Genomic DNA, 57,671 nt, shown 5'->3' on the forward strand with positions numbered 1-57,671 from the left:
CATGGAAATGGCTTTTTGTTTACCTTTAAAGCTTGTTTAATTACAAATATAATTTCAGATTTTTTGGTAGTATGTTCTTTCATGTTTGTCACTTCTTTCTAACAGAAAACAAGACCAGTTCTACTATTATATCAAAAGATTGATTTATGAGGAAACCTGTACCAGTGGAAGAGTAAGGGCTTACTTTCGGATTTTGCATTTATCGTATAGGTATGAAATTAGGTTGGATAAAGGAAATAATTTTCATTTATTTTGGAATCACCTTCTCTTCCCACTCTTCTCGTAAAACGCCCATTTTAATTGCGTCAAAGTATTTACCATCAACTGTTCTCGCTTTCCTTATACGTGCTTCCTCTTGCATTCCTACTTTTTCTGCTACTTTAATCATTCTTAAATTCCCTGACCATGTTGACATCCCTAAACGATGTAAATCTGTAGCGGAAAAGAGAAAATCAATCCAACGTTTGTAAGCTTCGAAGCCATAACCGCCATTCCAGAAGTTTTTATTATAGATAACAATTCCTGTTTCGAGCCAGTTTGTGTTTTGATCTACCCAGTATGAGCCTACATAGGCAATCGTTTTACCATTAGCTATTATAATAAGTGAACCAGGAATTTCTGAGAAAATATTATGGTTCCATTGTTTTCTATATTCTTCCCTACTTATTTTCTCTTCCGGGATATATGGCCCGTTCCAATTCTTGGCTGCTTGCTCCTTCTCTTCAAATTTCCAGTAATATAATTCATCAATATCCTCATCTGACGCTTCTCTTAATAAAAGCTTTTCTCCAACTAATTCCACCATATTTTAAATTCCTTCTCCTTTTCTATCGAATGCGGTTAAATTTGATAAGGCTCAGATGTCTGGGAAACATTTTTTCTTTCCCGATTACTCACATACCACCAGGAAATCCCAGCAAATCCGCCAATTACCCCAACAATCATACCGACAATAGGTGAACCAAGTAACGAGATGGCTGGACCTGAAATGAGCAGGGATAGCTGTTTTACCCCTGTATCGACTGTGTGATCAATGGCAAAAATTCTTCCACGCACTTCAGGTGATACTGTCATTTGTAAAATGGTCATCCCTAGGGTCAATAATATGCCTGCACCTAACTGAGATAAAAAGATAAAAATCATTCCGGCCCACACATTTGTGGAAAATGCAAATGCAACAAAAAAGGCAGCTTGAATAACAAATCCCCATCCATACCACCTATGAGCAGAAGTTACATTATTACCTACAACACGACCAACTAAAGATGCTGAAAGAATAAAAGCTAAACCATCTGCAACATATAATAAACCAATTCCTATACCTCCAAGGTTATAGATAAGATCACCTAATACAGGTATCATGACAAAATAAGGGCCTGACATGATGGCAAAAGCCACACTTGTGCAAATCAAAGCCATGATAATACGATTCTCCTTTAAAAGGGTAAACCCTTCACGTAGCTCTGCGAAGTATGACGATGATTCCTCCTTATCCTGTTCCCTCGTTACTTCCTTCCATTTTGTGATTAAGATCCATGCGGCGGACCATATATAGCTGAATGCATTAACAGCGAAGGCGATAGCTGGTTGAACAACTGTAGAGACCAGACCACCAAATGCCGCTCCCACTACAGAAAGTACGCCAGACGTAGCAACCGTCCAGGAATTTGCCTCTGTGATATCTTTTTCTGCGACAACACCCGGGATAGTGGCATTTCTCGCCGGGCCAAATACACTGCTTGCTATTCCCATGAGCACAGATCCTGTATAAAAAGCCCACATTTGCTGTTCTAATGCAGCCCAAATGAATACGATGGCAACAAGTGCTCGTACCAAATCAGATATGTACATCATCAAACGTTTTGAAAACCGATCTAATAATGGCCCTGCTAAAAAGGACAGTGTTACTTGTGGTAAATCACGGCATAAAAGCACAAGTCCCATAGCTGTTGGAGATTGGGTTAAACTCAATGTGGTTGCAGCTAGTGCGACATGGTTAAACCAATCTCCTAAACTACTTCCACTCTGAGCCATCCATAATCGGAAAAAGATTTTATTTCTAAAAATTAAACGAGATTGCTTAGTCACAAAACATCAACTCCGAGAATTATAGAGTAATCATGAAAGAGGGTAGCGAGATCCCTAATGCTCATTTATATGCCTGTCTATAATCATGTGTTTTACACACTCACAAATCATATAGACAAGCACTCCGCCTAAAGTATTAATGAGTAAATCATCAACATTAAATTCTCGCCCCATCATAATCATTCCAAAATAAGTTAATGTAAATTGGAGTGTTTCTAAAGTAAAAGAGACTAAAAATACAATGACTGATACTTTAAAAGTGCTTCTCACATTAAATAATAAAGACAGGTAAACACCTAAAGGCATTAATAAAAGAAAATTTAAAAAAGTTAACTTAAAAGAGTTCCAAAAGAACCAATCCAATCCATTTGAACGATATAGATTGAACAAATCCCCAACAAAATAAAAAGGGATCATCTGAAAAGTAGGGTTCATATTCTTCTGCGGTGGAAAAGTAATGCCGCCAGTAGTCATTTGTACTACATGTAATAGATAAAATATAAAGCTGTAAAAAATCACTCTCCGTAATAAATTCCTTGTTTTATTCCTTATGATATCAACGACGATATATATAAGTAAGATTGCTGTTCCAATCACAAATACATTGTAATTCAACCATTTTTCCGCCTTCCTTTACCTCAATTCTATCAGTACAAGACTATCTTAACATCTTTTTCCAAATAACTTAATGGATAACTCACAAATATGGAGAATAAACAACATTTCCTTTTTGACTGATTTATTAAAATAAGTGGTTGTATTTCAAATTTACTTAATGTATGATATTTAAAGAACATATGTTCCCCTTGTGAAGGAGAGGAAGATAAATGTGGAAAAGAATTGAATGTGTTGCCATTTATACAGAGGATACTCAAGAATCTGTACAATTTTACCAATCACTAGTTTTATCAAAAGCCTGGGAAACCTATCAGAATCAGGAAAAACAATGGAGACTAAGCAGGTACGAAATTTCCTGATGGGAATTCAGAATTAGTACTAAAGAATAACCCTCATTTGAGATTTGCTGAAACCGAGACTGTTGTGGAAGATGTTCAGGGAGACCTATGACAACATAAGGTCTAATCCTAAGATTCAGTGGATACGTAAATCCTTTTCGAATTCATTAGGTGTCCATGTAGCTGTGTTGCAGGCACCAGAAGGAAATATGAATTTTTATTAGTTGGAAACGAATAGATGATAGAGGAGGAACTATGGATTTTAAAGAGGCCAAGCGTTCATTTATATTAATCGATTTTCGTTCGGCAGGAAAATGGAATGGTAGTATGATTTGTCCTTTACCCAAGCTATGGCATAATGTATACCAATATGTTAGAGAAACCAACGAAGATAAAATCGTTAGAATATGCTTACACTTTAAAGTGACCATTATAACTATTTTTGTGATTTTAAAATAAAATCTGTTTTCTGGACAATTTTGAGTCAAGAAGTCATTTACCTACCTTTCCTGAACAAAAGAGATTTGTTGTTTTTATACCAATAGTCATGCTGAAAAACTTCCCAATGAATAGAGGGAGATATATGGGACTATCTAATTAAGGAACGCATTACAAACTATAGACTACATACTCAACTTTATCTTTCTTTAAAATAGAACGGTAGGAACTGTATTCTCCCTTTCCATTAGCCTTTTACCATGTTTAATTAATAAAACTACACCCTCTATTTATACACCACCTCTCCCGGTATTCCACATGTACTTAAGAGGATAAACAATGCTATTAGTTTAATTCCTATAGAGGTTATATCCGTCTCTTCTCATTTCGGTTTATTTTACAGCTTTCCAAATGGTCCACCGATCTTTTTCTATAATTTTGTCATTTACTGGCAACTCTTGATCAATAAAATTAAGTATCCTATTTAATTCCTGATCAGTCAGTTCATATAAAATACTTCTACCACTTCTTCCTTTAACATCTTGTAATAATTGCTGTTTATTTTTATATACTTTTCTCGTTTCCCATAATTTCACTTCTTCTATGTATCTAAAACCTGCCTTTTTAAGTTTTACAATTACTGATGAACTTTTGTGTCTACGCTTCATTTCAATTTCCTTTAGCCTTGGAAAGCATTCAAAAAAGTATCCCCGAATATGACTGATAGTACCTTCCAAGAAACAATCTTCAGGGGTACGGTCCTGAATAATCAAAAGCCCATTATCATCTAAAATCCGGTATGCTTCCTCAAAACATGCATCAAGGTCTTTAATATGATGAATTAATGCTCGTTCAAGAACTAAATCATGGTTATTTCCTTCTAATCCAGTTTCGTAAGCATTTCCAAATTTAAACGTCAGATTTTGATCCCCTTGAGCTTTTTCCTTTGCACCTTCAAGCATAGCTTGAGAAAAATCAATACCAATTACTGTATCCACTCCTGATTCCAATAGAGCTTTGGAATAAATTCCTCCACCGCATCCAATATCTACAGCACTAGTAATAGGTTCGATGGGTACTAGATTTGTTATCGTTTCCATCCAGGTAGAATCCGCATGACGATCTGCATACTTGAAACGATTTTTATTACTATGGAAATCAATCCCCACATTTTTCACTCCTCTCTAAAAGCTTTATACAATAAATTAGTTTATACAGGACGATGAACTATACTTGAAAACACTGATAAAATAATCTTCTTCAGGAAAATCCCCCATATACATGAACCCATTCCGAGAATAAAAGTTTCTTAGCTTTATATTTCCTGACCAGCAATCTAAATACAGACTTTTATTTAACTCTTTTGCGTACGAACAGGCATAATTGATAAGCTTAGCACCCAGTTTTTTGCCTTGGAATTCAGGTAAAAGGGCTATTTTAGACAGGTAAAAACTATTAGGACTCAATGTAAGATGACTAAGTCTATTTATTTCCTCTAAAAAAAAGGTTCCAATTATCCTATAATCTTTTATTAATACATAGACATTATGGTTCTGTACTTCCTTATCAATATAATCTTTATTCCAAGGATAAGACCATTGATCAATTTCTTTTTTCATCAAATCTACCGTGGCTTCATTTAAAACATGGAGAACCTCTTCAGATTCCATAGAAGTTGCCAAGTTAATTCTCATTTATTATTCTCCTTGTTTTAAAAGAATCTCTGCTTTTCCACTTCTAGATGCCACTATATATAACCTTTATTTCTGCCGAAGTCTATAAGTCGCTTGTATGGATCTCCTTCCAATCCTAATTTTTTGCAGAAGGCAGGTTCTGTTTTTATTCCTTGTTGTTTAAGTTTTATTACTCCTTCTTTTATACCGGGAATTTCTAACATGATAGCGTGTTCTATGATCATATGAAGGTAGGCATTTTGTTCTGTTACAGGCTCGGGCTGACCAAAAAGTTCAAATTCAAATTCCTTGTAATAAAAGTTTGCTTTTACTACCGGAACACCGCGAATCGTGTTCCTTTTAACTATGAAGTGGTCCTTTTCACCATAAAGGTGTCTTAGCTTTTTCTCAAATGCGTCTAAATGATAAGCTTCCATAATCACATCTAAATCAGAACGCTCAATATCAATTCCTATAGGTAATGTGCCACACAAAATCGGATGAAACTCAGATAAATCGTGTAATATACCCAAATCTTTAATAGCCTTATACGCAAGGTTTTGCTTCGTCGTCCCCCTATACAAATGATCAATGGTTTCAAACATAATGGTTTCCTCTCCTCCCCCACAGTTTCCTCGTCTTTTTACAAATCAAACCATTCTAAAGTAATCCATATGAGTAAGATAACCCAAGTCAGCAATATGAAAATAACAGCCGTCCAACTATTTGGCTGCTCCCTTTCATCTATTTCTTTTATTTTCCCCTCACTCTCTACTATTACTTCCTTAGGGATCATTCCTAATGCCAGCTTTATGCCTAATGGCACAAGAATAAGATCATCTAAGTATCCAAGTATCGGAATAAAATCAGGTACTAAATCAATCGGACTAAATGCATAAGCTACTACAAAGGCTGTAAAACACTTCGTATACCAGGAAACTCTTTCATCCTTGTAAGCCAAATACAGAACCATAACTTTTTGTTTTAATCGCTTCGCCCAGTCCTTGATATTTTTCAATCCTGACACCCTGTTCCTACTTTTATTATAATGGTATTATAAGTATTTACAGTGATATCAGTTCTTAATCCATAACCAGGCACATCTACTAAACGCAGGTATGCACCTGGTTAACGTACTTACTTAAGGTTTTAAATTCATTAGGGCTCCATAATATTGTGATGCTGGCGTAAAGGTAATGAATGCAAACAGTTCACTTTGTTCAAAGGTCCCGACTGAAGTGAAATTAAATGGAGATAAATGATAGTTGAACCCGTATTCATCACTAGAAAAAAGTTTTATAGACCTAAAAAAGGGAGAGAAAGTTAATGTCACAATCACTAATCTTTGATATGGACGGAACATTATTCCAAACAGACAAGATATTAGAATTGTCACTTGAAGATAGGTTTAACCATTTACGTTCCTTAGATAAATGGGATAGTGGAACTCCTATTGACAAATATCGCGAAATAATGGGTGTGCCTTTACCAAAAGTTTGGGAAACCCTGTTACCCAATCACTCTCAGGAAGAAAGGAAACAAACGGATGCTTATTTTCTGGAAAGGTTAGTTGACAATATAAAGAACGGGAAAGGTGCTTTATACCCCCATGTCAAAGAAGTTTTTAGTTATTTAAAAGAGCAGAATTATTCAATTTACATAGCAAGTAATGGACTTATAGAGTACTTAAAGGCCATAGTAGATTTCTATCAGTTAGATCGCTGGGTGACAGAAACATTTAGTATCCAGCAGATTCAATCGTTGAGTAAATCAGATTTAGTTCAGCATATTGCAAAAAAATATGGAATATCGCATGCAGCAGTTGTGGGTGACCGCCTATCCGATATAAAGGCAGCAAAAGATAATGGTTTTGTTTCGATAGGATGTCAATTTGATTTCTCAAGAGATGATGAACTTGCTGAGGCTGATATGGTTATAGATGATTTAACCCAGCTAAAAACCAAGTTGTAGAAATTACATATATAGATAGCAGCACATTCTATAATGAGAAGCCTTTCATCTTAAGTTCTCTCTAAATTATGATACGACTGCTAAAGCTAGAACAGTCGTATCAATGATTAAGTACTAATAATTTCGATGTTTACTCCATTTGTATCTGTAACTTATCGTAACTTTCTTCAAAGCGAGTTGGTCTCCAGATATAAAGTTAAGCACACTAACATTTTCACCTAGTAATGTTGATAAATTGATACATCATTTAAATCTTTTATATGCATTCTTCCTCCCTAAACAAGCCCAATATTTTACATGTAAAAGAGATAAACATTATTCATTCCTTTCACTACGCTTTTTCCACTCACTTAAGTACATTCGATTTGTAAGTTTTTTAGGATTATCAAGTTTAGAAATGAATTCCAAACTATTTCCATCAGGGTCATTGAAGTGAATTTTCGCATGAGCATAACCATCATGAGGCATAACAAACGGTTCAACCGGTTCAAACCCAAAGGCCTTTCTAGGTTGATATCCTTTACTTCTAAGCCATTCAACAGATTGTTCCAAATCTTCCAAGGTTACCTGAAATGCAATATGTCTAATAGAAGGATGATAGTCTAGTTCTACTTTGTCGGTCTTCCATAGGCCCAGCCAGCTTTTATCTTTTTCAATCCATAAAAAAGCTAGTCGATCTTCAACCTGATGATCAAACGCCAATCCCAACTCTTGATAAAAGGCAATTGAGCGTTTTAAATCACTTACTGGTAAATGGGCTTCATATAATCCTTTAATCACTTTAACCGTCTCCTATCTTTAATAAACATACAAGCAAACCGTATAGGTTGCTTCGGATAATGGATGCAAATTTACTACAACTTTTGATGAAGTTTACCCATACTCGGGCTTTTTCCTTAAAAACAAGCCAGGTTACAAAAGCAATAAAGATATAATGTTCCGAAATGATTTTTACATAGGCTCTTTTAAACGTGAATGATGAAAAATAGATGAAAATTGGGAAATCTTCAATAAAGCTTCCCAACTCTTGTTTAACTGCTTATTAAAAGATGCTCTAAATATACACTACCCATAAAAATAAGCCAGACTGCTAATGGAATTGCCAAACTCTTCATTGCTTGTAACAGCTTATAATCTCTATTTTTCTTTTGTAGAACTCTATCAGTAATAAAAAACAACATAGAAGCACCTAAACTATACAACAGTAATATAAGACCAAAAACAAGGTGCAAAATACCAGAGATAATTATTTCTGATTTTTCATTTTCTATTTTTGTTGATATCATTTGACTTACTTTATCACTAATAATAGACGTTAACACTCCGTAAATTAAAATAGCCGGGAAACTATACAACAAATAAACGGGGGTGGCTAATACAACCGCAAATAAATAATCTGACATTGATGGGATAGTTTCTCCAAATGGGTTTGGCTCAATAAGAGCTAGCAAAATGGCAAACATAGAACCTGTAACAGACGCCGAAATAATTTTTCTTGATATCATTTTGTTCACCTCCATATTCAGTACATACATAAGTTAATGAAAACTAATTATTAGATTTTTCCAATCCAATATATCAGATATATCGGTTATTTCAAATACAAATGATATAAACGAAAACGCTTTAATATTGTATTTTGTACTACCCTAAGGGGCAAACGGAAAATAGGTGAAGGCGACTACGAATAAGGCAATACTTCCTGCCCAAACATAAATGACAGTAAATAAGATGTCTGCAAAAATAAGACCCCATCTTTGCCACGATTGTCTTCTAACAGCTGCTTTAATCAAGCGATAATTAATCATGGCAAGCAGGTAAATTCCTAAAACGACACAACTAGAGACAACCCATTGTCCAACCGGAATAGAACTATCCCGAGAACGTTCTATAAAAAAACCGGATTGGACTTTAATAATCTGGCTTACAACGATAAATATAATGACTAATAAGCCACCTGCTCCACCTATCCACTTTTTCTCTTTTCCTGTCGTACCAATTAATACGCACCAGCCAATGGCAACAAACAAAATAAACAGAATAAAATCCATAACAGCCTTCCCTTTCTTCTGATTACTGTATTCCTATCTTCTTATTAATCTATCATGTTAGAGATGCAACATCCAAAAAGAAAATAAGCATTATCTCACTTATGTAATACATCCTGCAGCGTCTCCTGAAGCGTCCTAAACGTGAATGTGTAACCTGCTTTCTCTAATCTTTCTGGAAGAACCCAACGGCTTTTCAAGACCAGTACCGTTTCTGTCCTAATAAATACCGCTCCCATTTCGAGTAACCATTTTGGTGCCGGCAAACCAAATGGAACCTTCATTTCCTTTCGTATGAGTCTCATCTGTTCTTGATTGATTACAGGATTTGGAGCAGAACAATTAAAAGCCCCAATAAGGTCATCCCGGTCCTTTAAAAAGAGAACGATTTGAAATAAATCTTCAATATGAATCCAGCTAAATCTTTGGTTACCTGATCCCTGAGCACCACCAAGACCAAACCTTGCTAAATTTTTATAAGGAGTTATTACGCCTCCATCTTGACCTAATACAATAGCCGTTCGTAAAGCAACCTGTCTTGTGTCAGGTAAATCAAATTCAAAAAAGGCCTTCTCCCAATTCGTCGCCACATCAACAGAGAAGCCGGAGCCAATCTCGCCATTCTCTTCAGTCATCGGCCGGTCCTCAGCATGACGATAAATCGTTGCTGTACTGGAATTCATCCATACTTTAGGTGGATTTTGACATTGCAATATGGATTCCCCGAGTATTCTTGTTGTCTCAATCCTTGAATTCATGATTTCCTGCTTATTTTTTTCATTGTAACGACAGTTTACCGATTTTCCGGCCAGATTAATCAAAAGCTCTGCATTCTCTAATGCTTTGACGATTTTAGCTCGATCATCCCAAACTATATGTGGGGAGTTTCTAGAAATAACGAGGACCTGAAATCCTAGCTCATGAAACTTTTTCTCAAAATAATTCCCAATAAAGCCAGTTCCTCCAGCTAAAACGACCTTTTTCATAAGAATTCCTCCAGTTCAGAAATAAAAGCTGGTTGTACGTATAGTTGCTACTCCAGATGCCCCCTCTTTTTTCATAATATCAATCCTTAATAAGGAATTTTTTCAACTTGAATAATCAATACTTTCACATTAAGTTTAGCATAAATTCCCATATGGCAATTTGATAAATTATATATATCCCCCAAAAAAACAGCCCAATTTATAAAATTGGACTGCACCATATTTTCCGGTATTTCGTTCACATTTATTTTCCATCCACTACTTCTTTTAAAATTTCATAAGATCGCTTTTGCTTGGCTGTATCATAAATATAGGAGACAACCATAATCTCATCGACATCATATTTTTCCTGGAAGCTGGTTAGCTGCTCTCTGATTGTAGCTTTACTTCCCATAAATGTCACACTTGACATGGAGGTTGCAGCCGCTTTTTCTTGCGGACTCCAGAGTTCATCAATATTATCTACTGGAGGACTTAAGAAATTTTGTGAACCTCGGACTACATTTAAGAAAAATTGCTGCATGGTTGTCGATTCCATTTTAGCTTCTTCATCTGTTTCAGCAGCTATCACATTTAGACAGACCATCATATACGGCTTATCTAAGTATTCAGATGGCTCGAATTGATCCCGATAAATACTCATGGCCTCCTCCAAATATCTTGGAGCAAAGTGGGCAGCAAAAACATAAGGAAGTCCCAACCTAGCTGCTAAAACAGCTGAATCAGGTGATGAACCTAGAATATAAATCGGTATATGTGTGCCTATGGCTAAATGTGCTTTAACGAAACCCTGGCTTTCTTCTGATCCAAAATATGTGAGTAAGGATTTTACATCCTGTGGAAAGGAATTCACAGTATCACTTTGAGAACGTCGAAGTGCACTTGCGGTAAGCATATCCGTACCAGGTGCACGGCCAAGACCTAAATCTAAACGGTTTGGATAAAGAGTTTCCATTGTGCCAAATTGTTCCGCGACTACTAGTGGAGAATGGTTTGGCAGCATAATTCCGCCAGAGCCGACACGTATTTTGCTTGTATTTTCCAATGTATGTTTGATTAAGAGTGAGGTAGCTGAGCTTACCAGTGTTTTTGTATTATGATGCTCCGCTATCCAATAACGTTCGTAGCCCATTTCTTCCGTTGCTTGTGCTAAATCGACCATATCATCAATCGCATCTTTTTCTTCTTTTCCCTGACGGATTGGTGCTAGGTTTAACACGGATAATGGGATATTAATATTTGCCATGTTAAACTCTCCTTTGTTCTAAAACTTGAAGAAAATACAAATTCTTTTGTAGCATAACACAGCTTACCTTACTTTTCATATTTAATGCTTTTTTAGAGTGGTGCTTTCGTCTATTTTGCCCCATTAAAAAACTAACTGCATGAAATCAAAAATTGTTTTTTACCCTTATGTTTTAGTTTTTAAAGTTTATACTTAACTTTCATGAATAAATCATTTACCACATCAAAAAATAAGGATAGGATGAATAATTTGGAGGTTACTTATTTATGAGCTTTCAGGAATATTGGAGCTCCATCTATGATTTGAACGAGAAACTAAATTCTACAATGTTTGAATATTGGAAGCAATATTCCTACTTTGATACATGGCAGTTTTGGTATATTGTCTTCTTATTGGTAGCCCCTTTAATTATATTATACTTTTCAGTTGACCGTAGTAGAATCTTTGAAATACTCTTCTACGGCTTTTCTGTTAATTTACTTTGGACCTATGCGGATACAATTGTTGGAAGTACGTCCTTTTTTGTTCATCATTATTTCCTAATTCCTTTATTACCCTCTGCTTTAAGCTTGAATTCTGCGGTTCTTCCTGTAGGATATATGCTCGTATATCAGTACTGTACAAATCATAAGAAAAACTATTTCCTGTATATAGCTGTCCTAAGTGCAATATTTGCGTTTGGTTTTGCAACTTTGGAAGAATATATGGGACTTGTATCTTTTAACAAGGGGATGAATCAGTTTTATGTGTTTCTTGTTGATATAGGTATCGTATCTATTGCTTACTGGCTGACTCGATTTGTTTTAAGGCTTCGGACTTCAGACCAGGATTAAGGTGAAAAATCATTAACCAAGAATATAAAATTGTCGATAACAGGTTGAACATTACATGGGAAACAAAATCTGATGAAAGATAACACATACATTTATATACCAAATATGATTGGATATTCGATTGAGGAAATGAAACAAAAATTTAAAGAATATACTATTAACATTCAAATGGACACCATTTTATTGAAGAACAAGATGTTAGATCAGGTAGATACAAGAAAAATAAGTTGGTCCAAATATCGGGAAGTAAATAAATGCTCCTGAATTAAGGGAAAATAGTTCCGTTTTGGTGGAGAAACATACGAAATATCATACTTAAAAGCAGACCAAATCGCATATGATTTGGTCTCTTATTTTTTCCTTATATATTAACGATTATTTGATAGTAACACTTGAATGAGCATACAAAATCTCAATTCGAATAGCAGAATGACAACTTCCATTATATTTAGGGTAGAAGTGTTAATTACTATGTTGATGTTAAAGTTTGTGAATGATTATTCTTAAAACGAACGGAGCAATTTAGTGTAACAGCCCAGAATGTAACATTAGTTTAAAATACGACGATATTTTAAGACCTAAGCTTTATAATAATTTAGACCTGGGATATATAGAAAGAACTATCTGAAAATGATAAAATTTTCTTGCAATTGTAATGGAGAGTATATGAATACATAGGGGGTAAATAGTGAAAAGAGATATTCGTTTTTCAGAAAAACTATTGATGGCTGGACTTAGTTTTATTCTGTTATTTATGATCGTGCAAGATTGGGTTCCTTTAGGTTCATTAAATGACGTTCAAGCCATTAGAGAAGAACATTCATTTAATGAATTAATCACTGTTACATTGATTAATGTTACTCAAATTTTACTATTAATGGGACTGGTAATCATTTTTATGGGAAAAAGGTATCCAATCTGGACTAAACTTTGGTTAATTATTCATCCACTATGTATCTTTGTCGGGGTGCTAACATCCTGGTGGATTCCTTACTTTTTTGGGTATGGTGCAGAACAAAAAGTCGAAAGATATAATCAAATGTTTGGAGATACCCATTCTTTCCTTCCAATAATGAATGGAATTGTTCCAAATACGCTTCATATCCTTTATCATTTTACTCTATTATTCTGTATCATCGTATTGATTTATATTTCCATCACCTCTTCAAGAAAAAAGGAATATTATAATAACAGTTTTTCTGAAAACTTAAACTAAATTCTCCCTCACTTCACGTTATAAAAATTATTATTTCAGACTTCATGTAATCGATTTGTGAATTATTGTACTTAAACAAACACGGGTGCAATACTTCAATTGAGGTGTTCTATTGGGTAAAGTGTTTACGATTGATGTATCCAATAGTAAAACATCTCAAGAGTTACACTTATTATTCAATGAAGCCCTTAATTTGCCTGACATTTAAGGGGAGAACTGGAATGCCTTCTTGGATGCAATGACAGGACTTGTGGAATGACAAACGCCTTTATAATTTAGACCAAAATGGAAAAAACATTGGAAAAAGCAATATATTATTAATGGAGCCTACCAGTGAACGAATGACAGTAAATAACAGTACTTTTTCCTCTGTTAGTACCTAAAACAGAACTAAAATAAAATCATTCATAACTACTCATTTTCAGTTAAACCAAAGGTATAATCCATTTTCAAAAACTCGTACTCACCACCGTTCGTATTCTGCATAAACGTCTGAACTTCTTTAAACCCTAGTTTTTTATACAATTTAATAGCTCGTTGATTAAAGGTAGCAACGGATAAGGTAATTATTTTCGGATGATATATTTCTATGACAAATTCCAAACCCGTCTGGAGAAAATGATACCCATAACCCCTTCCTGTAAGGTCAGGTCTCATTCCGAAGCCAATATCAACATTGTCTTCACCCACTTGATTTGCACTAAAAAAACCAACTAAATCGTTTTCTTTCGTTACAGCAAACATAGAATATCCCCGCTTATTTGAATCGAGGAATTCTGCTAAATCTTCCTGATCAGCTTCCATATCATAAAAGGAATAAATTCCGTCATAATGCCATTTGTAGGCAATGTGTTCCGCTTGTTCCTGTGTCATAACATCGAATTGATAGGTCATCTGAATCCCCTCTAACTAAAATGTACTTTTTTCAAACTTTTGAACGAAGTCTTCTTCGATGATTTCATTGTCTTCTATTAGTAAAGATTGAAATTCATGAAATAGCTTATGAATGTCTTCCTCCTCATTTACAAGGTGAATGCTACGTTCATACTCCTCTTTACTTTTATACCTGGATACTTCAATCCATTTTGTTTTATCTTCCGTACTATTAAAATACAAAGTTTGAAAATCCAGATACTTCGCATAAATATTAGCAGCTTTTTCCTGGATTCTTATATACTCATCCAATTTATCCTGATGTACATGATACTGATATACTTTTACAAACACTGAAACATCCCTCATTTTTCCTTAATTTGAACATTTCTCTCTTAAACCTTTCGACAAAAACCCCGAAATCACCTGCATGATAATCCTTTATCCCTTTAAAAGGTATGGGGACAGTCCCAAGTTATGTTAACCTATACCATAGGAGAAACTAGATAAAAAATCAGCGTTGGGTCTTTTGTGATCCTGAGCTGGACCCGAAGCAAGTAATCATCATGAGAAAATATAAAGTGGTGAGGGGAAAGCAGATGTTCAATCCATCCTTTTTAAATCGGCTTGTTGAAATCTATCAAAATTATTTACTGGAAAATCCTGTAGGAGTCTATTTACACGGATCTTTGGCTATGGGCTGTTACCACCCTGAATATAGTGACATTGACATTCTAGTTGTGGTACGAGACAAAATTTCTAGAGCCACAAAAAAGAGGCTGATCCAGGAGATATTACGATTAGAACAAGAATACCCGGAACACAAACTGGAAATGAGTATTTTATTGAACAAATATCTCATAGACTTTCATTATCCAACACCTTTTGAGCTGCACTATTCGGATTTATATAAGCCTACCTATCAAAACCATCCAAACTTTCTGTGTGAAGGAGATGTGGATCCGGACTTAGCTGCGCACTGTGTCGTTACGAAGCACAGAGGGATTACACTCTTTGGTAAGGATAATCTTGAAGTCTTTCCAGATATTAATCCAGGGTATTATATTCAATCCATCTTAAATGATATTGAAGACGCTCCTAAGAATATCACCAAGAATCCCATCTATTTTTCACTCAATTTATGCCGGGTGCTTTATTACTTAAAAAAAGGTGTGATTGCCTCTAAAAAAGAAGGCGGAGAGTGGGCAGTTTCAAAGATTCCTGATACATATACCGAACTGATTAACATAGCTTTGGACCATTATGCAGGGAAAAATGAAAGAACCGATTGGGATCATTCCCAGTTAATAGAATTTGCTGAATTTATGTTGAAAGAAATTAATCAGGAACTGAATACAGAGCATATTAAGCAACCCGATTCCTGCCTGGGAGGGAAAAATATTGAAGAAATCTTACGCAGCTAAAAGATTTCAGGATTTTGCTGAACAGTGCCATGATACATCTCCATTATATGAAGAATTATCTAGTAACATAGCAAGGGATGAGGAGATCCTTACTTTATGCGCCTATACAAAGAAAGGACAGCCTGTACCAAATTTACTTTTTGCAGCAGTTCAGTATCTTTTAATGAAAGGAAAAAAACATCCATTAGCCGATTTTTATGCCAGTTACGTTGATAAGCCCAAAGATATAGCGCATAGTTATCCTCATTTTAAAGACTTTTGCTTGAAATTTAAGGATGATATCGTTCCGTTACTACAGACTAAAAACGTGCAAACAAATGAAGTAAGACGTTGCGCTTATTTGTATCCATGCTTTTGCTATATGTATGAAATAACCCAAAAACCAATAGCTCTTATTGAAATTGGTACGAGTGCAGGCCTTCAATTACTCTGGGATCAATACAGTTATTCTTATGGAACAAATCAAATTTATGGAAATCAGCAAGCGGAGGTACACTTACAATCAGAAATCATAGGTCCTGTACCGTCTTTACGTCCCATAAGTCCGCCTGTTCTAAAAAGAATTGGGGTCGATTTACATATCAATGATGTGACGAATGATGAGGATTTGCAATGGCTAAAATCACTTATTTGGCCTGAGCATTCGGACGAAGGAAATTATTTGAGAAAGCTTCGCAAGTTCTAAGAAAAAATAATCTGGAATTCATTGAGGGAGATGGGATAGCTTTATTACCGGAAATCGTAAAAAATATTCCAGGTGATATGCTTATTGGGGTTTTCCATACTCATGTTGCCAACCAGTTTTCTGATGAAGCCAAATCACAGCTTTTGTCTACTATTTCCAGGATTGGAAAAGAACGTGACATCTTTCACCTTTATAATAATATTCAGGATACTTATCTTCATTTAGACACTATTTTAAGCGGGAAAGAATATAAGAGGACTATTGGTGAAACAGATGGACATGGAAGATGGTTTTCGATAGATTTAAAGGGATAAGGGAAAAATCTCTATTAACTTGGGAGGTCATTAGGATACTTCTCCCCCTATCCCGTATCTAAGTGGGAAAATATTTATAAACTAAAAAAGTATGCTTCTCTCATTTAAGGTGTGTGAGGACAGCCCCTTATTGGAGTCTGTCCTAAGGTTTTATTATACCGTTTTCGGTACTAGATTAAAGCAGCGTTTGTAAATCCATACATAATCTTTTTCGGTTAGATCTCTTGGGTTTCCAACTGTTTGTGGGTCGTTCATAGCTTCTTTGGCCAGACGATTGATCATGTCAGGAGATACACCTTGCTCTTCAAGAGGAGGAATATCCAAGTCTTCTACTAATTGATACATTTCATTAACAGCTGCTTTTGCTGCCTCTTCAGTTGTCATATCAAATGTGTTAACACCAAGTGCTTGAGCAATATGTGCGAATTTATCCGGATGACCCTTCCAGTTATATTCCATTACAGGTCCCATCATGGCTGCAACACATTGACCATGTGCTACTGGGATGATTCCTCCTAATGTTTGAGACATTGCGTGTGCAGCACCTGCCGATTCACTACCATAAGATAACCCAGCTAGCATCGCAGCTTGTGCCATTCCGTAACGTGCTTCGAGGTCTCCTCCATCACTATAAGCACGACGAAGATATTTTGACACATATTCCATGGCAAGTAACGCAACAGAATCGGTTACTGGCTGTGCATAATGCATGGTGTAGCATTCAATGGCGTGTGCTAATGCGTCCACACCAGTCATCGCTGTTACATGTGGTGGCATGGAAACATGTAATTCTGGATCAAGGATTGTTAAGTAAGCTGCAATTAATGGTCCGCCTGTATTAAATTTAAATTCACGCTCTTCATCGGTAATAACGGCCCATTGCGTTACTTCAGAACCTGTTCCTGCTGTTGTTGGAATGGTTGTAAGAGGTGGAATACGGTTTTCTAAAGGTTTTTTGCCTTCTGCAGCTTCATAGTCAAGTACAGAACCTTCGTGTGTGACTTCTACACCAATACCTTTCGCTGTATCCATGGAGCTTCCTCCACCTACTGCTACCAGTCCATCACAGTTTTCCTGCTTAAATAATGAAGATCCTTCAGCAATTAGACGAACAGGTGGGTTTGGTTCTACTTTGTTAAATAGGACAACCTCTACCCCTGCTTCTTTAAGGTGCTTTTCGATAGGCTTTGTTACACCAGCATTATAAATCCCAGGATCAGTAACAAGAAGGGCTTTGGTTACACCAAGGTTTTTCACCTCTTCCCCTACATGCTTAATTGCGCCAATACCATGTTTGATAGCTGTTGGAATTTCAAAGGTATGGAAGTTATGCATATGTTCTACTTTCATATTTAAACTCATTTTATAGCCTCCTCTTATGTTCATAGATTATTTTTTTAAGGGAGATAGTAAGACAAGAAATCCGTCTTCTTATCCCCTTTCAAGTAAATGGGACGTAAACATTCCACACTTACTTCTAAAACCAGTTAATCGGTTCAGGTGCAAGATTATGGAAGATGTGTTTGGTTTCCTGATATTCTTCTAATCCAGGTTTCCCTAGCTCACGGCCAATTCCAGATTGTTTGAAGCCACCCCATGGTGCATGTGGGAAATATAGATTAAAGTCATTAATCCAAACGGTTCCCATACGCATTTTCGCTACACAACGCTCGGCTTTGGCAATATCTGATGTCCATACGCCTCCAGCTAAACCATAGATAGAATCGTTTGCTAGATTAATAGCTTCTTCTTCTGTTGAAAACTTCTCTACAGTAATAACTGGGCCAAAGCCTTCATTTTGAACAACACTCATGTCTGTTGTGCAGTTAGTAAGAACGGTCGGTAAATAGAAGAATCCGTCTTGCAGTGCTGGATCTTCTGGTTGTTTTCCACCAACAGCAATAGTAGCTCCTTCTTTCCTACCATCTTCCACATAGTTCATGACTTTATTTAAATGTTCAGCAGAAATCAATGGACCCATTTGGGTATTGTCATCAAATCCACTACCTAAACGAATGTTAGCTACTCGTTTAACAAGGGCGTCAACAAATTCATCATGAATTTTATCTTCAACAATTAACCGTGTACCTGCCGAGCAAATTTGTCCAGCATGGAAATAAACGCCATTTAATGCCTGGTCAACTGCTGTATCAAAATCAGCATCTGCAAAAATCACATTTGGGTTTTTTCCGCCAAGTTCAAGCGCCAGATTTTTCACATTTACACTTGCTGCCTGCATAATTTTCTTGCCCGTTTGAATGCCACCTGTAAAGGAGATAAGGTCAACATCAGTGTTAGAGGAAAGTTCTGCACCTGCAGTATTACCGGCTCCAAGAACCAGGTTTACAACTCCATTAGGAACTCCCGCTTCTTCCATTAATTCGAATACTTTTACCGTTGTAAGCGGAGTAATTTCACTTGGCTTCATCACAAGTGTGTTTCCTGCTGCAAGTGCAGGTGCCAGCTTCCATGATGCTTGTAGTAATGGATAGTTCCATGGAGTAATCTGTCCACAAACTCCTACTGGCACTTTTACGACTTTACTATTTGAATTTGGTAAAGGAGTATCAATAAGCTCCCCACCATCTTTATCTGCCAATTCTGCATAATAACGGAAAACCCCGGCAATATCGTCCATGTCGCCTCTACTTTCTTCTACGGTTTTTCCTGTATCCAGGGATTCTAATCGAGCTAATTCTTCCCGGTCCCTCTTAATGAAATCGGCAATTTTCATCACGATCGCACTACGCTCTGATGCCGGTGTGTTTGGCCAATCTCCCTGATTAAAGGCTTTTCTTGCTGCTTTAATGGCCTTTTTTGCATCATTTTCGTTACCTTCTGCAGCAGTGGCGATGACTTCTTGATTAAATGGGTTAATGATTTCTCTTACTTCTTTTGAGAGGGCCGGTACCCATTCACCATTAATGAATTGTAATTTTGTTTCCATCTGATTTCCCTCCTTACTGTGATGAGATGACTGTCTAGCTCACACTCTGTAAATAGGGTTAAATATTTAGTGGAGATCAGCTACAGTACACCCCAACCTTGTTCAAACATCACCCTTTAATAGATTCTTTATGTAATGAGCAAGATTCCATAAAGTTAATTTTGTTAAGAAAAAATTTAATGTTTGGAACAAAATTAATTTAACACGAATATTTAAAATCTGTCAAAGATCTTATTAAATTTTTTTAATCTTTTTAATAAGATTTCGATTTTTAACTCTGTTAACAATACAGTCATACTACAACGGCGAGAAATGTTTTTCAGTATCAAAGAAGATAAACAACGAAATGTAATAAGTCCCGTAATCCTTTTATCAATTAGACGAATATTCCATCCATTCAAATTGATTCTTCAGAACCACGGGACTTTTATGTTTCCTTATACGGTTTTATATTCCTGATTCAGGGAGTTTAGCAGTTCCAGCTACGAGGTCCTCATGCCTCTTAGAAACAGGATCTGCTTAATCTACTTGGTCCATTCATTTACTAACTGTTGATTTTCTTCTACCCATTTTTCTGCTCCGACAATCGGATCCTTGTCTTTTGCTTCTGCTTCAGCCACATAGGTCATTAATTCACCAATTGCCTGATCATCCATTTTCCAGTTTTTAAACCATTTGCTTACTTCAGGATAATCTTCCGCAAATCCGTGACGGGTAGCATGATGAATTTTTTCTACACCACCATAAACCTTTTTAGAATCTTTGAGATATTTTAAATCCAATTGTGAAAAGATACGGTGTGGACTCCATAATGGAGCAACAATAGGCTCCTCGTCTTCCATTGCTTCCTCTATTTCAGTTAACATAGCTGGTTCAGAACTTGGTACTAATTCATAATCCAAGTTATATTTTTTAATGACATCTTTGGTAACCATCATTGTCCCTGCCCCAGAGTCAAAGCCAGTAATTTCCCCGTTCAGGGCTTCTTTTTGATCATTTAAATCCTCAATACTATTGACATCTTCCATATAGCTTGGTACAACTAGTCCAACTTTTGCATTATCATACCATGTTTCTTCAGAGAAATTAACTTCTTCCTTATACTTCTCCAAATAATTAGCATCCTGAACTGGTAACCATATTTCAAGATTCACATCCAATTCACCTTTTGACAACGCTGACATTTGTACACCCATATCAAGAAGATTGAACTCAACCTGGTAACCTTTATTTTCAAGAATGACTTTCCACATATTTGTTACGGCAACATTTTCAGCCCAGCTAATCTGCCCCATCGTAATAACGGGCTTATCACTGGCACTTTCTTCTTGAGTATTTGTTTTTTCTTCTTTTGTATTACCTCCACAAGCGCTTAAAATCATTGTGAAAATGATTGCTGTGATTAGTGGAATTCGATTCTTATAAAACATAGGGATTAAAAAACGCCTCCTAATTGTAATGATTTATGATTTATTTTCTTCTGTTTCCTTTGGTAAAAACTCAAATATTTCTTCTGAACGAATACTTTCAACCAGCTTCTCAAGCCAGTGATAATAGACCTTAGATTGATCTAACAAGTGATAGTCTTCCCCTGCTTTATTACGAATGGATTCAGAAACCGAAGAATCCTCTATAATCTCAGATAACTCTTTTTCTGCTTTGTGGATGGCTTGAAGATTCATTTTTACTTCCCGTTCCCACATTTGACAGAAGTATGCCATAAAAGAATGAAAAAAATTCTTTTCTGCCGTGTACGTATGTTTTCTTGTACCACGCTGAAACTTCTTCTTGACCATTTCAATTTGCTGAAGCTTACGAACGTTTGTACTCATACTTGGTTTGCTCATACTAAGTTCTTCACGCATTTCATCCAAATTCATTTGGTCCTTAAAATACATCGTGGCGTAAATTTTACCGGCTGCTGGTGTCACTCCATATAAATCCATCGTTTCTGATATGGCCTCGATGACATATCCCTCGGCGTTATCAAGCTTTTCTCTTGCCCTCTCATCTTGTGATGGTTTATCCAATAAAAAAACCTCCGTTTAACCCTATTCATTAAATTAAATTTTTTCTTAACAAATCTAATGATAAAGGAATATGAGATATTGTCAAATACAGTATGGACTAAGAATGAGCCTCTGTAATCCTGTTAGTTACTTAAATCTAAGTATTTGTTACCATATTCCATCCTCCACAAAAAAAGAGACAGTAGTTCTGTCCCTAGGCAACGCTTTCTTTTATTTGATAAATAAAATGTTCAATTTCTCCTGGCGAAGATAAAATGATAACTTGCTGATTATGAGGCTTTTCTTTCAAATACTTTAAAATTACAGGCTTTTTGGTTTTGGGAAAGTGCCATACATATTTTAAAAATTCCCAATCTATTTTCTCTTTACACCCCTCCCCCATATCCGGACGGGTTTTATTATGATATTGCAGACGTCGCTTTAACACGCGATAGGTACATAAAATTCTGGATAAGTCTAGATAAATCACGGCGTCTGCCTGCCTCAGACGGAGATCCAATGTACTTGTATACGTTCCATCAAAAATCCATTTCTCTTTTGATGTCAACTTATCTTGGATACGTTTCTGCTCTTCCTTTGTGGCTAAGACCCATCCAGGTTTCCAGAATAATTGATCAAGATGAAATACTTCCATTTGCAATATTTCTCCTAATGTTCTCGCTAAGGTTGATTTACCTGAACCGCTCGACCCAATGATTGCTATACGTTTCATAAATCTCTCTCCTTCTGTATCAAGTTAAATATTTACTGCACCCCTTTTGACTAACAAAGGTCGACCATAATTCCAAATTACCTCCACAGTAATCTCAAAGAAATCAGAGAGTGTTTGATTGGCAATCATTTCAGTAGTTTTTCCTGACAAAAATACCTTTCCCTTTTTCAGCAGGAGGGTCTTATGAAAAATCGGCAAAATTTCATCAATACGATGTGTCACATAAATCATAACTGGAGAACGTGTTCCAGTTCCTATGGTTTCTATGATTTCTAATAATTGTTCCCGCGCAATAAAATCAAGTCCGCTTGTCGGCTCGTCTAGAATCAGTAATTCTGGGTCAGCCATAAGGGATCTGGCAATTAAAACACGCTGTTTTTCCCCTTGTGACAAAGTGCTATAAGTCTGGTTAGCATAATCCAGACACCCCATTTTTTCCAGAAGAGATATCGCTTTTTTTCGCAAGTCATTAGTAGGCGTTTCATAAAGACCGATGGAAGCAAACGCACCACTTAGTACAATTTCAAAAGCATTATCATCAGGATAAAATTTTTGCTGAAGTGAGGATGACACGAGACCAATTTTCGTTCTCAAATACTCAGCCAAAGGATCTTTACCAAATTCCTTTTCAAGAACCTTCACTTTTCCTTCTGTTGGGAAATAATAGGCATTTAATAGATTTAATAATGCCGTCTTTCCTGCTCCATTCAAACCATATAATACCCAGTGTTCCCCCTTTTGGATATGCCAATCAATGCTCTGAAGAATCCATTTACCATTACGTTTGAGAGAAACACCCTCTAATTCTACGACCATCCCCAGTAATTCCCCCTTCATTATGGATTTGTGTGTATTTATTACTTACTATAATATTTTTAAGAAAAGTCCTCAAATTAAAAAAACTTATGGTATAATATTTCTATCTGAAAATTCATATTTTTGGATAGAAATTTTGTTAAAGGAGGCGGTCATGATGTATAAAACTGCAATGATTATTTTTAATTTTAAGGGGATTACGTCTCTTTGACAAAAGCGTCTTCCCCATTCTGAAAGGGGAATCTTATGAAAAATACGAATGTAAAGCTTGTAGAATTGAATGAAAACAACTGGTATGAATGTTGTAAATTGGAAGTGTCAAAGGAACAAGATACCTTTATCGAACCAAATGCTGTTTCGATTGCCCAATCAAAGTTTGAACCTGCTCTAAGGCCATTTGCCATTTATGATCAAAACCAAGTGGTTGGGTTTTTAATGTACAGCACAGAAAAAGAAGAGCTTGACGGCTACTGGGTATATCGAATCATGGTCGACAAAAGATTTCAAGGTAAAGGGATTGGAAAAGCAGCAACCGAGCTTATGCTGGCTGAAATGGTCCATTTACCCAATATGAACAGAATTGTGGTTGGCTATCATTCAGAAAACAAAAATGCCCACGCTTTATATGAAAGCTTAGGTTTTATCGATTATGGGGACCGGTTCGGGAAAGAAAGGGCCGTCATTAAGTCCTTTTAGATAAACAGCAAAAAAATTAGGGACTGTCCCTCACCGCTTTACTGTATTTATACATTAGCGAAAAGAGGGACAGTCCCTAAATTATTTATGATTCTGATTGTGGTTTTCTGTGTTTAATAAAGAAGGTCAATATTAAACCAATAAAAGCAAATACTCCAGCGAAGATGAAGCTCATATTTACACCATGAACGGCACCCTCCAAGCCTTCTGATGGGATGACCGTATTTGACATAACGGTTACCATAAGTGCTGTACCTACTGCCCCAGCTACTTGACGCATCGTATTATTCATTGCTGTACCATGTGAAATGATGTCAAGTGGTAACTCATTTAAGCCTGCTGTCGTTACCGGCATCATAACCATAGCAATCCCCAGCATTCTTACCGCATTGAGCACAGCAATATAAGTAAATGTAGTTTCTACTGTTAATGTTGTGAACATAAACGTGGTCACTACTAAGACTGTTAAGCCAATAATGGATAGCCATTTGGCACCAAATTTATCAAATAATCTTCCTGTAACAGGGTTCATTAATCCCATAGTTGCAGCACCTGGTAAAAGTGCTAATCCAGATTCAAATGCCGTAAAACCAAGCATATCCTGCATATATAATGGTAAAATCACCATAGAACCAATCATGGCTAGAAAGACAACCATACCTAAAATTGTAGTAAGTGTGAAAATTTTATATTTAAAAACTCTAAATTCCAGAATTGGTTCTTCCAGTTTTAACTGTCTAACAATGAACCAAGTTAGTGCTATAGCACCGATAGCCATGGAGATGTAGACATTTGTATTTGCCCAGCCTTTATCTCCACCTGCTACACTAAATCCATATAACAATCCTCCAAAACCAAATGTGGATAAGAGAATCGATAATGAATCTAATTTTGGGAAGTATCTCTTCGTTACATTCCTTAATACAAAGTAAGCCACAAAAATATCAATCACGATTATAGGCAGAATTAAATAGAATAAACTTCTCCATGGAAAATGTTCCACCATCCATCCTGATAATGTTGGTCCAATAGCTGGCGCAAAAGCAATAACTAATCCGAACATCCCCATAGCAGTTCCCCTTTTATTACGAGGGAAGGTCAGGAATAGAATCGTTTGCATTAGAGGCATAATAATACCAGCCGCAGCAGCTTGGAAAATTCTTCCTACCATTAAAATGGAAAAATTCGGGGCAATCGAACAAATAATGGTACCAATTGCAAATGATCCAAGCGCTGACATAAATAATCGTCTGGTTGTAAAATGACCAATTAAAAATGCTGTAATCGGAATCATAATCCCGTTTATCAGCATAAAAATTGATTGTAACCATTGTGCAACACTATAATCTAACTTTAAATCTGCTGCAATCTTAGGTAGGGCTGTCGCCAGCAATGTTTGATTTAAAATAGCTACAAAAGCCCCAGACAGTAACACAATCATAATGACCCATTTATTATAGTCCGTATTCGCTTGTTCTGTTTGTTGATTTTCATTTTCACTCATAAGACATTACCCTTCTTTCTAACTACTATCTTTATTTACTTTGTACAAACGTGGGCCAAATTAACTGACCTTACTAACCCTAACCATAACTATCCTTCCTGAATAAGCCTCTTATATAATCGTTCAAGAACAAGAACTTCTTTATGGATAGACTCTTCTTGATCTAAGTAAGAAATCAACGCTTCCATTAAAAATGGCTTGGGCGTATTACTTTCCAGTTCCTCTCTCAACAAATGAACAGCTTCCATATACTTTTCTAAATTCTTCGCCTTTACTTTTTCTTCAATGATGTTTAAACAATCCTTTATACGTTCTTTTGGTTTTTCTGGTTGTAAATAATCCGTTAAAACCGGTTCTGTATTAGGAAGTGTTTCAACAATTGAATCCATAACAGTCGAAATAAAAGTAGACAGATGATATACATCAACTGTTTTTTCACTAAAAATGACCGTTACGATATACTCTTTCAAAATTCCCTCAAGTATAATTATGATGTCTGTTATATAGGGTTCGATTTTCTCCCCATAAGTATCCAAAAGAATTTCCCTATGAAGATTAATTAATGATGATTTCAACTTACTCATAATTTCAGATACTTGTTTATTTTCACTTGGAGGAAAATTTTTAAATAATACGGTGAAGAAGTCCCGGTTATTAATCCATTGTTCCAGTTCATGACACAGATTTCTTATTAAGACTTCTCTTTTGGTCAATCCTTTAACCTGCTTCATCGAAGAAACCTGTTTAATCATGTTTTCATAGTGCATTTTTAAAATATCAATTAATAAACTTTCTTTCGTGTCAAAATATTTATAAAATGCACCCTTTGAAATACCAGCGGCTTCTGCAATTTCCTGTACAGAAGTTTGATAAAATCCCTTCTCTGAAAAAAGCTGTATTGCACGGTTCATGAGCTCATTTTTCTTAGGCATTGAACCCCTCCAGACCAAACAGTCATACTGTCTGACTCAATAGTCACTTTATGTATACTAATGGTTTTTCATTAAATTGTCAACGGTGATGTACTAGATTTTTTTAGCTATTGGTAAGATTAGAATCATGATTAAGCAATGAGTTTTCTTACATTCATTAAACAAATATTTTGAATGCAAAATACGAATAACTTATAATAGTTGATGGATTTTTGCTATCAGGAGGTTAAAAAATGAGTACAAAAGAAATGAAACAACAGCGTCAGGCAGATTATGATATTGATTCCATTTACTTAGATCGCTGGTCTCCTCGTTCATTTTCAGAAAAAGAGGTACCGGAAGAGATTCTTATGAGTGTATTTGAAGCTGCTCGATGGGCTCCATCGGCAATGAATATGCAGCCATGGCGTTTTATTATCGCCCGTAACCAGGAAGACAGGGAAAAATTCCATTCTTTTATTATGGAAGGAAACTTAAAGTGGTGTAAAAAAGCTCCTGTACTTGCTGTTATTATTTCAAATAAAGAGGATGGTTCTCACGCATTTGATACAGGTACGGCATGGGGATATATGTCTTTAGAAGCCTGGAAAAAAGGACTTATCACCCATCCAATGGGAGGTTTTCATAAGGATAAAGCAAGAGAAGTCTTAAATATTCCCGAAGAGTATGACATCCAGGCCTTAATTGCGATTGGATATCAAGGAGAAAAAGAAGATCTTCCTGAAGACCTGCAAAAACGAGAACAACGATCTGAGCGACGTCCTGTGAAGGAATCAGTATTTGAAGGGAAATTTGAATAAAATAACAAAATCAGGTAAGACGCCAGTTTAGCCATATACAGATTGACTAAAGCTATAGGAGATAGAAGCAACACAACGAACTTAAGCTGGAGTCGTATCGTTCGAAGGTAAAGATGTTTTTGTTGGAGATGAACATGGCATTCCTGAATTTTATTGACTGAGCTCTCATTTATCATTTCCTATATCAAGAAAAAGAAGCAGAACATCAGCTATTCTGCTTCTTTTTTGATTTTACTATTACTATATATTCTTTTTGAAACGGTATTGTGGGCCACTGAAACCTCTTCCCCATACAATCCAAATCCTACCTGCTTCCTATGAAAAGCAACAATGAAATTCGTGTGGTTATGGAGATTACAGCTTCCTCTTAGCGGGACTGGGTATTACTTTGAACATGGTACGATTGATTTCTACTCTGCTGTAAACTACAACTCTATTATACCTTAACGACCTCTGGAAAATATATTCCTTTGAAGCCGTTTATGATTCAAATCCATGAGCAAAATAATGTACAATCCCTGAATGCTTCATTTAAGATAAACCACGTTACTTCATTAGTGATTTCTTTATCCGCAATGACTGCTAGTTAAACTATGAGAAATATTGCGGGCTGTTAATCCTCGTAACTTATAATCCATTACAAATTTTAAAAAGCAATGTTGCACGTAATAAGGAGGAACAACAAATATGAATTCAAAATATGAGAATCTTTTTTCTTCATTCACCTTACCCAACGGTACAGAATTAAAGAATCGACTAATCATGGCACCAATGACCAACTTTTCATCTAACTCAGATGGAACGGTAACAGATGCAGAAGTTCAATACTATGCACGACGTTCTAGTGGTGTCAGTATGGTCATTACTGCTTGTACATATGTCACGCCAAATGGAAAAGGATTTCCTGGGGAGTTTGGCGCAGACAGCGATGATATGATCCCAAGCCTAAAAAAACTGGCTAAAGGAATTAAAGATCAAGGTGCTAAAGCCGTACTTCAAATTTTCCATGGTGGAAGAATGTGCCCACCTCATTTAGTTCCCAATCAAGATGTGGTGAGTGCAAGTAATATTCCAGCTGAAGGGGATGACAATCCGACACCAAGGGCTTTAAGCGAGTCTGAAACAGAAGATATCATTAAGGCTTTTGGTGACACTACGCAGCGTGCCATTGAAGCTGGATTTGATGGTGTTGAAATCCATGGAGCAAATGGCTATATCCTTCAACAATTCTTCTCACCTCATTCTAATCGGAGAGAAGATCGATTTGGCGGAACATTAGAAAAGCGTATGACTTTTCCATTAGAGATTGTTCATGAAGTTAATCGTGTTGTAAAAGAGCACGCTGACTCTTCCTTTATTGTAGGCTATCGTTTTTCACCGGAAGAGCAGGAAACGCCCGGAATTACCATGGATGATACGCTTGCATTAGTAGATAATCTTGCAAATCAAGAGTTAGACTATTTACATGTTTCACTCATGGACTATCGATCCAAGCCTAGACGTGGAGTTAAAGATTTAAATAAATCACGTATCGCTTATTTATTGGAAACAATAAACAACCGTGTACCTCTTATTGGTGTTGGTTCAATCTATACAGCGGATGACGCGAAAAATGCTCTTGATACAGGAGTCCCATTATTAGCTTTAGGGCGGGAAATCATTATTGATCCTGACTGGGTACAAAAGCTTGCGGAAGGAAAAGAAGAGGAAATCATAACAGAACTTGATACGGATAAGCAGAAAGAATTGGTTGTGCCTGATCCGTTATGGAATATCATTACAAATACACCTGGCTGGTTCCCTGGAATTCATTAATGAATAAATAACACTTCATTTTTAAAAGAAAAGGTTGAACCTTTTTGTAAAAGGGAATTCATTTATTATTTTTATGGATATTGCATACACGAAACTAAAAGGCCTGTCTACAAAATTATTCTCGTAAGAAGATATGATCCATTTGTTTCCTTTTTCAAAATAAGTATATAATGTAGTAGGATAGAACAATATAAGCAGTCGATTCCAATTTAAACAAAGGGGATATTATAATGAACTTCAAAAACATTACAGTCGCTGGTAGCGGCGTACTAGGAAGTCAAATAGCCTATCAAACGGCATTTAAAGGCTTTACTGTATCTGTTTACGACATTAGTGAAGAAGCCATTAAAAAAGCTCAGGAAAGAGTCACTAAATTAAAGAGTGGCTACCAAAATAATCTAAACGCCACTGAAGAAGAAGTGAATGCAGCCTATAATCGCATGTTCTTCTCTTCCGACTTGTCAAAGGCTGTAGAAAATGCAGATTTAGTCATTGAAGCAGTTCCTGAAGTCGTGGAAATAAAAAAAGAATTCTATAGCAATTTAAGTAAAGTTACACCAGAGAAAACGATTTTTGCTACAAATTCATCAACGTTTCTACCTAGTCAATTTGCTGAGGAAACAGGACGTCCAGAGAAATTTTTAGCGTTGCATTTTGCTAATGAAATCTGGAAAAATAATACCGCTGAAATTATGAAGCATCCTGGTACAGATGAACAGGTATTTCATGATGTGATTGAATTTGCTAAGGCTATTGGTATGGTAGCGCTACCTCTACATAAGGAGCAGCCTGGATACATTTTGAATTCTCTACTTGTACCTTTATTAGATGCGGCAGAAAAACTGCTTGTAAATGATGTAGCAGATGTGGAAACCATCGATAAAACCTGGATGATTGCTACTGGGGCACCAAACGGACCATTTGCGATTTTAGATGTAGTTGGCATTAATACAGCTTTTAATATTGTACAGGACAAGGCAAAGAAAACAGGAGACCCTTTATATAAAAAATTAGCAAAGTTCCTTAAAGAGGAATATCTTGATAAAGGGAAGCTTGGTGTGGAAAGTGGTGAAGGCTTCTACAAATATCCAAACCCATCATTCCTGGATTCTGATTTTCTTAAATAACTTTAAAAATGGGCAGTACCAGGTACTGCCCATTTTTTATACAGTATTATTTCATCAAAGCCAGTGAGCCCATTGGATCCCATGGTTTGAGCATAACAGGTTCTTTTTCCCATGCTTTTTTAAGCTCCTCTGAAAGGTACTTTTTATGAATAACAACTTGATAGGTATACTGATTCATCCACTCATCACTTGCTACGAAATAGCCATCATTTCCTGCTTTCGTACCCCAGCTGTTTTCTATCTTCCAGCGATTCGGTTTTCCATCTGCAAGGTTTACGCCGGTTAAAACCATAGCGTGAGTCAGCATACCTTCTTTATAATCTAACCGTTCTGCTTTTGACATGTTAAAAGAAAAACCAAAGGCTTTGTCAAAATCATATAGTTCGGGATCCAAAATACCTTCATCACGATTCATATATTGTGCTACATCACACCCAAACCAAACCGTTTCGTTATCCTTAATTTGCTGAATCGCTAAGTCTTTCAAGATTGCCATATCTACATTCAAATATTTAATTGGTTTTCCACCTGCTACATTACCAAGAAATTGGACCGTATATGTTTTACCATAAGGCTTATCTTGAGTAGGTGCATTAATGACACTTACATAATAACGTAAGTCAAGACCAACGTATTTCCAGTAAAATTCCTGCGGGGTTATCCCTGCCTCCCTATGAAATTCCTTATTTTCATCCCGGTACTCAAAATCAAACGTTTGAGGAGGTTCACCAAGCGTATAAGCGAGTATGGTATAAATTTCTGACAACATCTCTTTTTTAATCTGCTGTAGTTCTTCTTCAGATTGTCTTTGTTGATAGCTGGTTCGCAGCTTCATAGCATCCTCACGCAACTTTGCATTCAACAATGTATTTAATTGCCTGGAGTTTCCACTATGAAACGTTTCCGGCATCACTTGTTTTGGAACCACTCCATATTTCTCAATAAGAGATACAAGCATATCCCACTGTCCGCCATCCTGCTGCGGCGTATCCAAAAGCCATGAGACCAATCGTCCATCCAAAGGTTCTTCAATGCTTTCAAGAATATTCTCTAAAAAGTAATTGGCTTTCTCAAATTTATCCCAGAAGTTTACATAGTTTTGAGACAGCTCAAAATCCTGAAGATTAAAACTCTCATTTAATTTGTGTGTAAAAGTATTCAATGCTGCAAACATCCAACATCGTCCACTCTGTTTTTGGTTCGTTACTTTTCCTGTTTCGATTTCCTCAGAAAATACATGATTCATAGAAATGACAGATGCTTGGTTTGTTGTTGATGCCTGGATGCCGTTTTTAATCATTGTGTCTTTAATAACCTGCTTTTGTGCATCTTTATTAATTTGCTTTGAAAAGGCTGATACCATGTCGGCGCTAATCTTCTTTGTCATTTCTTCTTCTCCTCCCCCTTTTCTACCTTTTCGTTTATTATATGCCTCTTTTATCTAAAAAAGCAAAAATTATATAATGGAATCTATCATTCCTTGAGCGTAAATAAAAAATTTTTTTAGGATTTAAAACAGCCGTATAATCCCCATTGGTCATTCTCATTTTTCGTCTAAAAGAAATCAGCTATTGAAAATATAAACCAAGCATGATTTAATAGAAGTCAGATTCAATTACATCTACATATTGATGATGCAATTATATTTACAACTATATATTGTTTTGCCGGTAGTTAAGATGCCAATAGGCTTAAAAGGGAATCTGGTGAAATTCCAGAACTGCCCCCGCAACTGTGATTGGTACGAACTGGACAAACCACTGTTTAAGAGAGTGAGTTACGTCATTTTCTAAATGGGAAGGGTCCATAGTAGATTATGCCAAAGTCAGGAGACCTGTCTTAACTTTGATGTTTCAAATTTCTCGGGGATTGGGAAGATGGAACGATGGCCATAAAAAAGATTTGGACAGAATCTTTTGTCCTATTTTTATCGTGGTATATCGTTTATTAAGCTGCTCATATCCTTGAGCAGCTTTTTTATATTACAAAAGCTCTACTAGTAGGTTTTTTTAAATTTTCTATTCTATTAAAGGAGGCGTCAGGATGTCTACATCCACCTATACAGAAGAAGTAGAAATCGTCTTAACAGAAATCGAGTCAATTGCAGAAGCCTATGACATCGATGTAACAAAGTTAAAAAATCAAGTGTTACAAGCAAGCTCAGGTCATTCCAATCTAAAACAGGAGGCTATGTTTTATGCACTGAACCACATCTCAATGGATCAGCCCAATTGGACATTCTTAGCTGCACGTTTATATCTGCAAGAACTCTATGAACAGGCTGCTGTTAATCGGGGGTACAGTCCATCACGTAAATACGGGAATTTGTTTAAGCTGATGTCTACTTTAACCTATAAAGGAATCTACACCCCATCTCTCCTGTCTACTTATGCAAAAGCTGAAGTGGAAGAACTGGAGAAAGAAATCGAGCCAAGTCGTGACCATTTATTCAATTACATCGGTTTATTTTTACTGGCAGACCGTTACCTTGCCAAAGACCATGAGCAAAACATTTATGAACTTCCTCAGGAGCGATTTATGATGATCGCTATGACACTTATGCAAAATGAGGATCCAAAGCATCGAGTTAAGCTCGTGAAGGAAGCTTATTGGGCATTAAGTCATCTATACATGACCGTCGCAACCCCAACACTTGCTAATGCGGGGAAAAGTTATGGACAGCTTTCCTCATGCTTTATCGATACAGTCGATGATTCACTGGATGGAATCTATTTAAACAACTGGGATATCGCTCGGTTAAGCAAGGATGGTGGTGGTCTTGGAATTTATTATGGTAAAGTACGAGCATTAGGATCGGATATAAAAAAATTTAAAGGAAATTCCTCAGGAGTTATCCCATGGATTCGTCTTATTAATGATACAGCTGTCAGTGTGGACCAATTGGGTCAAAGACAAGGTGCAGTTGCAGTGTATTTGGATATATTTCATAAAGATATCATGAATGGCTTTTTAGACTTAAAAACAAATAATGGGGATGAGCGACGAAAGGCTCATGATATATTCACAGGTGTTTCGATTCCTGATTTATTTATGCAAAAATTAGAAGAAGTTGATGAGAATGGAAAAAGTATTGGAGAGTGGCATACCTTTTGTCCTCACCAGGTCAAACAATTCATGGGCTGGAAAGACAAATATGGAAATGGTTTAGGTCTGGAAGATTTCTATGATGAGGAAAATCAAAAATATTTTACCGAAAAATATGAAGAAGCTGTCAATCATCCCCTATTACCAAGAAAAACATATCGTGCCATGGATATTATGGCTCGTATTATGGTAGCCCAATTAGAAACCGGAACTCCTTACATATTCTATCGAGATGAAGTAAACCGGCAAAACCCTAATAAACATTTAAAAGGAGAAGGACTGACAAGTGTTTATTGCAGTAATTTGTGTACTGAAATTACACAAAATATGTCCCCTACAACCATTACGAATGAATATAAGGATGAGGATGGAAATATTGTAATGGTTCGAAAACCAGGGGATTTTGTAGTATGTAATTTATCATCAATTAACTTACCCCGTGCTGTAAAAGCAGATGTATTAGAGCGACTTATTCGTATTCAAGTAAGAATGCTGGATAATGTGATTGATATCAACACCATTCCTGTGAGACAAGCGGGGGTAACTAATCAAAAATATCGTGCAGTAGGTCTCGGTACATTTGGCTGGCACCATTTATTAGCCCTTAAAGGAATTCATTGGGAGTCAGATGAGGCAGTAGAATTAGCCGATCAATTATATGAAGATATCGCCTTTTTCACCATTCAATCTTCAATGGAATTATCATATGAGAAAAAAGCTTACCAGGAATTCAATGGATCTGAATGGGAAACAGGAAAATATTTTGAGCGAAAAGGCTACACATCAGATCGTTGGCAGGAATTAAAAAAAGATGTCCAACAATACGGTATTCGTAACGGCTGGCTTATGGCTGTAGCACCTAATTCATCAACAGCAAAAATCGGAGCTTCGACTGATGGTATTGATCCTTTATATGCAGTTGAGTATGCAGAAGAAAAAAAGAACTTCAAATTTAAAGTAACCGCTCCTGATTTAGACCATGTCACCTATAACTATTACCGAAAATCAAGGCATGAATTAGATCAATTATGGAGTATTAAACAAAATGCTGCACGTCAGCGTCATGTTGACCAGTCCATTAGCTTTAACCTTTACGTAAGACATGATATTAAAGCAAAGGATTTACTACGGTTACATATGGAAGCCTGGAAGCAGGGGCTGAAAACAACGTATTATGTTCGAAGTACGTCGCAGGCTGAGATTGCTGAATGTGAGGCTTGTCATAGTTAAGTAAGAAATGAAGACAAACAACGAAATGGAGGATTTTAAATGAGTAAAAGCAAATTGCCATTAACGAAAATAAAATTACTGAACCCTGAGTTTCCTAATAAATCAACTGGAATTATTAATGGCCAATCTTCCGGGTTATTGAATTGGAATGACATCGCTTATCCACAAATGTATGAGCTATATCAAACCTTACTGTCTAATTTTTGGAAGGCGCAAGAAATCAACATGCAGGATGATATTAAACAATGGGATCTCTTAAGTGACATTGAGAAGGATGTTTTTTTACGAATTAATACACAGTTAGCCTCATTAGACAGCCTGCAAACTCCTACTATGAGTCAAGTACTGGATTATGTAACGGATTCTAGCTTTAAAGCTATCTTCGCCGTTATTTCTCAGCAGGAAGCTGTGCATAATGAATCTTATTCCTATATCCTCAGCTCACTTGTCCCTTTAAGGGAACAGAATGAAAGGTTTAATCAGGCAAAAGATGATCCTGTTGTTCAAAAAAGAAACCAGATGATTTTAGATGCTTATGAAACATTCAGAGAGAACCCAACACCGCAACACTTGCTTGAATTATCCATTCACTCAGTTGTTTTAGAAGGAATATATTTTTACGCCGGTTTTGCCTTCTTCTATCATTTAGCAAGACAACAAAAAATGTTAAAAACGAGTACGATGATTAGCTACATCCAAAGAGATGAAATGCAGCATGCTTATTTTATTTCCCAGTTTGTGCGTATTTTGCTAGCAGAAAATCCTGAATTGAATACTGAAAAGAATATCGCATACATCTATCACATCATGGAGCAAGGAGTCCAATTTGAAAAAGAGTGGGCAGGCTATATTCTAAAAGATATTAAGGGAATTGATTTAACAGAATTTGAATCGTATGTAGAATATTTGGCAGATAAACGGTTGAGGCAATTAGGGCTAAGCAATCATTATAGTGTGGAAGAAAACCCGATGCCCTGGATTCACGTCTTCAGTGATGAAATGATTAATGAAACCAAATCTGACTTCTTTGAGCAAAAATCAAGAACCTATACAAAAGTGTCAGATTCAAATGGTTTTGATGAGCTATAGGTGGAAGTATGAAAATTTTGATTATCTATACATCCATAACAGGTAACACAGAACAGCTTATGCACCATATTGCAACAGAATTTGCAAGAGATACTCATGAAATAGACATTTTTCGAGTGAGTAACTTTTCTCTGCCTGATATAACCGATTATGATGTCGTACTCATTGGGACCTATTCATGGGGAAACGGTGACTTACCTATCGAAATGGAAGAGATATACGAAGCTTTTGAAGAACAGGAGGTTCAACATATCGTAACAGGAGTATTCGGAACAGGCGACCGTTTTTATCCTCATTTTTGCGGAGCTGTCGATTGTTTCAAGGATATGTTGTATTTTCACACCAAATTAGCTGTTACTTTAAAAGTGGAACTTATGCCACAGGAACAGGATATTCAAAAATGCAGAAAGTTTTATCATCTCGTCATGAACAAAGTAAAAGAAAAGAATTTATATTAGGACAAACTAATTCGTTTAAAAGTCTGTTTAAAAGTCTATGTAGTGCTGGTTTTCATTAGATAATGATTCTTATCAGAACGAGATCTTGCCTAACCCTCCTTTTTCTGCAAATTTCGGAAGTTACATCCCTTCATTCCTCATCTTTTATCCATTTTGGGTAATTCTTTCATAATTGGGCAACTTATAAATGAAAAGCACCTGATGATGTATATATGGAAAGGAGGGCTTGGGTACGAATGAATAGAAATCATTGGATTATCACTGGTGTTTCTGTATTAGTTGTTGTAGTTGTTTCCCTTGTTATTATTAGTCAAATTACTAATCCAAACGATGTGGCAGAACAGCCTGAAAATCAGACAACTCAGGAAAAGCAGGGAGATAATGGTAAGAATGCAGATGGAAAAACTCAATTTGAAGCTAAACATCAATCCTTTCAACATATGAAATATCCAGGTGACGTATCTCCGGAATTCTCTGCCGATGAATTAACGTCATCTCCCTCTAAAAACTGGATTACCAATGGAGGGAATATTTCAAATGGTCGCTTTTCCCAGTTAGACCAAATCAATACCTCAAATGTTTCTAACCTGAAAGCTGAATGGGTCACAAGCATGGGCTCAGGATATAAGTTTAAATACTCAGGTGAATCAACCCCGATTGTTTATGACGGGGTTATGTTTAATATAACGGGTGCAAATGATGTGCAAGCGATAAATGCTAAAACAGGTGAAATCATTTGGGAGTTTCAGCCAGAGCTTGCGGACGGGTTAGATACCGTATGCTGTGGATGGACCAGTCGTGGACTTGCTTTAGGAGATGGAAAAGTGTTTGTTGGTCTTTTGGATGCCAGATTAGTCGCCTTAGATCAAAAAACAGGTAAGGTCGAATGGGAAACAGAAGTAGACGAGTGGGAAAAAGGCTATAATATTACAAGTGCCCCTCTTTACTATGACGGAAAAGTCTATACAGGAATTGCAGGTGGCGAATATGGAATACGTGGGTATGTTGCGGCTTATGACGCAAAAATAGGCAGACAAATATGGAGAACCTATACCATCCCAGGTCCTGGTGAAGAAGGACATGATACCTGGCAACAGGATAACAATAGCTGGTTAACCGGAGGAGCGCCTGTATGGCAGACACCAGCGATAGATCCAGAATTAGGACAGATTTACTTTTCTACAGGAAATGCTTCACCTGACTTAGATGGAAGTAATCGTAAAGGGGATAACCTTTTTGCCAATTCGATTGTCGCACTTGATGCAGACTCAGGTGAACGTAAATGGCATTTCCAGGAGGTGCACCATGATATATGGGATTTAGATGCCGCAAATCCCGTTGTTTTATTTGATGCAGAGGTTGATGGTGAAATGAGAAAAGGAATTGCTCAGGCAGGAAAAACAGGGTGGGTATACATTTTAGACCGAACAAGTGGAAAACCACTTATTGGAATTGAAGAGAAGGAAGTACCTCAAAGTGAAAAACAAAACACATCTCCTACCCAGCCATTTCCCAAGGGGGATAATTTTGTACCACAGCAAGTAACAGAAGAAGATGCAAAACGTGATTTACCAGAAGAATTTGATGGTAAAATTGGTCGATTATTTACACCATTCTGGGATGAGCCTATGACAGTCAAGCCTTCCCCTCAAGGTGGAGGGAACTGGCCACCATCTGCTTATAATCCAAATACCGAATATTTGTATGTACTCGGAAATGACAACTACTTTTCCTATGCTCATTATGCTGATGATGAAGAAAACAGCTTTGATGAAGGGAAAGAATATTTAGGAAGTGTCTGGCAGCCCGTAGAAGAATCTCCTAGTCGCAGTACCGTTACAGCCATTGATATCAAAACAAATAAAATTGTGTGGCAGAAAAATTGGGATTCAATCGCCTATAGTGGTGTATTAACAACGAAAGGGAATCTCGTTTTTGTTGGTCACAATGATGGACGAATCATTGCATATGATGCAACCACTGGTGATCACTTATGGGAGTTCAAAACCGATGCAGGAGCAAATGCTCCACCGATAACGTACGAAATAGATGGAAAACAATATATCTCGATTTTCTCTGCTGGAAACTCCCTTGCTGGTACACAACATGGAGATAAAATTTATACGTTTTCACTGGAGGGGAAATACGATTCCCTGGAAGATATTCCAGAGGAAGATATCAACACTTCACCATTAGCTGAAAAACGGGAAGAACACGAAGAACATGAAGATCAGGACTCAGATAAAACGCAGGACGAAGGAAACGCAGCATTAGACCAAGGACGTACCATTTATGAAAACAACTGCTTATCCTGTCACGGTGATCAAGGTGCAGGTGGCCATAATGGACCAAGCATTAAAAAGAGCGATATTGTAAAGAATCGGGAAAAGCTAATTGAACAAATTAAAAATGGAGGCGGAGGTATGCCGCCATTTAAAGGTACGCTATCCGAGGATCAAATCAACGTTTTATCTGATTATATTATGGAAAAATTAGCTACGAAGGAATAAAAATAAGGTAATCGCCCTCTTTATTGGGACGATTACCTTTTCACTTAATCCGCAGATACTTCTTTTGTTAAGGATAACTGTAATAGTCTGTCGTCTTTAGCAGTAGGTTCACCACGCTGATCATTGTTACTTGTAATAGTAAAGATGCTGTCATTTTCAACTAGAACATCACGTAACCTGCCTGCATCATCATAAAATTCATTAATGGTACCATCTTTAATATCATAAGTAAAAAGCTGTTGACCGGCTAAGGATGCTACATAAAGCTTTCCATCAAAAAACGCCATACCAGCAGGTGCCCAAGTGTCTTCACCTGAATGGGCAATCGGTGGTTTCATACCTGCAGCTTCTTCATCTCCTATAATTTTCGGCCAACCATAGTTTTGACCTGCTTCAATCTGATTAATTTCGTCATGCCCATCACCACCATGCTCTGAACTATAGAGATTACCTTCCTTGTCCCAGGCTAGTCCTTGTGCATTACGATGACCATAAGAATAAACATAAGAGTTTTCAAAAGGATTATCTTGTGGGATTTCCCCATTTACATCCATTCGTAAAATCTTTCCCGCTAAACTATCTAAATCCTGTGCTAATTGGGCTTGATTCGTATCACCAGTAGTGGCATATAACATACCATCAGGCCCAAATTTCAATCTGCCACCATTATTGATTTCTCCACCTGGAATATCTTCTAAGAGGACATCCTCCTCTTCCCAAGTATTCTCATTTAGAGTTAGAGAAACGATTCGGTTCATTACTTCTCCATTCTTGGAATAGGAATGATAGGCATAGGCCCTATTTGTTGTATCAAATTCAGGATCTAGCGTAAAGCCAAGAAATCCAGCTTCACCTTCATGCAGAATATCCTCTGAAACTTTAACATCCTGAACTTCTACCAGACCTAATTCACCATTAATTTCAATAACTGTTCCCTCCCTTTGACTCAAAAAAAATGTTCCACCATTTTTGTTTATCGTCCAGGGAATAAATAAATGATTAGCCTCTATACTACCATCATCAGAAGCCACAACTTCAATGGAATCCTCTGAAACTTCAACAGCATCCTGATTATACGGGTCATTTGTCTGTAATTGTCCATCCGTTTCTGCATTATCATTAGGCTGATGTTGATTCAATACAGTTACAACTACTACAATTCCTATAATAAGAACTAATCCCAGGGAACTAAGATAGATAGATTTTTTCAATTCAAACACCTCTGAATTCTTTTATTTTTACCTAGCATGTACAGAAGTTAGAATATTTAAACGCTTTTTATAAATATTTAAATTAATAGTGCGTCTTTTTTATGAAAAGCGCGAATATTTCCTAAATATTTGGACAAAATGGCTACTATTGAAAACAAAAAATTTTTGGAGGTATGTTTGATGAAAAAAGGAATATTACTAGTTACTCTAGTATTTTCAGCCTTAACCATTACCGCTTGTGGAGGTGAAGATGAAAATTCTAGAGATGACACTACCCCATCTAATCAAGATATTGAAAGCCAAGAAGTTATGAGCATGAATGACATGGAATCTCAAATGGATGAACTAGAGTATACGGCAGTTGACTTTGATGTTTTATATGAAGATACTGAGTTTGAAGGTGAAATTGAAAATGATGATGGTTTAATAGAAGCAGAATTTTATGATACGAATAAGAAGCTTGAAGAACGAGGAGCACCTGCTTTTGATACGATGTTTCCTTTAATTAAAAATCTGGAAGTTACCGAGGAAATGACAGATGAGGAAGCCATTCAAAGAGCAATTAAAATCTTCGAGCTGTCTGAAGATTTCCTTAAGGCGGAGTTAACGGTTGTTTTTTCTGATGGAAATGAAAAAGTTTTTGAAGTGAAAAATAATGAAGTTTAAAAACCACAAAAGTATGGAAGATAGAAAGCCTGTGAATGAGTACAGGCTTTCTTTTTTCTATGTAACATTTCCTAAAATAATTCATCTCTTCTATAGTCTGCATAAATAAACATAAAAAGTCCCCAAGTAGCAGAAGACTCTTCTTGTAATCATTCTACCTGGCAAGGGGAGGAAATCATCATGTAATATCTCTTGTTTCTATTAAGCGCTTCTTCTATTTATTGATAAACTTAAAAACGTTTTTCGCGATATCTGTGTTATCTATAAGACCTGAAAAGACTTCACTCTTTGGTCCATAGGCATATACAGGAACATCAACACCAGTGTGTCCGCCGGTTGTAAATCCTATGCCTGCACGTTTATTAAACACTTCAGAAATGGCACTGTATACATTATCAAAATCTTCTGTCTCTGCAGCTTCTTCAACTGATGCGATTTCCTCATCAGTAAATGATAAAGTCGAATATTGATGAAGGACATCTTCAGCATTCGCACCATTCATTATTTCTTCTGCCATAAATTCTGGTGTGCGTTCAGCAGCTTTAATCGCTTCAGGATACATATTGTAGTCACCATCGCGTCCGATAGAAAATCCTCCAGTTGAATGGTCAGCCGTTAGAACCACTTGGGTATGCTTGTCCTTTTTGGCAAATTCAATGACTGTTTCAAACGCTTTGGCTAAGTCATCCATTTCACTCATTGAACCGACTGCGTCATTAGCATGTGCCGCCCAGTCAATTTGACTGCCTTCTACCATCAGGAAGAAACCATCCTTCTCCTTATTAAGCTGTTCTAGCGCTTCACTTGTCATGTCCTCGAGGGATGGAGTAGAATCCTCACGATCGATAGCCTTAGGAAGCCCGACCGGTGCAAACAAACCAAGAAGATTTTTACTGTCGTTTGCCTTCAAATCTTCTTTATTGGTTACATAATTATAGCCAGCTTTTTGAAATTCTTCTGTCAAATCCCTTTCATCACGTTTAAAGTAGTCGGTTCCTCCGCCAAGGAGAACGTCTACTTTAGGTTGACCATTAAGCTTATCATCAAAATAATCATCAGCAATTTCATTATAATTATTTCTGGATTCATTGTGTGTACCAAATGCTGCCGGTGTTGCATGGTTAACTTGTGAAGTGGATACAAGTCCAGTAGCCATCCCCTTCTCTTTTGCAGCTTCCAAAACAGTACGGACAGACTTTTTGTCGTTATCAACTGCAATCGCTCCGTTGTATGTTTTGATAGCACCAGACATAGCGGTTGCAGCAGCTGCCGAATCTGTTACATTCTCTTCAGAATCTTCGGGATTTGTTACCGCATTCCCAACAAAATAGTTATCAAATACTGTTGATTCCATTTTTGGTGTGGAAGGATCATCATTCATATACCGATACGCTGTCGTAAATGACGGCCCCATACCATCGCCAATAAGGACAATCACATTCTTTACTTTTCCATTGTTGGAATAACGGTTTTTGTCTTTTCCATTTCCGAAAGCACTGGAGTCCGTACCGTAGGCTGTTAAAATGCCTCCAATTGCCAATACAGCTACAATTAACATAATCCATAGTCTGTTTTTCATCATGATCCTCCTTAGATCCATTTCTTATTGGAACAGTTACGTTCCACCCTTATAGTAGATGAATAGACTATTTTTTAAAATGGTAGATTTGTTGTGAATCTATCAAAAGATTGTAAAGAATATAAATACAATATAAAAATATATACATAAATTAGGCAATTGGCATGATTTATTTTAATAGAGCTGTAATAGTGATGTGAAAAATGAGAGAAACTTCATAGGCCTTCATTCTTTTATTCATTAGAATGACATACATGATTCCGTATTTCTCCATAGACCTTATTCCATTTTGAATAAATAAGAAGAGATGTCATCAGGATTGATAAAAACACACTCATGATAATTTCCCCTTCTGTATCGATTTCTTATTCCCCATACGTCTTTCGATAACCATAAAACGGTCGGTATCCTAATTGTTCATAAAACGTTCGAGATGTACTTGAAGCAAGCATTTCAATTCTGGTATTGGGATACAAATCATGAACATATTGAAGTAGTTTTTGTCCAAGGCCGTAACCCCGATAATCTTTTTGAACGAGTAATTCACAAACAAAAAGGGTCACGAACTGATCCGTAAGCCCTCTAATATATGCCACTAATTTTTCATCATCATAGACAACATATGTAACATTCGAATGCTTCCAGGCATTTTTTGTTTCCTGTCCATTTTTAACAAGATTAAGCCATTTTTCTTCCTTATTTAAATTTTGTATGAAGACTAAATCTCCCTCATTATATGGTTTTACAATTACTGTTTTTCCGTTTCTTAGCTTAAATGCCATATAAATCCCCTTCTTTCTGCGTTGAAATTTTTCTCCACAATCACATTTTTAGAACAAACTGTCCAAGCTAAAGTACTCCGTAAGTGGCTGTTTTCTTCCATCATTATGCCAATTGTGGTATTCCTTAAAAATTTGCATAATGTCATGACTAGCTCTTTCTTCAACTAACGATTGTACAGCAAGGTAACTGCGCCAATAATCATACATTATACTGGTTAAAGTACCCTGATAAGAAGCTGCTCCAAATTCATCTAATGAGTGGTCCCCATACTCTTCCTTAAATACTTTTACCAATTCCGATTCAACTTCTGTATCTTATGAAATTCCCTGTCACTTAGGGTTAATTTCCTTGATAAGTAGTCACACATCCCTTCCTCAAACCAAATGCTATCCTCTCTTTCACCATCAAACTCATCGACAAACAAATCTGAGTGATGTGTTAATTCATGTGCTACGATTGTAAACAAATGATTTTCTGAGAGGTTTTCATAGAACGCTTTAATTTTGGGTAGCTGAAGTCCCTTTAACGGCTGATTAAAAAAATTCCTCCAATCATATATATCGGGAGTGATATACATAATATTCTTATTTATGTACGCAGGGATGGGAACATTGGAAAACACAGTTGTCGCTAATTCTTCTGTTGTCCATACGATTGCTTTCGGTAAATCTCTTAAAGCATAATTTCTTTCTAATTCAACTTGATAGTTCTTTAATTTTTCATTAAATCTTTCAATGATATTTTGATATTTTTCATAGTCTTCTATATTTTCGAATGCAAAGATTTGTTTCATAGCAAATAAGACTCCCTCTTCTTTTTCTCTATTGATTTAACTTGAGTTTGATGAAGAATGACTGTATCGATCGTGACGAACCTTCCTTAACCTGTTGATTTCTTTTTCCGTTTACTCATATAGAATAAGATGGTAATTATTAATTGAATAAACGGCATCCAAATCACCCAGGGATATGGTGGATATTTACTGAAATACCAGGCATCTGGATAGAGGAAAATGGCACTTAAAAGCATCATACCCCAGGAGCGTAGAAGAACAACAGAACGGACACGATAAGCAGAGGATAAAATAAGTTTAGTGAACCTAATAAAAGACTCATAATAGCTTCCACGGAGACTCCTCCCTTAATAATGATGAAAATATTTCATCTATTTATATTAAAAGATAGCTATTTTGATCTGTATTTTGCTAACCTCAAGATTTCAGATTACATCTATCGTAATTACGTTGAATAAAACCACCAAGAACAAAACTTCAACGCATTTACAAGGAACAGCTAATCTAATGCTAACATAATTTTCAAACTTTTTAACAAATTGTGGTTGATTTTTTCTCGGTTATACTGTATATATAAATATATACACATAAACAATTTGTAAGGGGAGATATGATGAAGTTGCTATGGGCATATACTTTGGTGTTTATTCTTTCTGCGACCCCATTTCTTGAGGCCTATGGAATTATTCCTGTTGCAGCTATAGCGGGGTTATCTATAACTGTTGTTATGGTACTTGGGTTAGTCGGCAATATTTTGACCGTTCTACTGGTTATTCTGTTCATTAATCAGATCAAAACCTGGCGAAAGAAAAAAAGAGTAGAGAGAAAACATAAAGAAAGCAAACGATCCGTAAGAGCGCAAAATCTATGGAAAAAATTCGGATTACCTGGGTTAGCTATATTTGGTCCATTATTCGTCGGAAGTCATTTAACAGCTTTGTTTAGCATGTCATTAGGTGGAACGAAAAAGAAGACATTTGCTTGGATGGCTGCAAGTATCACAACATGGAGTATTGCTTTTACCGTGTTGTTACAATCTGGAATTGACCTTATGAATATAGAAAACCGAGGTCTAATTAACTATTTTAAGATGAATCAATAAAACAAAAGAGGTGAAAACTTTGGTTAAAGATGCAGTCTGGTTGGCCGCAAAAGAATATAAACAGCATTTCATTCCGGTTATATTCACGTTTCTCGCTAGTATCGTTCTTGGACTTATCATAGGGAGTTATCTTGCAAAGCCTGATCATTTCATTATTAAATTTAACGCTACTCCGTTAACTCCTTTCGTGATTGATTTTATTCTTATTGGTACTGCTCCTGCCTTTAGCACTCTATTTATGTCCAAACCTTATTTAAGCTACAATTCGGCAAAGCATAATCCATATGTAAAGCGGATGGCGGTGCTTCGTTCCTTACCGATTAGGCTTTCTGTCTTAGCTTTAAGTCGAACCATTTTTATGCTTATGACTTTGCTAACGATGTCAATTGCCTATTTAGGAACAATTGCTTTTATCGTCATTACATTTCCAGATCATTTTTTTCAGCTACTGACAGCAGGTGAGTTTTTCACGTTTATAATCGTCTGGTTTGGTTTCATCCTTACAATTGGTGGTATGAACCCCTATATCGAATACGGGACAAATGGAAAAACACTGCATTTTATGCCCTTTATTTATATAGGGATATTATTTATGGTTGAAATCATGTTTTATCAGTTTTTCAATCAAGGAATACTGGAAATCATTTCTGAATTAGTAGAAAAGATCGGGTGGCCGATTGGTGCATTATCTATCATTATAGGAATAATAGGCTGCTATGGGTGGAACAAATTACTGGAGTATCGTCTGGCAAATAAAGATTATATGTAGAAGGGAGTGGTTTCTCTATGAGAATACCAATCCAAGTCTCCGAAGAAAATCGGGAACCCATTTATCATCAAGTCGAAACACAAATTAAAGCACTCATTGTTGGTGGTAAACTTCCACCAGGTACTCCACTTCCTTCCATAAGAGCATTGGCAAGTGATTTGGGCTGCAGCGTTATTACAACAAGAAGAACTTATCAAAATTTACAAGCTGACGGATTTATTCAGACCATTCAGGGTAAAGGGACTTTTGTTCGTGAAATGGAAAGTACACGAATGGAAAAGACCAAACAAAAAGTCGTTTATGAAGCTTTTGAGAAAGCTATTCAGCAGGGCAAACAAGTTGGTTTTTCAAAAGAGGATATGAAGGCTATCTTTTCAACTATTATAAAGAAAAATTTTACTAATGGGGGATGACCATGCAAAATTTACTCTTACAAGTAAAAGGATTAAGCAAAAATTTTAATACGTTTAAACTTGGACCACTTGATTTATACGTTAAACAGGGAATTGTTACTGGATTAGTCGGAGCTAATGGTTCCGGGAAAACGACATTGTTTAGATTGTTGATGAAGCTTATGAAAGAAGATGCAGGACACATTCAGTTCTTTGGACGTAATTGGACGGAAAATGAATCCACTTGGAAAGAGAAGGTTGGATATGCTGGGGAATTACTTGATGCTTACGATTTTTTACCCATTAAGGAACTCAAAAAGCTTATCTCTCCCTGGTATCCAAATTGGAATAATCAGCAATTTGAGTATTTGAGCAAGCGTTATCAAATTAATTTGGAAGAAAAATACGAAAAATGCTCAAATGGTACGAAAAAAAAGATAGATTTTATTTTCGCTCTCTGTCATGATCCTTCCCTCCTCCTTTTAGACGAACCAACTGCTGGTGTTGACATTGTGTCACGACGAAAAATGAAAGAGGATTTAATACGGTTTATGGAAGATGATGAAAAAAGTATCGTTCTGGCCACACATACTATTGATGAAATTAATCAGCTTTGTGACGAGATTATAGTGTTGGATTCAGGTAAAATCATTCATTCTTACAATAAAGATGACATTTATGATAACTGGGCAAGAGTCTGGATATCTAATCTAACACAAGATTTGAAGAATCATCCAAACGTGATACATTACGAATTAACTCCTCCACAAATCGTGACCAACCATATGGATGAGCTTGAATCAGTATTACAGGCAGAACAGATTACTAGTCTTCAAGTCCAAAGACTATCAATGGAAGAAGTTCTGGAGTATATAATCGAGTACTCATAGTGAAATAACGAAAGGAAACGTAATAATCGGGTTTCCTTTTGATCTGCCTCGCGCAAATATTTTATCTACTCATTCACTTGCTCTACTCTTTGCTTAGATACACTTTTACGTTTCTTACATACTAGAAGCCTGCATCCTTCAAACGAATGCAGGCTTCATTTTATTAATCTTATTTAAACAAATCCCATAACCGATCCCAGAATCCTTTTTCCTCTTCTTCGGGTTGTTCATTTTCCTCTACTTCATCATCTTTCTTAATACTTTCTGTTTTGATGACAAACTGTACAGAACTTACCTTTTCATTCTTTGATGAAACAAATGAAACAGGATTAAAATCAGATTTGTCGTATTCATTCATCATGTTATCTATTTCATTTTGCATTTCGTCAGGTAAATCACTTGTTGATTCAGCTAATTCATTTGTACCTTCATGAAGTTCACTTACACCATTTTCCAACTCACTTGTTCCATCCGTTAAATCTGTGATGCCTCCATGCAGCTTATCATAAGATGATGATAATTCGGATACACCATCTGTATAATCCACTAAACCTGAATGGAACTCTTTATATTTAGTAGAAAGTTCACTTAAACCTTGCTGCAATTGTTTCATGGATTTGTTCAAATTCGAGTTTTCTAGACTTTTGACCATAGTTTCTAAATTTGTTCTCATTTCAGTAAGTGATTCTTTCACACCATTTAATGTAGGTTCAACTGCATGAAATGCTTTTATATTATCAGCATAAGTTTTTTTCATTTCCTGGGTTTTCTCATAGCTTTGGACCAATTTCTTTTTAACTTCAGGATTTATTTCGCTCTGTTTTAATTCTTGTATATCGTTTGGAGATATATTAGGAATTTTATTTATTGATTGGTCTAAAGCACTAAAGGCCTCTGAATAGTTATTCTTTAAATCAGATAAACCATCTTCCGTTTCTTTTAAACCATTCGCAATTTCCTTAAGACCATTTTGTAAGTCCGCTAGATTACCTGAATTATTATCATCAGAACCATCTTGCAATGACTGACTCATGTCTTCCAGAGCTGTATCAATCCCTTTGGATCCCTCAATCAAATCTGAGGAGCCATTATCAAGTTCATGGATACCCTTTTTATATTCGCCAGAACCTTCCTGTAAGTCTTTAGCACCATTATTCAGTTCAGCAATTCCATCATTAAGCTCTCCAACGCCATCATTAATTTCTGCTGTGGCATCTGAAAGTGACTTCATATCCTCTGTCATTTCATCAGAATCTGGTTCATCAACAGACATGGAAGACGGCATCCCTGTAATTTCTATACTTTCCATTTCTAAATCTTTAACATCCGCTTTGACCACAAAGCTCTCTTCTTTTTCAGGCATAACCGTAAAGGTCACTTGTTTATTCTTTCCGGAGCTTGCAACCATACCCTTTTCCGTTTTGATATTTTGATAGATTTCTGAATCAAAAGGAAGCGAAATTTGCAGCATATAGTTCTCAAAAAAGCTTGAATCAGCGTCTTCATTTTCTTTCGTTTCAATATGAATCTCTAGCTTCCCATCTTTACCCAATAACTCTTCTGGTGATAAAGATTGACCGTTTAATTTGTAGGAAACCTTTATATCCCATGGTAAAGCTTGACCTTTTAAATTTCCCTGGTAATAAAATTGGTCTTCTGATGCATTAAACTTTACTTGGTTATCGTTCAACTTCATAACTTTTAAATTGGTTAGATTTTCAACATTTGTATATGGACCATAGTCAACCATTTTCCCAGGTTGATCTACTTTGAAATTGTTAACCACATACATCTCTTTCTGTTCACCATTTGCATTTAAGTTGGCATAAACGACTTCGCTTTTCTCAGCATAGGACCCTTCTTTTGGTGACCCGTTTTCTTCTGAGGAAGAATCGTTTGTTGTTGCTGATGCAAAGGTAGTCGGTATGACAAGAACACCTGCCATCATTAACGCGGATAAGCGTTTCAATTTCATCATTATTCCCCTCCCTTATAGAAGTTTGCTTTTAGTGTTGTTTTTCTAATCACACGATCGAATATAACCAGCATTGCAGGTATTACAAATACAACCATAATAAATGCAAGTAACGCACCTCTGCCTAATAGTAAACCGATTGAAGATACAATTGGGTTTGATGATGTGAGCGACAAAATAAACCCAACGCTCGATAAGATGGCTGCAGAAATAAAGATAGCAAAAATCTTACCATCAATTGTTTTCTTAATGGCTTCCATAGCTGGCATTTCCCGACGATGATTTCGGTAATTTTCCGTAAACAGAATACCGTAATCAACAGTTGCAGCAAGCTGTACCGTGCTGACAATTAAATAGCCAACATAAACTAACGATGAATCCATAAAATATGGAACCGATAAGTTTAACCATACAGCTGATTGAATCGTCAGTAATAACACAACGGGAATAGATATAGATTTGAACGTGACAAGTAATACAATTGCAATCGCAATAATTGTAAGCAAGTTCACGACTGTATTATCCTGTTCAACCGTATGCTTCATATCATACAAGGTTACACTTTCACCAAGCAGATGAACTTCATCATAATAGGATTTTGCTGTTTCCTTAACATCCTCAATTAAGGAAAATGCCGCCTCTCCTTCAGAATCCGTCTCAGTATTTAGTGTGATTCGAGTGTAGTTATCTGAGTAAAATTGCTCTGTCATCGATTCCTCTAAATAATCAGGTGGAATAGCTGAACTTACAGTATTCACATAGGACACCACATTGGAGACATGAGGAAGGTCCTCTAAATGCTGAACAAGCTCTTCCTCTTTTGCCATATCCCCTTTTGGAACGAGGACAACCATTGGCGTATTTTTCCCAAATGCTTCTTGAACAGCGGCCGTATCAGCACCTGCCCGCGTAGTTTCAGGCTGTTCACCTGTACCATATATAAAATTGGTTTGGGCTTGAGCTAAAAATGCTGGGACGATTAAGAGTAAGAGTAGAATAAAACTTGGAATCCTGAATTTCATAACCCATTTACCAACATTTTTTAAGTCCGGCACAAACGGTTTATGTTGTGTGCGATCAATCCATTTATAAAACATTAATGTTAATGCAGGTAAAAACACAATCACACTGATAAAGCTTAGCACAATTCCTTTTACCAGGTTAAGGCCTAAGTCAGCACCAATTCCAAAATCCATAAATGTTAGCGCAATGAAACCGAAAAACGTTGTCGATGCACTCGCTGCAATAGCTGGAAACGATTGTTTAATCGCTAACTGCATGGCTTCATTTGGACTTGATACTTGTTTACGATAATCAGAAAAACTATGGAGTAAAAAGATGGCATAATCCAACGATACGGCCAGTTGTAATATAGGTGCTACCGATTGGGTTACAAAAGAGATTTCGCCGATAAAAATATTTGTTCCTAAATTAATTAATACCGAAATGCCAATCGCTGTTAAAAAGAATAACGGTTCCATCCAGGAATTTGTGGATAGAATTAAAATGATAATAATGATTGGAACTAATATAGCCGCTGCATTAAAAGACTCCTGCCCGGCCATTTTTTGTGAAGTTGCTGTATCTACCGCTTCACCTGTAATAGCATTTTCCTCCCCAATCAAATCATATATTTGATCGGTTATGTTAACTTCATCCCCTTCACGTATATGAATCGAGAATAAAGCTGCTTTATCTTTATAATAAGACTCTACTGTATCCTCGTCTGCCATTTCAACAGGTGTCTTGACATCGATTACGTCATCTAACCAGGTAACGTTTGAAACTCCCTCAATGGCTTCCAATTGTTCTTTATATGATAAAGCCTCGGTAATGGAAACATCACGAACCATTACTCTTGCATTAGCAATTGGCTCATCAAATTCTTCTTCCATTAAATCCATTGCTTCCATGGATGGTGAATCATCAGGTAAATAATCAACCATATTGTAATTGACGGAAACACCAAATTGCGCAATTGTACTTATGAGCGCAATCAGAACAAATGCGATAACAATGGACTTTTTGCGTTTAATTATTCTTGTTGATAAATCAATAAGGCCTCATCCTCTCTTGCAAAATAACCTTAATACATTCTAATATTGTAATAGACAGTATGTTGGATTATCAACAAACAGTTTCATAAATTTCGTCAACTTTTCAACACTTTATTTATTTGTGTTGACTTTCACAAAAATGTCAAAAAAGGAGTTTTCATTTTGAACAAAAAATTAGATCGACGTAAAAAATATACACGTAAAGTTCTAAAGGAAAGTTTTATTAAATTATTAGCAGAAAAATCGATTTCTTCTATTACCGTAAAGGAAATTTGCGAAATGGCCGATATTAATCGCTCAACCTTCTATACTCACTATTCCGATCATTATGACTTATTGGATAAAATAGAAGAGGAAATTACTAAAGACTTAAGTCAATATTTAAACAGCTACACCTTTACGATTGATGAAGAGTCATTACAGATGACGCAAAAATTATTGGAGTATATAACTCGTAACAAATTTATGTTTCAAACTTTATTAAATAAAAATGGAGATCCTACCTTTGAACAGAAGTTGATGGAAATTGCACAAAGCTTCATGATGAAAAATTGGAAGACCTTCAATCAGGTAGAGGAGGAACAATCACGCTACTTAAGTACATTCGTTGTAAGCGGAGCGATTAATGTAATTAAAGAATGGATTGAGGGGGACATGGGCCAAACACCTAAAGAAATGGCTGTAATGATTAATCATTTTGCGAACTATGGAGTGTCCTACTTAGACAATAAATAAAATAACTTCTCTTCCCAGTTTTATATCTCTCCATATCAATTCCTGAATTCTTTTTTCAAGCCATTCAAATACTTTAGGAAACAATGGAGAAGCATTATCAAAAGAAACCGTCTTGAATGTGAGTTAATCTTCAAGACGGTTTTTAGTTTTTTAGTTATCACGATTGATCAATCACATCAACTTTTTCATCTTTTCCTACCATCACTTTTCGTGCCATATTAATAAATAAGCCAGTTTCAACCACACCTACTAATGATTTTAGTTCTTCATGCAATTTTTTTGGCTCAGCAATCTTTTCAAAATTACAATCCAAGATATAGTTCCCATTATCAGTAATGAATGGTTCGCCCTTGCTTTTTCTAATCTTAGGTTCACAGCCAAAATCAGAAATTTTATTTGCTGTAACTTCCCATCCAAATGGAAGAACTTCTATTGGTAATAAAAAATTCCCCAAATAAGTAACCATCTTGGATTCATCAACAATCACATAGAAGGATTTAGCTGAAGCAGCGACAATCTTTTCACGAACCAATGCACCGCCTCCACCCTTAATCAGCTGCAGATTCGGATCTACTTCATCCGCACCGTCAATAGCCAGATCAAGCTCCTGAACCTTTGAGAAATCGGTTAGCGGAACACCAAATTCCTTAGCCCATTCGGCAGTTGTATTCGATGTAGGAACTCCTTCAATGTCCAATCCCTCCTTGACCCTATCACCGAGTTTTTTAATCATGTAATACATCGTTGATCCGGAGCCAAGACCTACCTTCATTCCATCTTTTATGTAGTCCACAACTTCTTCTCCTACTAATTGTTTCGTTTTATCTGTTTTCGTCATTTGCTTGTGACCCTCCTCATCTACTGATAGCTAATTAGTAATGATATTAGATTGCTTATTTATCCTATAAACTTTACTCTTTGACACAAACTTTAATTTCCTTCATGGCTAATTTTCCTCTAATGAAATACAGATTGTAACAGCAATTTACCTCTTTCTATTTTAACACCAAATAGATACAATTTTGAAAGGTTTATCACAAACTACTGAATTGTTTCTTTTTATGATGTTGAGAAGAGGGAAAGGAATGTAAAAAACGATAAAAATAGCGTCCATAAAGCAGACGCTATTTTGGAAATATATCAAAACTCCCTACTATCGAACAACTTTTTCAGAAGCTAATGTTCCTGATTTTTCAGCCTTTTCAGGAAGAAATAGAACTTTCACCGATTCGATTTCTCTATTAATGATTTTCTGCAGAGCTTCGGGTCCCTCTTCTAAAGATAAACGATGAGAAATCATTGGATCGACTACAATTTGACCCGTACTCATATAATGAACCGTTGAAGCCCACTCTTTTCCTGGGAATGGTGCAGAAATCGCATTCCATGACCCATACACTTTAAGTTCATTGCGAACAATTTTCTCAAAATAAAAACGTTCGATCGTAATGTCTGCATATGGGATTCCCATAAATACTACCTCTCCGCCCTTTCGCGGCAAGGCAAACACTTGAGCAGATGTTATGGGAGAACCAGCTGATTCGACTGCTAAGTCAACTCCCCTGCCATTTGTGTGCTCTAAAATTTGTTCATGCGGTGGTTTTTCCAAGGAATTGATTGCTACATCAGCACCAAGTTCTTTCGCAATGGACAGTTTTTTATCATCAATATCAATGGAATACACTTTCTTAGCTCCGAAGATTTTGGCCCATTGAACAGCTAGTAATCCTATGCTCCCAACACCCATAATTGCTACTTCTGCACCTGGTCGTATTGTCGTACGATAAAAACCATGTGCAACCACAGAAGCTGGTTCTACTAATGCAGCTGTATCAAAATCTACGTTAGCTGGTAATGGTATAACATGAGTTTCAGGTAGTTTGGTATATTCCGCATAGGCTCCTGGTTTATATGCACCCATAACATGTAACTTTTCACATTGAGAGGGCTCTCCTCTGCGACAGCTTTCACACTCACCACATACAAATGCAGGACAGCCTGCAACCCGATCACCAATTTTTACATTTTTTACTTCCGGTCCGACTTCTGTCACGACACCTGCAAATTCATGACCAAACGTCATTCCCTCCACATAAGGTCCAAGCTTCTTGTATCTGGAGGTATCAGAACCACATATTCCTACTGATTTCACCCTTATTATCACATCATCGGGATTTTCAATAGTAGGTTCAGGTGTCTGTTCCTCAAAACGGAGATCCTGCACCCCATATAAATTTAAGGCTTTCACTATATAACACCCCTCTTGTTGATTAGTCTACTGAATCATTCTGGGTTTGCTTTCTTTTGCTAAAATAGATTTTATATACTGCAAAACCAACAATGATTGAGCTTAAAATGAACTGATGCTCAACATAAAAATCTGTTATGGCTCTGAGTGGTCCCAACATAAAGTCCAAAAGTGCATCTACCATGGTTATACCCTCATTTCGTTAAAAAAAGTTGAACAATCGCATAACACTTTACTAAACATTTTTATTGGCTTAGTAAGCTTTATTTGACTTTTCACCATTAATAATTGCAACTGCACCACTTGCACCAATTCGGGTTGCTCCAGCCTCTACAATGTTAACTGCATCTTGATAACTCTTAATTCCTCCTGCAGCTTTAACCCCAATTTTATCGCCCGCAACAGAACGAAGCAGTTTTACGTCTTCCACAGTTGCTCCTCCACCATTGAAGCCCGTAGCTGTTTTTACAAAATCAGCACCAGCTTCAATAATTAATCTTGTCGCTGTTTCTTTCTCAACATCTGTTAATAAAGCTGTTTCGATAATGACCTTTGTTGTTAAACCCTGGGAAGCTTTTACAACTTCGGCAATATCATTTTTTACAACGTCATTCTCTCCAGATTTAAGAGCACCTAAATTAATCAGCATATCAATCTCTTCTGCCCCGTTCTTAATGGCTTCTTTTGTTTCCTCTACTTTCACATGGGTTGTGGCACCACCAAGTGAGAAACCGATAGGAACCCCAACCTTAATTCCGTGTGGAGATAATAACGCATGGGCATAAGCAACATAATGAGGATTTACAAAGACCGTCCTGAAACCATACTTAATCGTTTCTTCACAGAAAGCCCTCATATCCTCTTTAGATGTTGTTGGTTTTAATAAGGTGTAATCAATCATTGAAATGAGCTTTTGTTTATCCAACATCCATCCCCCCTTGTAATCTAGTCTTCTACTGGGGTGAGCAATACTTTAATCGCTTCCCCGCTTTTGATAGCATCGTATGCTTCATCCCATTGGGTAATATCAAATTCATGAGTCACTAATGCTTCTGCCAGTACTTTTCTTTCATTCATTAAAGCAAGAGATGGTTCCCAGTCAGCAGGCTTTTGGCTTCTGCTTCCAACTACACGAATCTCTTTTTGGATAATTTTTTCAAGGTCAAATTGAATGTCAGGTTGTGCGAATAAGCCAACTTGAGCGTATTGACCTTTTTTACGTAATAAATCTAACCCTTGTTTAGCTGCTGGCACTGCACCCGAGCATTCTAATAGGACATCTGCTCCATACCCGTTTGTTAATTTATTTACAAGTTCCTTTACATCTTCTTCTTGTGTATTAACAACATAGTCAAGGCCTATTTCATTAGCCTTATCCAAACGAACTTTATCGTTTGTTAAACCTGTAATAATGACCGTTCCCCCACGGCTTTTCGCGACTTGTGCAGCTAATAGACCAATAGGTCCTGGTCCTATAACTACTACAATGTCACCTTCATTAATTTCTGTTTTGGCAACAGCATGATGGGTACATGCTAGTGGTTCAGTCATGGCAGCTGATCTGTACGTTACATGTTCTGGAAGAGGATGCAAGCTGTCTTTACGGGCAACCAAATATTTTGCAAATCCACCATCCTGTTGTGTACCTAATCCTTTACGATGATTACAAAGATTGTAGTCGCCAGCTTTACAATACTCACATTCACCGCAAATATAGAATGTGGTTTCTGATGTAACGCGGTCCCCTACTTTAAATTCAGTAACACCTTCACCAACCTCTACTACTTCACCGGCAAATTCATGACCTAATGTGACAGGTACACCAACCTTATAATGACCCTCATACGTATGAATGTCGGATCCGCAAATACCGGCATATTTCACTTCAATTTTTACCTGGTCCTTCCCAGGAGAAGGTTCAGGCTTATCTTGAATTTCCAGGTTTCCAAACCCATGCTCTGTTTTGACTAATGATTTCATGATGATTCCTCCTATTTGGTTGGATTCGTACATTCGTTTAACATTCCCTCTCATCTATTCAGTGGGGTATTAAATGAATACCCCACTTCAAACAGGTCCTTTTTAAAAGAGAAAACGATTAATTAAACAATTCAAAGAATCTCCAAATAACCCAGTTTACTAAGTTACCGCCTTGGTCGATACTGGAAACCATAGCGGAGTTTTCAGGAATATTGATATCTGTGGACATTGCCATATCTGTAAACAATGGTGCGATATCTGTTGCCATATAAAGTGATAGCGCAATCATAATCGTTCCTACAATGACAGAGTGAACAATATTCCCTCGAGCAGCACCAACAATAAACGCTACAACAAAAGGGATTGTTGCTAAGTCACCGAATGGAAGTACAGCGTTGCCTGGTAAGATAACGGCAAGTACCACTGTAATCGGTGTCAAAATAAGTGCTGTTGAAATGACTGATGGATGACCAAGTAATACTGCTGCATCAAGACCGATTGTAATATCTGTCTTACCAAAACGTTTATTTAGCCATTCACGAGCTGATTCTGATATTGGTGTCAAACCTTCCATCAAGATCTTTACCATACGAGGCATTAAGACCATGATCGCTGCCATCGTAATACCAATATTGATCACATCGCCAACTCCATAGCCGGCAAGCAACCCAATTACCGCACCAAGGATTAAACCAATGACCATAGAGTCCCCAAATACACCGAAACGTTTTTGAATGGTTTCTGGGTCTGCATGTAATTTATTAATTCCAGGGATCTTTTGTAATAATTTCACAAGATACATAAATGGTGCATAAGAGATTGTACTACCAGTTGCAACGGATACACCTGGCATTTCATAGAAATCTCTAACCATTGGTGCTGTCCAGTCTGCAACTTTCAAACAAACAATTTGGAATACGACAGCTCCGATTAAAGCCTGTACAACGCTTCCAGATACTGCGTAGACAACAGCAGCCATAAATGTATAGTGCCAATAGTTCCAAATATCTACGTTCATGACCTTTGTCGTTTTTGTCAAAAGCATGATAACGTTAACAATTAATCCTAAAGGAATAATAAATGCAGCGACTTCTGATGCCCAAGCAATAGAAGATGTTGCTGGCCATCCTATATCTATAACATTTAACTCTACCCCTAATCTTTCTACCATACCCTTAGCTGCTGGACCGAGATTCGTTGTTAACAAATCAATGACAAGAAAAATACCGACAAACGCTACTCCAATAGTTAAACCAGAACGAAATGCTTTACCTGGTTTCTGTCCAAAGAATAATCCTAATAGAAATATAACGACCGGTAGAATTACTGTAGCGCCTAAATCCAGAAACCCCTGTATAAAATCCACAAAAGCTTGCATGTTTTTGCCTCCTTATGTCTTGAAGTAAACCTCGGCTTTCAAGCAGGAAAACCGAGATTTAATTTTGTTATTTTTTAAGCTCATCTAAGATTTGTTTTTTGGTATCTTCTACTCCGATTCCCGTTAAGAATGTTTGGGCATTAATGACTGGGAATGGAAATTCCTTTGTTGTTTTTGCAGTTGTTACTAGAAGATCTGCTGTATCAGCATATCTGCTTACTTCTGCAATTTTAATTTGAATAAGGTTTACATCAATGTTATTTTCTTTTGCCATTTCCTCAATCGCACTATTTACAACAGTGGATGTTGCAATACCAGCCCCACATGCTACTAATACGTTTTTCTTCGCCATTATTTCTCACCTCCTTCAAGTGCTAATAACTCAAGCTTTTCTTCCAAGAAATTTTTAATAGCTGTTTTTTTATGCTGACTGATTAAATACTTCAATGTTTCTTCATTTTGAAATACTTGCATGAGCTTCTGTAAGAGAGATAGCTGTGAATGGGATTCATCCATAGCCAGCATAAAAACGATTTGAACAGGAGTGGTTTGACTGTCATCACCCATAATGACAAAATCAACAGGCTCTTT

The 57,671-nt window shown here is 36.5% G+C and carries 59 protein-coding genes, 1 pseudogene and 1 riboswitch (2 of these 61 only partly in view); of the genes and pseudogenes, 22 read left to right on the top strand and 38 right to left on the bottom strand.

The genetic code is table 11. The features are described from left to right. The 4 genes from BMX63_RS09175 to BMX63_RS09190 all read right to left on the bottom strand — a co-directional run. Window positions 1-83, bottom strand: the beginning of a protein-coding gene (locus BMX63_RS09175) for an FUSC family protein (RefSeq protein WP_093134505.1). 1,852 nt of this gene lie to the left of the window's left edge; only the first 83 of its 1,935 coding nucleotides appear in the window; its start codon is at window positions 81-83; the stop codon falls past the left edge of the window. 164 nt (window positions 84-247) lie between these two features. After that, window positions 248-805 carry a GNAT family N-acetyltransferase gene (locus BMX63_RS09180; RefSeq protein WP_093134508.1) on the bottom strand — a complete coding sequence of 186 codons (558 nt, stop codon included), beginning with the start codon at window positions 803-805 and terminating at the stop codon, window positions 248-250. Between the two features lie 35 nt (window positions 806-840). Further along, the gene (locus BMX63_RS09185; RefSeq protein ID WP_093134510.1) at window positions 841-2,088 is read right to left on the bottom strand and encodes an MFS transporter; all 1,248 of its coding nucleotides are present in this window, start codon (window positions 2,086-2,088) and stop codon (window positions 841-843) included. A 54-nt stretch (window positions 2,089-2,142) separates the two neighbouring features. After that, window positions 2,143-2,703 carry a VanZ family protein gene (locus BMX63_RS09190; protein ID WP_093134513.1) on the bottom strand — a complete coding sequence of 187 codons (561 nt, stop codon included), beginning with the start codon at window positions 2,701-2,703 and terminating at the stop codon, window positions 2,143-2,145. Between the two features lie 212 nt (window positions 2,704-2,915). Here BMX63_RS09190 and BMX63_RS18750 point away from each other — a divergent pair, with 212 nt between their 5' ends. Continuing rightward, window positions 2,916-3,065, top strand: a complete 150-nt coding sequence (locus BMX63_RS18750) for a VOC family protein (protein ID WP_342732258.1) — start codon at window positions 2,916-2,918, stop codon at window positions 3,063-3,065. A 234-nt stretch (window positions 3,066-3,299) separates the two neighbouring features. Then, window positions 3,300-3,503 (top strand): hypothetical protein, encoded by a 204-nt coding sequence (locus BMX63_RS09200; RefSeq protein ID WP_093134515.1) that lies wholly within the window; start codon window positions 3,300-3,302, stop codon window positions 3,501-3,503. A 371-nt stretch (window positions 3,504-3,874) separates the two neighbouring features. Here the strand turns inward: BMX63_RS09200 and BMX63_RS09205 are convergent, their stop codons facing one another. The 4 genes from BMX63_RS09205 to BMX63_RS09220 are packed head-to-tail and all read right to left on the bottom strand — an operon-like array spanning window position 3,875 to window position 6,128. Beyond that, complete coding sequence (locus BMX63_RS09205) at window positions 3,875-4,651, bottom strand: class I SAM-dependent methyltransferase (protein ID WP_093134518.1); 777 nt, start codon at window positions 4,649-4,651, stop codon at window positions 3,875-3,877. A 36-nt stretch (window positions 4,652-4,687) separates the two neighbouring features. Then, window positions 4,688-5,176, bottom strand: coding sequence for a GNAT family N-acetyltransferase (locus tag BMX63_RS09210; protein WP_093134520.1), 489 nt, complete (start codon window positions 5,174-5,176; stop codon window positions 4,688-4,690). A gap of 53 nt (window positions 5,177-5,229) precedes the next feature. Beyond that, entirely contained in the window at window positions 5,230-5,760 is a 531-nt protein-coding gene (locus tag BMX63_RS09215) for a DUF4269 domain-containing protein (RefSeq protein WP_093134523.1), read from the bottom strand. 38 nt (window positions 5,761-5,798) lie between these two features. Then, window positions 5,799-6,128 carry a YkvA family protein gene (locus BMX63_RS09220; protein WP_093134753.1) on the bottom strand — a complete coding sequence of 110 codons (330 nt, stop codon included), beginning with the start codon at window positions 6,126-6,128 and terminating at the stop codon, window positions 5,799-5,801. A 353-nt stretch (window positions 6,129-6,481) separates the two neighbouring features. Here BMX63_RS09220 and BMX63_RS09225 point away from each other — a divergent pair, with 353 nt between their 5' ends. Continuing rightward, window positions 6,482-7,126 (top strand): HAD-IA family hydrolase, encoded by a 645-nt coding sequence (locus BMX63_RS09225; protein WP_093134526.1) that lies wholly within the window; start codon window positions 6,482-6,484, stop codon window positions 7,124-7,126. Window positions 7,127-7,441: 315 nt separating this feature from the next. On the opposite strand, the gene BMX63_RS09230 is transcribed toward BMX63_RS09225, so the two are convergent. The 5 genes from BMX63_RS09230 to BMX63_RS09255 all read right to left on the bottom strand — a co-directional run bounded on the left by BMX63_RS09230 (window position 7,442) and on the right by BMX63_RS09255 (window position 11,406). Continuing rightward, the gene (locus BMX63_RS09230; protein WP_093134528.1) at window positions 7,442-7,906 is read right to left on the bottom strand and encodes a VOC family protein; all 465 of its coding nucleotides are present in this window, start codon (window positions 7,904-7,906) and stop codon (window positions 7,442-7,444) included. 251 nt (window positions 7,907-8,157) lie between these two features. Then, a complete protein-coding gene (locus BMX63_RS09240; RefSeq protein WP_245732792.1) occupies window positions 8,158-8,631 on the bottom strand; it encodes a hypothetical protein in 474 nt (157 codons plus the stop codon). A 144-nt stretch (window positions 8,632-8,775) separates the two neighbouring features. Beyond that, a complete protein-coding gene (locus BMX63_RS09245; RefSeq protein ID WP_093134534.1) occupies window positions 8,776-9,177 on the bottom strand; it encodes a hypothetical protein in 402 nt (133 codons plus the stop codon). Window positions 9,178-9,272: 95 nt separating this feature from the next. After that, window positions 9,273-10,160 (bottom strand): TIGR01777 family oxidoreductase, encoded by an 888-nt coding sequence (locus BMX63_RS09250; RefSeq protein WP_093134536.1) that lies wholly within the window; start codon window positions 10,158-10,160, stop codon window positions 9,273-9,275. Between the two features lie 244 nt (window positions 10,161-10,404). After that, window positions 10,405-11,406: an LLM class flavin-dependent oxidoreductase gene (locus BMX63_RS09255; RefSeq protein ID WP_093134539.1), complete on the bottom strand. Its 1,002-nt coding sequence runs from the start codon at window positions 11,404-11,406 to the stop codon at window positions 10,405-10,407. A 266-nt stretch (window positions 11,407-11,672) separates the two neighbouring features. Here BMX63_RS09255 and BMX63_RS09260 point away from each other — a divergent pair, with 266 nt between their 5' ends. The 3 genes from BMX63_RS09260 (at window position 11,673) to BMX63_RS09270 (ending at window position 13,455) form a co-directional block, all read left to right on the top strand. Continuing rightward, entirely contained in the window at window positions 11,673-12,239 is a 567-nt protein-coding gene (locus BMX63_RS09260; protein ID WP_093134542.1) for a hypothetical protein, read from the top strand. Between the two features lie 72 nt (window positions 12,240-12,311). Continuing rightward, the gene (locus tag BMX63_RS09265) at window positions 12,312-12,503 is read left to right on the top strand and encodes a hypothetical protein (RefSeq protein WP_093134544.1); all 192 of its coding nucleotides are present in this window, start codon (window positions 12,312-12,314) and stop codon (window positions 12,501-12,503) included. Window positions 12,504-12,927: 424 nt separating this feature from the next. Beyond that, window positions 12,928-13,455 (top strand): hypothetical protein, encoded by a 528-nt coding sequence (locus tag BMX63_RS09270; protein ID WP_093134546.1) that lies wholly within the window; start codon window positions 12,928-12,930, stop codon window positions 13,453-13,455. A 411-nt stretch (window positions 13,456-13,866) separates the two neighbouring features. Here BMX63_RS09270 and BMX63_RS09275 read toward each other — a convergent pair whose 3' ends face one another. After that, window positions 13,867-14,349, bottom strand: a complete 483-nt coding sequence (locus tag BMX63_RS09275) for a GNAT family N-acetyltransferase (protein ID WP_093134549.1) — start codon at window positions 14,347-14,349, stop codon at window positions 13,867-13,869. Window positions 14,350-14,364: 15 nt separating this feature from the next. Further along, the gene (locus tag BMX63_RS09280) at window positions 14,365-14,697 is read right to left on the bottom strand and encodes a hypothetical protein (RefSeq protein ID WP_245732793.1); all 333 of its coding nucleotides are present in this window, start codon (window positions 14,695-14,697) and stop codon (window positions 14,365-14,367) included. 197 nt (window positions 14,698-14,894) lie between these two features. Here BMX63_RS09280 and BMX63_RS09285 point away from each other — a divergent pair, with 197 nt between their 5' ends. Further along, window positions 14,895-15,752 carry an aminoglycoside adenylyltransferase domain-containing protein gene (locus BMX63_RS09285; RefSeq protein ID WP_245732794.1) on the top strand — a complete coding sequence of 286 codons (858 nt, stop codon included), beginning with the start codon at window positions 14,895-14,897 and terminating at the stop codon, window positions 15,750-15,752. Next, a pseudogene (locus BMX63_RS09290) lies at window positions 15,727-16,751 on the top strand (DUF2332 domain-containing protein). Before BMX63_RS09285 ends, BMX63_RS09290 begins: the two are co-directional and overlap by 26 nt. A 153-nt stretch (window positions 16,752-16,904) precedes the next feature. Here BMX63_RS09290 and gbsB read toward each other — a convergent pair. The 6 genes from gbsB to BMX63_RS09320 form a co-directional block, all read right to left on the bottom strand. After that, window positions 16,905-18,113: a choline dehydrogenase gene (gene gbsB, locus BMX63_RS09295; protein ID WP_093134556.1), complete on the bottom strand. Its 1,209-nt coding sequence runs from the start codon at window positions 18,111-18,113 to the stop codon at window positions 16,905-16,907. 115 nt (window positions 18,114-18,228) lie between these two features. Further along, on the bottom strand, window positions 18,229-19,698 hold the full coding sequence (gene betB, locus BMX63_RS09300) for a betaine-aldehyde dehydrogenase (RefSeq protein ID WP_093134560.1): 1,470 nt from the start codon (window positions 19,696-19,698) through the stop codon (window positions 18,229-18,231). A 524-nt stretch (window positions 19,699-20,222) separates the two neighbouring features. Next, on the bottom strand, window positions 20,223-21,128 hold the full coding sequence (locus BMX63_RS09305; RefSeq protein ID WP_093134563.1) for a glycine betaine ABC transporter substrate-binding protein: 906 nt from the start codon (window positions 21,126-21,128) through the stop codon (window positions 20,223-20,225). A gap of 33 nt (window positions 21,129-21,161) precedes the next feature. Further along, complete coding sequence (cudC, locus tag BMX63_RS09310; RefSeq protein WP_093134565.1) at window positions 21,162-21,728, bottom strand: choline uptake/conversion transcriptional regulator CudC; 567 nt, start codon at window positions 21,726-21,728, stop codon at window positions 21,162-21,164. A 193-nt stretch (window positions 21,729-21,921) separates the two neighbouring features. After that, window positions 21,922-22,440 (bottom strand): DNA topology modulation protein, encoded by a 519-nt coding sequence (locus BMX63_RS09315; protein ID WP_093134568.1) that lies wholly within the window; start codon window positions 22,438-22,440, stop codon window positions 21,922-21,924. A gap of 24 nt (window positions 22,441-22,464) precedes the next feature. After that, the gene (locus BMX63_RS09320) at window positions 22,465-23,256 is read right to left on the bottom strand and encodes an ABC transporter ATP-binding protein (protein WP_093134570.1); all 792 of its coding nucleotides are present in this window, start codon (window positions 23,254-23,256) and stop codon (window positions 22,465-22,467) included. Window positions 23,257-23,502: 246 nt separating this feature from the next. Here BMX63_RS09320 and BMX63_RS09325 point away from each other — a divergent pair, with 246 nt between their 5' ends. Beyond that, window positions 23,503-23,952, top strand: a complete 450-nt coding sequence (locus BMX63_RS09325) for a GNAT family N-acetyltransferase (RefSeq protein WP_093134573.1) — start codon at window positions 23,503-23,505, stop codon at window positions 23,950-23,952. 85 nt (window positions 23,953-24,037) lie between these two features. Here the strand turns inward: BMX63_RS09325 and BMX63_RS09330 are convergent, their stop codons facing one another. Continuing rightward, window positions 24,038-25,456, bottom strand: coding sequence for a DHA2 family efflux MFS transporter permease subunit (locus tag BMX63_RS09330; RefSeq protein WP_093134575.1), 1,419 nt, complete (start codon window positions 25,454-25,456; stop codon window positions 24,038-24,040). A gap of 89 nt (window positions 25,457-25,545) precedes the next feature. Continuing rightward, complete coding sequence (locus BMX63_RS09335) at window positions 25,546-26,388, bottom strand: TetR/AcrR family transcriptional regulator (RefSeq protein WP_093134578.1); 843 nt, start codon at window positions 26,386-26,388, stop codon at window positions 25,546-25,548. Window positions 26,389-26,621: 233 nt separating this feature from the next. Between BMX63_RS09335 and BMX63_RS09340 the strand changes: the two genes are divergently transcribed. The 3 genes from BMX63_RS09340 (at window position 26,622) to BMX63_RS09350 (ending at window position 30,130) form a co-directional block, all read left to right on the top strand. Beyond that, window positions 26,622-27,188: a nitroreductase family protein gene (locus BMX63_RS09340; RefSeq protein ID WP_093134581.1), complete on the top strand. Its 567-nt coding sequence runs from the start codon at window positions 26,622-26,624 to the stop codon at window positions 27,186-27,188. Between the two features lie 687 nt (window positions 27,189-27,875). Continuing rightward, window positions 27,876-29,003, top strand: a complete 1,128-nt coding sequence (locus BMX63_RS09345) for an NADH-dependent flavin oxidoreductase (RefSeq protein WP_093134583.1) — start codon at window positions 27,876-27,878, stop codon at window positions 29,001-29,003. Between the two features lie 230 nt (window positions 29,004-29,233). Then, window positions 29,234-30,130 carry a 3-hydroxyacyl-CoA dehydrogenase gene (locus BMX63_RS09350; protein WP_093134586.1) on the top strand — a complete coding sequence of 299 codons (897 nt, stop codon included), beginning with the start codon at window positions 29,234-29,236 and terminating at the stop codon, window positions 30,128-30,130. A 46-nt stretch (window positions 30,131-30,176) separates the two neighbouring features. On the opposite strand, the gene BMX63_RS09355 is transcribed toward BMX63_RS09350, so the two are convergent. After that, the gene (locus BMX63_RS09355) at window positions 30,177-31,517 is read right to left on the bottom strand and encodes a C1 family peptidase (protein ID WP_093134590.1); all 1,341 of its coding nucleotides are present in this window, start codon (window positions 31,515-31,517) and stop codon (window positions 30,177-30,179) included. Window positions 31,518-31,790: 273 nt separating this feature from the next. Then, window positions 31,791-31,986, top strand: a riboswitch (cobalamin riboswitch). A gap of 187 nt (window positions 31,987-32,173) precedes the next feature. Between BMX63_RS09355 and BMX63_RS09360 the strand changes: the two genes are divergently transcribed. From BMX63_RS09360 to BMX63_RS09375, 4 genes are all read left to right on the top strand, one after another. Beyond that, the gene (locus tag BMX63_RS09360; protein WP_093134593.1) at window positions 32,174-34,465 is read left to right on the top strand and encodes a ribonucleoside-diphosphate reductase subunit alpha; all 2,292 of its coding nucleotides are present in this window, start codon (window positions 32,174-32,176) and stop codon (window positions 34,463-34,465) included. A 39-nt stretch (window positions 34,466-34,504) separates the two neighbouring features. Continuing rightward, window positions 34,505-35,554, top strand: coding sequence for a ribonucleotide-diphosphate reductase subunit beta (locus BMX63_RS09365; RefSeq protein WP_093134596.1), 1,050 nt, complete (start codon window positions 34,505-34,507; stop codon window positions 35,552-35,554). Between the two features lie 8 nt (window positions 35,555-35,562). Beyond that, the gene (locus BMX63_RS09370; protein WP_093134598.1) at window positions 35,563-36,012 is read left to right on the top strand and encodes a flavodoxin domain-containing protein; all 450 of its coding nucleotides are present in this window, start codon (window positions 35,563-35,565) and stop codon (window positions 36,010-36,012) included. A 236-nt stretch (window positions 36,013-36,248) separates the two neighbouring features. Then, window positions 36,249-38,522, top strand: a complete 2,274-nt coding sequence (locus BMX63_RS09375; RefSeq protein ID WP_093134601.1) for an outer membrane protein assembly factor BamB family protein — start codon at window positions 36,249-36,251, stop codon at window positions 38,520-38,522. Between the two features lie 44 nt (window positions 38,523-38,566). Here the strand turns inward: BMX63_RS09375 and BMX63_RS09380 are convergent, their stop codons facing one another. After that, complete coding sequence (locus BMX63_RS09380) at window positions 38,567-39,733, bottom strand: PQQ-dependent sugar dehydrogenase (protein ID WP_093134603.1); 1,167 nt, start codon at window positions 39,731-39,733, stop codon at window positions 38,567-38,569. 180 nt (window positions 39,734-39,913) lie between these two features. Here BMX63_RS09380 and BMX63_RS09385 point away from each other — a divergent pair, with 180 nt between their 5' ends. Then, window positions 39,914-40,399 carry a YusW family protein gene (locus BMX63_RS09385; protein WP_093134606.1) on the top strand — a complete coding sequence of 162 codons (486 nt, stop codon included), beginning with the start codon at window positions 39,914-39,916 and terminating at the stop codon, window positions 40,397-40,399. 214 nt (window positions 40,400-40,613) lie between these two features. Here BMX63_RS09385 and BMX63_RS09390 read toward each other — a convergent pair whose 3' ends face one another. The 4 genes from BMX63_RS09390 to BMX63_RS09400 all read right to left on the bottom strand — a co-directional run bounded on the left by BMX63_RS09390 (window position 40,614) and on the right by BMX63_RS09400 (window position 43,554). Further along, window positions 40,614-41,978, bottom strand: a complete 1,365-nt coding sequence (locus BMX63_RS09390; RefSeq protein ID WP_093134609.1) for an alkaline phosphatase — start codon at window positions 41,976-41,978, stop codon at window positions 40,614-40,616. Between the two features lie 365 nt (window positions 41,979-42,343). Beyond that, entirely contained in the window at window positions 42,344-42,760 is a 417-nt protein-coding gene (locus BMX63_RS09395) for a GNAT family N-acetyltransferase (RefSeq protein ID WP_093134612.1), read from the bottom strand. A gap of 48 nt (window positions 42,761-42,808) precedes the next feature. After that, the gene (locus tag BMX63_RS18485) at window positions 42,809-43,054 is read right to left on the bottom strand and encodes a hypothetical protein (RefSeq protein WP_245732795.1); all 246 of its coding nucleotides are present in this window, start codon (window positions 43,052-43,054) and stop codon (window positions 42,809-42,811) included. Continuing rightward, window positions 43,048-43,554 carry a hypothetical protein gene (locus tag BMX63_RS09400; protein WP_245732796.1) on the bottom strand — a complete coding sequence of 169 codons (507 nt, stop codon included), beginning with the start codon at window positions 43,552-43,554 and terminating at the stop codon, window positions 43,048-43,050. The genes BMX63_RS18485 and BMX63_RS09400 overlap by 7 nt, the downstream gene beginning before the upstream one ends. 613 nt (window positions 43,555-44,167) lie before the next feature. Here BMX63_RS09400 and BMX63_RS09410 point away from each other — a divergent pair. From BMX63_RS09410 to BMX63_RS09425, 4 genes are read left to right on the top strand one after another with little or no spacing between them, the layout of a single operon-like run. Beyond that, window positions 44,168-44,656, top strand: coding sequence for a small multi-drug export protein (locus BMX63_RS09410; protein WP_245732797.1), 489 nt, complete (start codon window positions 44,168-44,170; stop codon window positions 44,654-44,656). A 19-nt stretch (window positions 44,657-44,675) separates the two neighbouring features. Next, complete coding sequence (locus BMX63_RS09415; protein WP_093134617.1) at window positions 44,676-45,425, top strand: transporter; 750 nt, start codon at window positions 44,676-44,678, stop codon at window positions 45,423-45,425. Window positions 45,426-45,442: 17 nt separating this feature from the next. Further along, window positions 45,443-45,838, top strand: a complete 396-nt coding sequence (locus BMX63_RS09420) for a GntR family transcriptional regulator (protein WP_093134619.1) — start codon at window positions 45,443-45,445, stop codon at window positions 45,836-45,838. 2 nt (window positions 45,839-45,840) lie between these two features. Further along, on the top strand, window positions 45,841-46,707 hold the full coding sequence (locus BMX63_RS09425) for an ABC transporter ATP-binding protein (protein WP_177167252.1): 867 nt from the start codon (window positions 45,841-45,843) through the stop codon (window positions 46,705-46,707). Window positions 46,708-46,876: 169 nt separating this feature from the next. Here the strand turns inward: BMX63_RS09425 and BMX63_RS09430 are convergent, their stop codons facing one another. Both BMX63_RS09430 and BMX63_RS09435 read right to left on the bottom strand, forming a co-directional pair. Continuing rightward, window positions 46,877-48,685, bottom strand: a complete 1,809-nt coding sequence (locus tag BMX63_RS09430) for a YhgE/Pip domain-containing protein (protein WP_342732289.1) — start codon at window positions 48,683-48,685, stop codon at window positions 46,877-46,879. Then, window positions 48,685-50,628, bottom strand: a complete 1,944-nt coding sequence (locus tag BMX63_RS09435) for an efflux RND transporter permease subunit (RefSeq protein ID WP_245732798.1) — start codon at window positions 50,626-50,628, stop codon at window positions 48,685-48,687. Before BMX63_RS09435 ends, BMX63_RS09430 begins: the two co-directional genes overlap by 1 nt. 273 nt (window positions 50,629-50,901) lie before the next feature. Here BMX63_RS09435 and BMX63_RS09440 point away from each other — a divergent pair, with 273 nt between their 5' ends. After that, entirely contained in the window at window positions 50,902-51,474 is a 573-nt protein-coding gene (locus BMX63_RS09440; protein ID WP_093134627.1) for a TetR/AcrR family transcriptional regulator, read from the top strand. A 157-nt stretch (window positions 51,475-51,631) separates the two neighbouring features. On the opposite strand, the gene rpiA is transcribed toward BMX63_RS09440, so the two are convergent. From rpiA to BMX63_RS09475, 7 genes are all read right to left on the bottom strand, one after another. Next, complete coding sequence (gene rpiA / locus BMX63_RS09445; protein ID WP_093134629.1) at window positions 51,632-52,312, bottom strand: ribose 5-phosphate isomerase A; 681 nt, start codon at window positions 52,310-52,312, stop codon at window positions 51,632-51,634. A 315-nt stretch (window positions 52,313-52,627) separates the two neighbouring features. After that, entirely contained in the window at window positions 52,628-53,722 is a 1,095-nt protein-coding gene (locus tag BMX63_RS09450; protein ID WP_093134632.1) for a galactitol-1-phosphate 5-dehydrogenase, read from the bottom strand. Window positions 53,723-53,975: 253 nt separating this feature from the next. Then, the gene (gene deoC / locus BMX63_RS09455) at window positions 53,976-54,647 is read right to left on the bottom strand and encodes a deoxyribose-phosphate aldolase (RefSeq protein ID WP_093134761.1); all 672 of its coding nucleotides are present in this window, start codon (window positions 54,645-54,647) and stop codon (window positions 53,976-53,978) included. Window positions 54,648-54,667: 20 nt separating this feature from the next. Beyond that, window positions 54,668-55,702, bottom strand: coding sequence for a zinc-binding dehydrogenase (locus tag BMX63_RS09460; protein WP_093134635.1), 1,035 nt, complete (start codon window positions 55,700-55,702; stop codon window positions 54,668-54,670). 118 nt (window positions 55,703-55,820) lie between these two features. Beyond that, on the bottom strand, window positions 55,821-57,080 hold the full coding sequence (locus tag BMX63_RS09465; RefSeq protein ID WP_093134637.1) for a PTS galactitol transporter subunit IIC: 1,260 nt from the start codon (window positions 57,078-57,080) through the stop codon (window positions 55,821-55,823). A gap of 67 nt (window positions 57,081-57,147) precedes the next feature. Further along, the gene (locus BMX63_RS09470) at window positions 57,148-57,432 is read right to left on the bottom strand and encodes a PTS sugar transporter subunit IIB (protein ID WP_093134640.1); all 285 of its coding nucleotides are present in this window, start codon (window positions 57,430-57,432) and stop codon (window positions 57,148-57,150) included. Beyond that, a protein-coding gene (locus BMX63_RS09475) for a PTS sugar transporter subunit IIA (protein ID WP_093134642.1) crosses the window boundary here: on the bottom strand, window positions 57,432-57,671 show its end. Its footprint extends 249 nt past the window's final position; 240 of the gene's 489 nt are visible here — the last part of the coding sequence; its start codon lies beyond the right edge, outside the window; it ends in the stop codon at window positions 57,432-57,434. Before BMX63_RS09475 ends, BMX63_RS09470 begins: the two co-directional genes overlap by 1 nt.

Source organism: Salinibacillus kushneri, from assembly GCF_900111405.1.
In the GTDB taxonomy this organism is placed as follows: domain Bacteria; phylum Bacillota; class Bacilli; order Bacillales; family Alkalibacillaceae; genus Salinibacillus; species Salinibacillus kushneri.

Bases quoted from the DNA above. Each gene is read 5' to 3' on its own strand.
- BMX63_RS09180 (WP_093134508.1), bottom strand. From the start codon at position 805: ATGGTGGAATTAGTTGGAGAAAAGCTTTTATTAAGAGAAGCGTCAGAT.
- BMX63_RS18750 (WP_342732258.1), top strand. From the start codon at position 2,916: ATGTGGAAAAGAATTGAATGTGTTGCCATTTATACAGAGGATACTCAA.
- BMX63_RS09200 (WP_093134515.1), top strand. From the start codon at position 3,300: ATGGATTTTAAAGAGGCCAAGCGTTCATTTATATTAATCGATTTTCGT.
- BMX63_RS09210 (WP_093134520.1), bottom strand. From the start codon at position 5,176: ATGAGAATTAACTTGGCAACTTCTATGGAATCTGAAGAGGTTCTCCAT.
- BMX63_RS09215 (WP_093134523.1), bottom strand. From the start codon at position 5,760: ATGTTTGAAACCATTGATCATTTGTATAGGGGGACGACGAAGCAAAAC.
- BMX63_RS09220 (WP_093134753.1), bottom strand. From the start codon at position 6,128: ATGGTTCTGTATTTGGCTTACAAGGATGAAAGAGTTTCCTGGTATACG.
- BMX63_RS09225 (WP_093134526.1), top strand. From the start codon at position 6,482: ATGTCACAATCACTAATCTTTGATATGGACGGAACATTATTCCAAACA.
- BMX63_RS09240 (WP_245732792.1), bottom strand. From the start codon at position 8,631: ATGATATCAAGAAAAATTATTTCGGCGTCTGTTACAGGTTCTATGTTT.
- BMX63_RS09245 (WP_093134534.1), bottom strand. From the start codon at position 9,177: ATGGATTTTATTCTGTTTATTTTGTTTGTTGCCATTGGCTGGTGCGTA.
- BMX63_RS09250 (WP_093134536.1), bottom strand. From the start codon at position 10,160: ATGAAAAAGGTCGTTTTAGCTGGAGGAACTGGCTTTATTGGGAATTAT.
- BMX63_RS09255 (WP_093134539.1), bottom strand. From the start codon at position 11,406: ATGGCAAATATTAATATCCCATTATCCGTGTTAAACCTAGCACCAATC.
- BMX63_RS09260 (WP_093134542.1), top strand. From the start codon at position 11,673: ATGAGCTTTCAGGAATATTGGAGCTCCATCTATGATTTGAACGAGAAA.
- BMX63_RS09265 (WP_093134544.1), top strand. From the start codon at position 12,312: ATGAAAGATAACACATACATTTATATACCAAATATGATTGGATATTCG.
- BMX63_RS09275 (WP_093134549.1), bottom strand. From the start codon at position 14,349: ATGACCTATCAATTCGATGTTATGACACAGGAACAAGCGGAACACATT.
- BMX63_RS09280 (WP_245732793.1), bottom strand. From the start codon at position 14,697: ATGAGGGATGTTTCAGTGTTTGTAAAAGTATATCAGTATCATGTACAT.
- BMX63_RS09285 (WP_245732794.1), top strand. From the start codon at position 14,895: ATGAGAAAATATAAAGTGGTGAGGGGAAAGCAGATGTTCAATCCATCC.
- gbsB (WP_093134556.1), bottom strand. From the start codon at position 18,113: ATGAGTTTAAATATGAAAGTAGAACATATGCATAACTTCCATACCTTT.
- betB (WP_093134560.1), bottom strand. From the start codon at position 19,698: ATGGAAACAAAATTACAATTCATTAATGGTGAATGGGTACCGGCCCTC.
- BMX63_RS09305 (WP_093134563.1), bottom strand. From the start codon at position 21,128: ATGTTTTATAAGAATCGAATTCCACTAATCACAGCAATCATTTTCACA.
- BMX63_RS09315 (WP_093134568.1), bottom strand. From the start codon at position 22,440: ATGAAACGTATAGCAATCATTGGGTCGAGCGGTTCAGGTAAATCAACC.
- BMX63_RS09320 (WP_093134570.1), bottom strand. From the start codon at position 23,256: ATGGTCGTAGAATTAGAGGGTGTTTCTCTCAAACGTAATGGTAAATGG.
- BMX63_RS09325 (WP_093134573.1), top strand. From the start codon at position 23,503: ATGAAAAATACGAATGTAAAGCTTGTAGAATTGAATGAAAACAACTGG.
- BMX63_RS09330 (WP_093134575.1), bottom strand. From the start codon at position 25,456: ATGAGTGAAAATGAAAATCAACAAACAGAACAAGCGAATACGGACTAT.
- BMX63_RS09335 (WP_093134578.1), bottom strand. From the start codon at position 26,388: ATGCCTAAGAAAAATGAGCTCATGAACCGTGCAATACAGCTTTTTTCA.
- BMX63_RS09340 (WP_093134581.1), top strand. From the start codon at position 26,622: ATGAGTACAAAAGAAATGAAACAACAGCGTCAGGCAGATTATGATATT.
- BMX63_RS09345 (WP_093134583.1), top strand. From the start codon at position 27,876: ATGAATTCAAAATATGAGAATCTTTTTTCTTCATTCACCTTACCCAAC.
- BMX63_RS09350 (WP_093134586.1), top strand. From the start codon at position 29,234: ATGAACTTCAAAAACATTACAGTCGCTGGTAGCGGCGTACTAGGAAGT.
- BMX63_RS09355 (WP_093134590.1), bottom strand. From the start codon at position 31,517: ATGACAAAGAAGATTAGCGCCGACATGGTATCAGCCTTTTCAAAGCAA.
- BMX63_RS09360 (WP_093134593.1), top strand. From the start codon at position 32,174: ATGTCTACATCCACCTATACAGAAGAAGTAGAAATCGTCTTAACAGAA.
- BMX63_RS09365 (WP_093134596.1), top strand. From the start codon at position 34,505: ATGAGTAAAAGCAAATTGCCATTAACGAAAATAAAATTACTGAACCCT.
- BMX63_RS09370 (WP_093134598.1), top strand. From the start codon at position 35,563: ATGAAAATTTTGATTATCTATACATCCATAACAGGTAACACAGAACAG.
- BMX63_RS09375 (WP_093134601.1), top strand. From the start codon at position 36,249: ATGAATAGAAATCATTGGATTATCACTGGTGTTTCTGTATTAGTTGTT.
- BMX63_RS09385 (WP_093134606.1), top strand. From the start codon at position 39,914: ATGAAAAAAGGAATATTACTAGTTACTCTAGTATTTTCAGCCTTAACC.
- BMX63_RS09390 (WP_093134609.1), bottom strand. From the start codon at position 41,978: ATGAAAAACAGACTATGGATTATGTTAATTGTAGCTGTATTGGCAATT.
- BMX63_RS09395 (WP_093134612.1), bottom strand. From the start codon at position 42,760: ATGGCATTTAAGCTAAGAAACGGAAAAACAGTAATTGTAAAACCATAT.
- BMX63_RS09400 (WP_245732796.1), bottom strand. From the start codon at position 43,554: ATGAAACAAATCTTTGCATTCGAAAATATAGAAGACTATGAAAAATAT.
- BMX63_RS09410 (WP_245732797.1), top strand. From the start codon at position 44,168: ATGAAGTTGCTATGGGCATATACTTTGGTGTTTATTCTTTCTGCGACC.
- BMX63_RS09420 (WP_093134619.1), top strand. From the start codon at position 45,443: ATGAGAATACCAATCCAAGTCTCCGAAGAAAATCGGGAACCCATTTAT.
- BMX63_RS09425 (WP_177167252.1), top strand. From the start codon at position 45,841: ATGCAAAATTTACTCTTACAAGTAAAAGGATTAAGCAAAAATTTTAAT.
- BMX63_RS09430 (WP_342732289.1), bottom strand. From the start codon at position 48,685: ATGATGAAATTGAAACGCTTATCCGCGTTAATGATGGCAGGTGTTCTT.
- BMX63_RS09435 (WP_245732798.1), bottom strand. From the start codon at position 50,628: ATGGTTGATTATTTACCTGATGATTCACCATCCATGGAAGCAATGGAT.
- rpiA (WP_093134629.1), bottom strand. From the start codon at position 52,312: ATGACGAAAACAGATAAAACGAAACAATTAGTAGGAGAAGAAGTTGTG.
- BMX63_RS09460 (WP_093134635.1), bottom strand. From the start codon at position 55,702: ATGAAATCATTAGTCAAAACAGAGCATGGGTTTGGAAACCTGGAAATT.
- BMX63_RS09465 (WP_093134637.1), bottom strand. From the start codon at position 57,080: ATGCAAGCTTTTGTGGATTTTATACAGGGGTTTCTGGATTTAGGCGCT.
- BMX63_RS09470 (WP_093134640.1), bottom strand. From the start codon at position 57,432: ATGGCGAAGAAAAACGTATTAGTAGCATGTGGGGCTGGTATTGCAACA.